The following is a 47121-nucleotide window of genomic DNA, read 5'->3' on the forward strand; positions in this document are numbered from 1 at the left end:
TTATAGCATCCAGATGATTCACACAGCATATCAGCAAACGCTTCGAATCCCCTTAAGCCGTGAAAGCTCTCCCGCATCGCGTGAGTGAACATGAAATGCAGGAGGCTCATCCCGCTGTTATTGGCAAACGCAGCATTATCCTGCGATCTTCCATGTGCTTCCAGGAACCATTCCCCGAAGAGAAACGCCGGTTTTCTGGTATGAATGAATCCAGCGAATGAGGTTAGCCAGCCTGGAGGAATATGTTTGGCTGCGTCAATTCGGACCCCGTCGACTCCTTGATCCAGCCAGTAAGCAATGCCTTCGCGTAAAAGCTCATCTGCCCGCGGATTCATCTGATCCAGTCCGGCAAGGTCATACAGGTTGCGGTACAGCGAATCCTCGGCATTCAGGAAAGAAGTGCCACCATTATGAAGGAACACACGCTCCATATCTCCCGAGTACGCAGCCACAAGTTCTCCAGCGCGGTACAATGCGCCATTCTCCATGTAAGCAGGCTGCAGTTCCAGTGCCGGGGATGTATGGTTGGGCGTAAAATCAATGATGACCTTCAGTCCATGCTCATGTGCAGTGTTCACCAGAGCTCTGAAGGTGTCCAGTGAACCAAAATACGGGTTGTGCCTGAGGAAATCTCTAGGCCAATAGCCATGATAGGAAGCCGTGCCTGCTTCATCATCCATGCATACATGAATGTTCTCTGCCGGCTGTGAGATCAGAATCGCAGAGATGCCCATTCCCGTGAGATATCCGTCCCCAATCCTGGCGATAATTCCTTCCCAATCGCCGCCAAGATATTTCCGCGGATTGCTTGAATCGGCACTGAATAGCTCAGCCGGTGGACGGTTGCCAGGATTGCCTTCGCAGAATCGGTCGGTGATAATCTGATAGATGCATTCGCCCGGATTCAGCATAATTTACATCCCTGAACCGGCCGAGACGGCATTCGCTGCTTCGAGCATGAGGTTCATAGTTTCTTCCGCCTGTTCGATAAAAAGTACATGAGTTTGGAATTTCCGTTCTAGTTCAAGCTTGCGGGCGGTTCGTTGTTCCTGGGGATAAATCTCATATTGCCCGTAAGAGGTCTCCATCTTATCTGGAAGCAGTAGGGCAAGTGGCCGCCTGGAGTAGATTCTTAGTATTTCAATCGAATCGTGAATATCCTCGTCGTCATCATAACCGGCAATCAGTAGTACAAACTCCGGGTCAAAGGTCCGTAGCATCGCGTATCTCAGAGAGTTGAATGCAATATTCATAGTAGGAAGGATGGAGCTTTGCCCCGCCATGATGATCCACTCGCTCCCACTGCGCTGAGCCTGATGAATAACGGAATCTATATAATACGGATACTGCTGAAGCGGACGATGTGCCAGAAATTTGAAGATATCCCCTTCTGGCTGCCGGAAGAGGAAGCCGGTGGGTTCCGTGATGAAGGCTGTCGCCGGAATGCCCCACGCCCGAAATTTCCGATAGAGATTCATTTGCACGGTAAACTTGCCGATGCATCCCCGGGTGGCAAAAATCCCAACCCTCTTAATCGTTCGGGGACGGGAGAACATCAACGCCTCCTTCTCGAACTGTTCCAGATAGCGCTCGATATCCGTTTCGGACGTAGGGTAACGCTCGTCCATCTCTTGAATAAGATGCTCCCGTGGACTGTGAATCACGTCGATCTTTATTTGCTGCTCCGCCATCCAGTTCAGCGTATCCCGGTCATAGATTTCATGCACACTAACCACCTTTAAGCCCCGGTCTGAAGCGTACATGACCAATTCGCGCCATAACCCGGCCAGATCATGCTCGGCGAATACCCCCTTATTCCCGCCAAAGGTAGTACCCGGATCGTTCAAGATCAGAGTGTCCGCACCATTCAGTCCTTCTTCCATAGATCTATGAATGAGAATCCCCGCACGTTTCCCGTCTACCTGCTCTCCGGCATCTTGTCCGTCTTCCTGCACGAAGTCGATCACCGATACAATCTCCACGTCCAGCAGGTCACGAAAGCGAATCAGACCCTGCGTTATTTTATTGAATGGATACAGCACGACTCTCTTCATATTCGCTGCCTCCGCCCGGTTCATAATCTGACAGTCTTCTTATACTGGGACAGCTTGGCGGCTAGTCTGCCAATGTCCAGCACGGATTCGACATGCTCGGCTTCAAAGCGGCTGCGGATCTCTGCCTTGCGTCGTTCGATTTCTTCAGGGGTCTTCCAGATGTATTCTCCAAAATCAACTTCGTATTTATCCGGGATCAGAATGGCGAAAGGTCGGCTGGCATTGCCGTATATGCGAAGAATATCGAGGCTGTCTCTGATCTGCTCATCATCATCATAACCTGCAATCAGGATCGTCAGATCCGGCCGGAAGGCCCGCAAATAAGAAACCTTGGTCGCTGCAATCACGAAGTTCTCATTCGGCAGCAGGGAACCTTGCCCGGACAAAAGTACATAATCACAGCCTTCACTCTCCGCCTCCCGGACAGCTGCATGAATGTAATACGGGTATTGATTCAGCGGCCTGCGGGCAATAAATTTCATAATATCCCCGCCCGGTTGGTTGAACAGTGAAGCTGTAGGCTCGGTTATAATCGCCTTGACCTTCTCACCTGCCTGTTTAAGTTCTCTGAATAATGACATTTGGGCAGTGAACTTTCCCAGGCAGCCTCTTGTTGCGAATATCCCTACCTTGCAAATATTGTGGTTATAAGCGGTTATCTGCGCGTCTACATCAAAATAAGATAGATAAGTGGCTACTTCATCACCAGGGGAAGGAAATACATATTCGGTTTGAAGCCGGCGCTCCAGACTTGCGGGGATTTGCGGCTCTACCTCAATGGTAATTCCATTCTTAAGTAGCCATTCCAGGGTGGGGCCGTCAATAATTTCATGCACACTGATGATCCGCAGCTTTCGCTCATGGGCACGGATAACCAACATTCTCCACAGCTGTGTGAGATTATGCTCGCCGTATACGCTTTCGTTATTGCCAAATGAAGTTCCCGGATCATTCAGAATCAAGGTATCAGCAGCCTCAAGCACCTCTTCGATGTTGTCCGTAATCGGAATACCCGCCGCTCTGCCTGCAACCAGCTCTGCCGCATCTTTACCCTTATGCAGGACAAAATCGACAACCGCCACTATCCGGAAATCCGTCAAATCCCTGAATCTGACCATCCCTTGCGTGATTTTATTAAAGGGATACAACACCACATTGTCCATGCATAACCGCCTCCTATGATAGAGAAAATGATAGACAACAATCGATAGACTTAACCGATTAAGCTGATACTACAATATTTTACATATTATATCAATACAAAGAAATAAAAGTATTTTCATGACATTCCATATCCGGAATTGACTCGTGACCCGCTCTAATGTTAATCTTTAGAAAATTGAATGATAGGAGATTTGATTGTTGAAAAAAACGACTATGAAGGACATCGCCATCAGGGCCAACGTATCCGTTGCAACCGTTAGCTATGTGCTGAATCGTGTGGATAATCAGACTATTCCTGAGAAAACACGGCGCCAGATTATGCAGCTGGCCGAAGAACTTCGCTATATTCCGAATCTGGCAGCCCGCTCACTTGCGAACCAAAAAACCGGACTGGTAGGCGTATTGGTCTACAAATCCGAGCAAATGCCTTATTGGAAGCTTCATGCCCAGTTCGCCTTTATTCATGCCTTGGAGCAACGGCTTACAGCAGCCGGCTATCATACGCTGCTCTACTCACTGGATGAAGCTAACCCTTCGCTGGACATTATTGTCGAGCGCAAGCTGGAAGCCGTGTTTCTCATTGATGTGCTGGACGCATCCTTCTACTCGATCTCCAGACACTTTGTCGAGGGTATTCCCCTGATTCTGATTGACAGCATGATTGAAGATAAGCTGTTCAAGCAGGTGGTGTTCAATTACCGCTCGGCGCTTGAAGAGGCCCTGCCGGAGGATCTGTCGCAGGTCTGTTTGATTATGGAGAGCTTCAACAACTCGCTGCTAACCCGTTATATCCGCAGCAATGTTCCTCTGGCTGACGACGCGGTCTTTGAGATCCGCGAACTACAGGATTTGAACTCAGCAATGGATCACCACCGCTTCAAGCAGGCAATCGTGATCAATGAATTCATTGGCAGCCACGTCGAGAAGACAGGCGGCTTCGAGCACTTGACTGTAATCTGTACCTGTAATTCTCCGCAAATGCTGGGTGAAAGTGTGGAGAAGCTTCTCTTCCACGGGGATAAGGCAGAAGTCGCATTTGAACTCATGCTTAAGCTTTTGCACGATTCCGACTACTCTGAGCAAGACAATAACTGCTATTTTATCGACTAATTTTTTTTAAGGATTAACTTAAACGCTTAAGTTAAAAGGGGAGAATACCATGTCCGATCCGGTTTTGGCTAGACAGGCGGTTACGGCTGCACCCACTTACCCGGGACTTTGGGCCAACAAAAAATTCCTACTGCTGCTCTGTTCCTTTTCCATTTCTCTGTTTGGCAATACCTTTCACAGCATTGCTCTAAGTCTTTGGGTGCTCCAGACCACCGGCAGCGCCAAATTAATGGCTGTACTGACGATCATTAACCTATTGCTGAGCTCACTGCTCGGGTCTATTGGAGGAACGTTCGCAGATCGGACCAACCGTAGAAGGATTATGCTGATTACAGATCTGATCAGTTGCATGCTGGTAATCGTGCTTGCCTTGGTCATCTCCGTCCCTTCCTCTTCCTTCATTATTGTGGCTGTGCTTACAGCGCTGACCACCGTGTCGGCCCTGTTCCAGTCACCTGCCTACCAATCTTCCATTATCACCGTTGTTGGCAAAGAGCATGTCCAGCAAGCGGTTGGAATGCTTAATCTGTCGGAGAACATTTGCCGGACGGTAGGCTTTTCGGCAGGAGGAATCTTTGTCGCAACCTTTGGTGCGTCAGATGCCATTTTATTCGATGGATTCACATTTCTCGTCTCCTTCCTGCTCGTTCTTGCTGTCCGTTCCCTGCCGATGCCGACTCGCGTCAATCATGAGCCCCAAGAGAAGAAGAAATTTATTCAGGATCTTGGAGATGGGATGCGGTATATCTGGAAGTTTCCTTTTGCCAAGGCAGTCATCATCATGCTTCCGACGCTCACGCTATTCTTCATGCCTTCGCTGATGCTGACCCAGGTCATGGCCGTCAACGTATGGAAGTCCAGCCCGTTCCAGTTCGGACTCATGGAAGCCTGTATTCCGCTCGGTTATATGATTGGCTCAGGCCTGATTATGATACTCGGTTCCCGAATCAAACGGCGGGGTTTATTGATTATGATCAGTCTCCTCTGTCTAGGCCCAATGTACATCCTGTTATCTTTCATCCCTTCTGCAGCTATAGCTATTCCTGTCATTCTGTTGATTGGATTCATATTCTCGTTCTGCACACTGCTAATCAATACCGTTCTCCGGCTGGAAATTTCGGAAGAGCTTCAGGGCAGAGTCTTCGGCGTACTGGGGTCCGTTATGAGTGTAGCTCCGTCGATCGGTCTGACCATTGTCTCCTACCTCTCGGATCATTTCACTCCCGGTCCAGTCATGGGTTCCATTGGATTGCTGCTGCTCCTGTTCGCCTTATATGCTTCTACTAAGCTCAAGGTCATCCGGAGTTATAGATAAGGTGATATTGCGCCGATAGGTAGGTGTTCTTTTTTCGTCTTGCCGCTCGCGCCGATTCGACCAGCGCACCTCGCAGTTTTTTTGTTCCCTTTTCGCGTCTTCGCTGATCGTTTTTCCCTGCGCTCTCATCATGACCTGGAGTCATTCCTGCCCATGAGCATAAGTGCCCAGACGTTGGGGAGCATATCATTTTGAGACAGCGCCTTTTTTATCTCTGCTTGACGAATCCAACTACCATAAGGTAATATTCCCCATATACAATAAACAACGCAGAAAAAGGGTAAGTAGACATTTCCCCAGTGGACTTGCAGAGAGCCGGTGGTTGCTGTGAACCGGTGTCCAGGATATGATCGAATGGCCTTTGGAGTTGCTTTTCCGAACCATCCTTAGAGGGTGCAGTAGGGAAATGCCGGGAATCCCGCCGTTATCAGGGGAACGGTCTCGGGATGAGGGTTACAGCATCTCCGCACCGTATTGCGAAGACTGAAAGGTCTGCACCTTTAGTGCGGCTGAGCAGTCAATTAAGGTGGTACAACGACAACTTCGTCCTTATCGGACGGGGTTATTTTGTTTTTTAAGGGGGTGATGGCCATGGAGGATGGCTGGTGGTGGCGGCTCACAATTCAATTTCACAAGCTTCACAAATATGTATACAACCATTTTAGGAGGATGTTCACTGATGACAGAACGTGTATTGACTGGAGACCGGGTGACCGGAAAGCTCCACCTTGGCCATTATGCCGGCAGTCTGCAGAACCGGGTGCACTTACAGGATCAGTATGAATCATTGGTATTTCTGGCCGATGTACAGGCGCTGACCACCCATTTCGAACGGCAGGAACAGATTCGCACCAACATCCGTGAGATGACCCTGGACTATTTATCCGTAGGGATTGATCCTGAAAAGTCTACGATTTTCATTCAATCCATGATTCCCGAGATTGCTGAGCTCACCGTATACTTCTCGATGTTCGTATCCGTTAATACACTGCGCCACAATCCAACCATTAAGGCTGAATCCCAAGGACGTGGACTAGACGAGCTGTATTACGGATTTCTGGGGTACCCGGTTAGTCAGGCTGCTGATATTGCCATTTGCAAAGCAACGATTATTCCTGTTGGTGACGATCAGCTTCCGCATCTGGAGCTGGCCCGCAAGATTGTGCGACGATTCAACGAGTTGTATCAGCCAATACTTGTAGAACCTCAGGCGATGATCAGCAATACACCGAGACTTGTGGGTACAGACGGAAATGCTAAGATGAGTAAAAGTCTGGGCAATGCCATCGAACTTGATTCTTCTGCGGAGGATATCGCCTACAGAATAAAAAGAGCGGTCACAGACCCTGCCCGCGTGCATAAAAATGATCCCGGGCACCCGGAAATTTGCCCCATTTATGCTTATCATAGGGCTTTTGGGCCGGATCAGCTTACGGAAATACGCGAAGGCTGTGAACGTGGAACCATGGGATGCACGGCTTGCAAAGAACGCATCACATTGACATTGGAGAAGTTGATTGCACCCATGCGGGAGCGCCGGGCCTTTTACGCCTCACGGCCACACCTCGTGGATGATATTCTAATGACCGGAACGAAGTACACCCGGGGGATCGCCAGTGCGACGATGAAGGAAGTCCGTGAAGCGATGAGCCTTGATCATTTCAGCCTCTCCGCCATGGAAAGAGGGATGCTCTAATGCTGACTTTGCCGGAGCTGATTACCCATGAGACTCCTATCCTTAGAACCCAGAATGCGGAGCAATACTTCGATCTCGCAAAAGCGGCACCTACTCTTATCGTTCGGCTGAATCGTATCCTTGCATTCATTGATTGAGAAGCAGTCCCCTTCTTCAATCAGAAAGATGATTGATGGTATGAAACATATAAATCCATATATTTAAAATAAGCGGCCAGTGATTACTTGGTATCCTGTTTGGAATACCCGTATCACTGACCGCTTTTTCAACTGAATTGCTACTGTTCAATAAAGCTTACATATAAATGTCCACTACCGTGCCTTCTGAACTGCGCAGCCGGTCCAAATCAGCCCGCTTGATCCGCAGTCCGCCTAAGCGGTATGGATTCGCCAGCCGTTCAGCCGGAACGTCCTGTCCATTTACCTTAACATAAGTCAGTTCACCTTGTGAGCAATGGTAGACAAACGTGGCTGGTTTGCCGCCGTAGTCGAAGTCCAAACGGGTACCATCCAATTCATCCGGCAATACAGGATCAATGATCAGATCGCCGCCATCTTCGCGGATGCCCAGTACGTTCGAGATCAGCTGATTCATGTAGATCCCAGGACCGCTGGAGTAGATTCTCCATCCGCCTTTGACTGGAACCGAACCGTCACGCAGCTCTGCAAAACGCTCCTGCGCTTCATACCGGTTGGAGAATTTTCCGTCCGAGCTGCTGAAATAGGAGTTGCTCTGACGCAGTTCCGCATTTGGCACCGCATCGCGGATGCCAATCGGGTTAATGACGGCCAATCCTTTCCATACCTGATCCCGTTTGCCGATCTTCGCCATCGCCTCAACAAAACGGATATGCGCATGCACATACTGCAGACCAATCTCGCGGCCGAAATTCGCCGCTTGCTCCGCCCGTTTGAAATGCAGACTGACACCACCCGCATATTGAGCCGGATGATTCATGAGACGCACGCCGTCAGGACACAAGAATTGCTCCTGAATCAGCTTGTAATGCTCCTCCATCTGCTCCGGAGTCAGCAGCTCACCAATCATGCTTCTGGTCATCGGCAGCAGCCGGTACTGGATACCGGTCTCCTTGTCTTCGGGATGCAGCAGCAGCTTGGCATGGGCAGGATCTTCGAAGTAAAGGAAGCCCGGGATCACATCAGTTCCCAGCATATAGCGGTTGAAGTCACCTTTGATTCCTGCCGCCAGTTCCTTCAGCTCCCCGGACCATGCACGATCGGCTTCCTCCAATACGCCCGACAGTCCAAGAACCGTCTGATACGTTAATGCCACTGTCCAGCTGCTGACCATGTATTGCTTCAGCTGAGCATTGGCCGGCTGCAAGGTGTCATCCCAATCCCCGTCACCATAGGAGGAGAGGAACGTATCATGCAGGAAGTTCGTTTTGATATAATTCAGTTCCTTGACCGCATGTTCCCGCAGGGAAGCCGTTCCTTCTGTAAAGTCAAAATGGTGTCTGCGGGTGTACGGAAGCTGCACATCCAGAACTTCGTAATCCCGGGTCGCCCGCAGATAATCGCCAAGCACCTTCAGCGGCCAGACAATAATATCCCCGTGGCTCTCCTCCTGCTGAATATGCGTATACTTATCGAACATGAACCATTGCGGCCAGCTGCCGTCATCCTCATACTGATGGGCGAACACGGTAAGCAGGATTTCTCGAACCTGTTCATACTTATGGGTAGCCAGGAAATATTCTACCGGACCTTGACAGACATCGCGGGTTCCCCATGCAGCGCCGCCATATTGTTCCAGACCGTGAGGTACGGAATAATGAACCAGCATGTTATGGGTATACCACCAGGCCAGTGCATTTACCCTGAACAACTCACCTTCGTTACCCCCCTTCTCTGTCAGCTTGAACCCATTCATGACTCCTGACAAAAACTCGCGGTACCGGTCAACCTCGGCCTTAACCGAAGTGGAGCTAAGTGGACGCGCCTTGCCATCCAGCAGTCCCTGTAGAGTTAAGGTCCATTCAGCACTCTCTTGCAGCTCCATCACCACAAGGGATGCACTGCCTTGAACCCGGCCTTCTACCAGGAAGGACTCATCGCCCAACTCGTAAGCCGCACCGTCCAGATGCATCCGGTAGGCCAGTTCAGGGTACACCTTCGCGCTTGTACCTGACTTCGCAGCCCGGAAGGTCAGCGTTCCATCTGCCGCATCCTGAGACATTTCATAGGGAACCTCATATTCAGCCACATTCATGGTAATCTGGTTCGTGATCAGGAAACGGTAAGCGATACCGCCAGCAGAACGGACATGCAGTCTAACCTCCGGTTCATCCATAGTGGTGTAATTAGTAATCACCAGGGTATCCGTGGCCGTTTTATAATACCAGCGTACATAGTTAAAACCGATTTCGAACAGCGAAGGCATCGTTAGCAGATGATATTGACCTTCGGAAAAGACATAAATACGTTGCCCCGAGGTCTTGTAGACGTTTAATGCGCTGCGGGGATTGGACATCATTTTATTAAAATTGGTATTGCCGACGACCACCTGGGAATTGAAAATACCATACATATAGGAGGTTGTAGTCATTACCTCAGGATTCAGCCGGGCATTATCACCGCTCATTAGGATCTGTCCATGCGGACGCTCGACAAGCAGCTCCTTATCCTTGAGCACCACATGCTCGTAGCCGTCAGTAAAGAAAGCCAGCAGTTTGCCATCCTCACGTTCCTCCTGGAACTTATGAGGGAACAGCTTATCGAGCTCGCCCCCTGTCAAAGGAAGTGTCTGCAATGGTTCACCGATCTGAGGTTTAACCGATACCTGGTTCAGCCACTCCCCATTTGCAGCGACGCTTCCCAAAGACTGTATTTGCTGCCAGGCCTCTTGGACTGCCTCTTCATACTCAAGCTCCGTAATTGCAGCCGGATGATCTTCCCGGAACAGTCCATAGAACGTAAACCTCGCTTCCCCATCCATCTGAACTTTTGCGGATTGCAGCGCCGTGTAGGCAAATTCATACTGATAAATCTCATTGGCAAGCTTGTCCTGGGACAATGCCTCCGGCTGATTGGTTTCCTTGTAGGATAAGCCGAAGAATTGAAAGCCGTCGGTCGAATATCCCGTAGCACCTTCAAGCAAACCCTGCTGAAGATAAGGGAACTTTCCGTCCTGTGGCTGGTTCTGGCGGGAGCATACAACATACCCGTTCTCTTTGCTTTCAAATACGGCATGATCGATGTATTGGGACAGATAAGCCTCATTGCTTGTAACAGCTCCAGGAGACGCAATACCCACATCCTGAGTATAGATCACGTCCAGAAGAACGCCGCTGCCTTCAATGGAGACATCCCAGAACCAGACACCCAGATCTGTCATGGAAAAGACTACCTGATAACGTATAGCATCTTCTACTCCTGGTCCGGCCTGCTCTGCTGGAATATCGCCTTGCCATATCAAGCGGTCGCCGTCCTTGCGGAAACGGCTGGCTGATTTCACGCCAAGCAGCGGAAATGCCTGAATTCCGTTCGAAGTATGAAGCCTTGCATATAGATTGCCCAGTGCACCGTCGACACTGCTCGACAGGAGCTGATTAATCATCATTTTGCCGCCTAGAGCCTGGTAAAGATCACCACTCTCCAGAAATGTAAAGGCTAAATTACCCTTTTGTAGCGATTGCCTGGTACTAGATTCAATTGTCATTTCATTTCACTTCCTTATCTGATTAGGTATGAGGGCGCTAATGATATACATATTATACCAATCGAAACATTGCGGATTGAGTGTCACGACTGCTGGCGCCGACATATACAGTGAATCGGCCGGGATCACTCGTATAGGACAAATCACTGTGGTGATAGCAAAGCTGGGATTCCTCGATGTGGAAAACAACCTCTCTGCTCTCTCCCGGAGACAGCTGCACCTGTCTGAAATCCTTAAGCTCTTTAACCGGACGCACAGTCTCACCGGACATATCACGGATGTAGAGCTGAACGGTCTCCGTACCGGCTTGGCTGCCGGTATTCGTGACGGTCACCTTGGCTTCCAGTGGACGGGTTGCTGTCATGGTATCCGAGGACAGGGAGAAATCCGCGTAGGCAAAAGTTGTATAACTTAGTCCAAAACCGAACGGCAGCAGCGGTTCATTAGGAATATCAATATATTGAGAAATATAACGGTTGTCTGTTTCTTCCTCCGGTTTCGGCCGGCCGGTACTATAAGCATTGTAGTATACAGGAATTTGTCCAACAGAATAAGGGAAGGACATAGACAATCTTCCGGAAGGGTTCACTTTGCCGTACAGAATATCCGCCAGCGCCGCCCCGCCTTCACTGCCCGGGAACCAGGCTTCCAGCACCGCATCTGCCACATCAAAGATTCCGTGCAGATCAAGCGGACGCCCGTTGAAAAGAACAACAGCCAGCGGTTTCCCAAGCTTCTTCATCTCGCGGACCAGCTCAAGCTGAGCTTCCGGAAGCCGGATATCACTGCGGCTGCCCCCCTCTCCGCTCATGTCCGAGGCTTCGCCAAGAGCCAGTACAATAACCTCGGCTGCCGACGCAGCATCCAGCGCTTTAGCAAGATCAGACTCTGAGAGAGTATCGATACCGCATCCCTTCGCAATTACCACATTGCCGGGATCACCGCTTACCTTCTGCATGGACTCACCAAGCTTCACCGCAGTTTCCTTGGACCCCGTCCAAGACCACCAGCCAAGAATATCACCGCTGTCAGCGAACGGACCAATCAAGGCAACCCGCTGGTCAGCCTGAAGCGGCAGAACATTTTCATTCTTGAGCAATACACTCGACTTCTCCGCCAGTCTCTGGGAGACCTGACGGTGCTCCTGACTGAACACAATTTGCTGTTCCAGCTCAGGGTCAGCTCCGCGCATAGGGTTCTCGAACAAGCCCAGCTTCTCCTTCAGCTTCAGAATCCGCAGTACGGCTTCGTCAATCATTGCTTCGTCGACAAGCCCTTCAGCCACAAGCTCCGGTAAATGATTCACATAACTTGTAGTCATCATATCAATATCGACACCGCTGTGAATCGCCTTGAAAGCAGCTTCTTTGTCATCTTCCGCTGCACCATGGGCAATAACTTCCTTAATCGCCGCCCAATCGGAGATCACAACCCCGTCGAATCCCCATTCGTCACGCAGCAGACCGCGCATTAATCTCTGGTTAGCTGTTGCCGGAATGCCATTTACGATATTAAAAGAAGTCATAACCATCTCAGCGCCTGCGTCGATGGCCGCTTTGTAGGCCGGCAGATAATATTCACGCAGCTGACGCTCCGAGAGATCCACAGTGTTATAATCACGGCCGCCTTCGGCCAGTCCGTATGCTGCAAAGTGCTTCACACATGCCGCTACACGGGACTTGTCGTCCTTAAGATTGTCTCCTTGGAAACCTTGGACAAACGCCTTCCCAAACTCAGCATTCAGATAGGTATCTTCCCCGGTAGATTCCATCACACGGCCCCAGCGGGCGTCACGAACCAAATCGACCATCGGGGCAAACGTCACATGCAGACCGGATACGGCTGCCTCACGTGCAGCAATCTCAGCACTTTGTTCAGCAAGCTTAAGATCCCAGGAACAGCCGATCGCCAGCGGAATGGGGAATATCGTTTTGAAGCCATGGACAATATCCGCCATGAACAGCAGTGGAATACCCAGTCTGTTGCCGGCCAGGTGCTCCTTCTGGACAGCAATCATTTTCTCCGCACCAGCAATACCAAGTACAGAACCGGCAGCCCGTTTGGTGTTGGAATCAATTCCGAGCTCTTCCATAGGGCCGGTAATCTCTGAATCATCACCGGGTTCATCATAAAAAGGAGCTGCCAGCTGAAGCAGTTGGGCTATCTTCTCTTCAAGGGTCATATGTTGCACATATTTGTTATACAGATGTTCAGTCATAGCTGCTTACCCCCCAATGAAACGAAACGTTTCTTTTGTTCTATACCTTTTATAATATGGCTTTATAATGATTAAATCACTGTAATTTCATAAACGTTTCACTTTATTTCGATATACTACCGCTATCATTCCCCAGGGCGGTTAGCTCCGGGGTTTGACCGATTTACGTTCTATAAGCTCAATCTTGAGCTTATAGAAATCATTGACGGTGTCACCGTTCAGCATCTGGAATAGCAGATGTCCCGCCAGTGATCCGGATTCGTACATGGGCTGCCGGATCGTGGTCATCGGGGGCTGAATGTACTCGGCCAGTTGGATATCATCAAAGCCGATCACTGAAATATCATCAGGAACCTTGATACCGCCTTCTTCCAGAGCCTTCATTCCTCCTACAGCCATTTCATCGTTCGCATAAAAGACAGCGGTAGGCAGTTCTCCTTGCATCAGCATCATTTTGGTCGACTTATATCCGCCTTCACGGATGAATCCCCCGTTTAGCTTCCATTTGGCTTTTTCCTCCAAACCCGCTTCCCGCATGGCCCGCTGAAACCCTTGGTAGCGCAGCGCATTGTCATAGGAATTAGCCGGACCGCTGATGTATGCAATATGCTCATGGCCTTTATCGATCAAATAACGGGTAGCACTGTAGCCTCCCTGCTCTCCATCAACCACAACGTTAATGAGGCCACTACCGGTAATCAGCCGGTCCATAACAATGATGGGAAACCTATCGCTTCCGGCAGCCTGCAAAATTTCATCGGTAATGTTGTGTGCCAGCACAATGGCTCCATCCACTCTTTTTTCCAAAAGAAATCTTACTGCCGTGGAATCCTTCCCGCCCATTGAACTGCATGCGATTAGATCATAGGAATTGGACAAGGCCACATCCTGAATGCTCCGGATCAGCTCCGAATAATAGGGACCGGACAAATCCGTCAAGATTAGAGCAATAGTATTCGTGCGGCTTCTTTTCAAATCCATGGCAAAGCCATTTTTCTGATAATTCAGCTGTCTGGCGGCTTCAAGCACCTTTTCCCTGGTTTTGGCGCTCACCTTGCTGTCGCCGCTCATGGCATAGGATGCTGTTGATAAGGCCACCCCTGCCAGCTTTGCCACATCTTTGATTGTTGCCATGTTTGTTCAATCCTTCCCGAGACATGCAATATGCTTCTCTATATTATTTTATGCCGGAGATGGTATATCCTTCTATGATATGCTTCTGGAAGAAGATAAATATAATGATGATTGGCACAACCATGAAGGCAGCCCCTGCCATTTGCAGTCCGAACTCAGTACCATATTGTCCTTTTAGCAGTGATAAACCTACCGATAAGGTGTACAGTCTCTCGTCATTGGCAATAATGAGCGGCCAGAGGAAGCTGTTCCAAGCCCCAATAAAAGTCAGAATACCTTGTACCGCAAAAACCGGCTTGACGATCGGAACCATCAGTTGGAAAAAGATCCGCAGTTCCCCGGCCCCGTCCAGTCTTGCTGCCTCTAGCAAATCCATTGGAATCGTCGTCATGAACTGGCGGAACAGGAAGATCGCAAAAGCGCCGACCAAACCAGGCAACACAATACCCGCCATCGTATTCACCAAATGCATCTGGTTAATAATCAGATAGGTTGGAATCATCGTCACCTGTGAGGGGATCATCATCGTTGCCAAAATAATATAGAAAAACTTGTTTTTACCTGGAAAATCAAATTTAGCAAAAGCATAACCGGCCATCGCGTTTAGAAACAGTCCCACAAAAGAGCACAGCACGATGATCAGTGTATTTTTCAAATAAATTAAAAAGTCCATCTTCACGAACAAATCCCGGTAGTTGGAGAACGTCGGGTGGTTCGGAATGAGTGTTGGCGGAATCACAGTAAATTCATTCTCAGGTTTAAAGGAAGAGCCGATCATCCAGATGAACGGCACCATCATCAGCAGTCCTCCGATAATGAGCAGTGCGATCATCAAGCCTTTTTCCATATGTTTCATTTTCAATGCCATGAAAGTATCCTCCTCTTTAAGCTGCAGCGCAGAAGCTGAAACTTAATATTCCACTTCTTTCTTTTTGACCGCGAATTGAATGAGCGTCACCACAATGATAATGATAAACAGCACAAACGAGCCAGCAGCCGCATAGCCAAACTTACTGAGCTGGAAACCGTTGTTGTAAATGAAGAGTGCCATCGACATCGTTGCATTGAGCGGTCCGCCCTTGGTCATAACCAGCGGTTCTTCGAAGAATTGAATCCAGCCAATCAAGGTCGTAATGGTCACAAAGAAAGTAGCGAATCCCAGCAGAGGAACTGTAATGAAGCGCAGCTTCTTCCAGCCTGTTGCTCCGTCAATTTCAGCCGCTTCGTAATAGGAACGGGGAATACCCTGCAGGGCCGCCAGGAAAATAATCATATTAAGCCCGATGGATTTCCAGAACGCCAACAAGATCAGGGACAGTTTCGCAAGAGTCGGGTCCTGAAGCCATTCCTGTGCCGGAAGGCCGAAGATAGACAGAATGTAGTTGAACAGACCATAACTGCCGTTGTACAGATATCCCCAAACCACTGCCACCGCTACAATGTTGGTAATGGACGGCATGTAATAGATGACACGGAAGCTTTTGAACAGCCAGCTTGTTCCGTAATTAAGCAGCAGGGCCACTCCCATGGATGCGAGCACTACAAGCGGTACACCGATAACTACATAGATCAGTGTGTTATACATCGATTTCAGGAAGATCGGGTCTTTAAAAATATTAATGTAATTGTCGAAACCCGCACTGCTGATATTCGAATAATCTGCAAGTCCAACCAAATCCATATTGGTAAAGCTGATGACCAGCGCAATAATAATCGGAATTATGGAAAATAAGGTCAGCAGGATTACGGCAGGCGCGATAAACATATAAGGGTATTTATTTTTATTCCATTGCTTCACAAATGAACTCACAATTGCTCACATCCCTTCGCTTTCTTGCACTTTCTTCCTAATTAAGAACGAACGTACATACTGCCGGGACCTCTTATCGGGAGATACCGGCAGTATGTCTGGCAAGTATGATACTTACTTACTTGTTGCCGAGAAGTTCATTTGCCTTGGCGTTCAACTTGTCGAGTTCAGTTTGCGTATCTGCACCGCCCACCGTAATCTGTTCGAACGAAGCCATAGCCGCTTTTGCAATCTCTTCATATTCAGTAACCATTGGAGCAGGACGGCTGTTCTCAAGCTGTTTGCCGAAGGCTTGGATCATCGGGTCCTTCAGCGCATCATTCTTCCAGGCAGACTTAAGAGCAGGCAATGAATTCGAAGTTTCAAAGAATTTCAGCTGTGCTTCCTGTTCAGCCATAAATGCAATGAACTTCGCGGCTTCATCCGGATTTTTGCTGTAGTTGAAAATAGATAGGTCTGCACCACCAATGGAGGAGGTATTGGTTTTCTTCGCAGGCAGTGTTGTAACAGCCCATTTGCCGTCAATCTCCGGCGCTTTTTCCTTAACGGTCTTAATCATCCACGGACCGCTGATGAACATCCCCATAGTGCCATCTTTGAATGCAGCTACCGTATCCAGATCTGTACCCTTAGGGGACAAACCTTCATCATAGAAGCTCTTTAGAAAATTAATGGTTTCCACATAAGGAGGTTGGTTGAACTGTGGCTTACGGTTGCTGTCAATCAGCTCGCTTCCGTTCTGCCAGGCGAAGATTGCAGTATAGATTGAATCCTTTGCCTCGATAGGCAACGCATAATGTCCGGCTCCGCCTTTGGCTACCAGCTTCTTGCTCGCATCCTTCAGTTCATCCCAAGTCTTAGGACCTTCCGGATAGCCTACGTCACCTAGCAGATCTGTACGGTAGAACATGGCGCGTGTTTCAACATAGAAAGGAATCGCTACTGTCTTGTCTTCATATTTCGTCGTTTGAACAGCACCGTCGAAAAAGTTTTCCGCTTTCATGCTTGGGTATTTTTCGATATAAGGTGCCATATCCTTCAGCGCACCGGCAGCTGCAAATTCAGGAATCCAGGTTGTACCCATTTGGACTACGTCCGGACCGTTTTTGGAAGCTACGGCTGTCAGTAATTTGTCATGTGCATTATCCCAAGGAATCGCTTGAACTTCTACTTTAATACCGGGATTTTTTTCTTCATACATCTTGGCAATCGGTTCTACGGTATCTGCAGTACCCATGAACCACACCTTTAATGTTTTGCTGTCACCGGATGCTGAATTATTGGAATTCCCACAACCTGCAGCAACCAAAGAGAAACTCATCAATACTGCTGTAGCTACTAAACCTGTCTTTTTCTTCATTTCTTTCACCCCTATTTTAGTGTTAGCCAAACTTAAAAAACTATGAATAAAGCCCATACATCGAAACGTTTCGATTTTTTTCGAAAAAAATTTCGAGTTTTTCTGTGAAACATAGTACGAATTTCAGACCTCATAGTCCATATTTACCCATTTTTTGAGATCAAAAACTACTTTTTCTACATTTTTCCTCGAAAAGGAGATCTTCCCCTCAGCATGTTGCCCGTTTATCGATTGCGTGATTCGAATCGTTTCGATAGCCCTATTATATGACTTGCTGTTAGCGATTTCAAGTAGGCTATCCAAAAATATTTCGAATAAGAATAGACCAAACATTATTTATACTAGAATTCTCTATTGTGCAGCATTTTCTGCATCGGTAAAGTGGACGGTAGAGATCACTGGATAACTATAGAAAGCGGGGATAATATGAAAATAGAAACCACCCTTGCCACAGGGAAAGAAGCCTATATCATCAAAAATTTATATCCGCTCTACCTGCATGACTTGTCCGGACATTATGGGCTTTCGGATGGGCCCGTTCTTAATGAACATGGTATTTTCGAGGATACCCCCGGGATTCGAACATTGGCTGAACAATATGATGTGCAGAATATATGGTGGGAAAAGCCGGGGTGCCTGCACCCCTTTCTAATCCGGGCAGACGGCCAGCCTGCAGGCTTTGCTCTTGTAGCGACTCCACCCCATTGTGCTGCGGGAGTGGACTATTTTATGAATGACTTTTTTGTACTGCAGCCTTACAGAGGGCAGGGATATGCACAGCAGGCTGCAGTCCAGGTCTTCGAACGCTTCCATGGCGTATGGGAGCTGTTCACGAATCCGGCGGAAAAAAATATCACCGGGCAGAAATTCTGGCGAAAGACGGTGTCGGGTTATACAGGCGGAAACTATGAGGAACATGCCGGAGCAACCTTCGATGGCCACAAGCTGGTATTCAGATTTAAGAATAAGAATCCACTTCAAAGTTAGTTTTCGGCAAAAGGGGGTTCTCCAGCATCCGTATCATAGATGTTGGGAGAACCCCTGAACAAAGGCCACCGTCGCCGCTTATCCGCGGGTCAGTCCTGCGCTTAATCCTTTATGAGGACTTCAAGATTAATTTCCTTTAGCCTGTTTGCTGACCGATCTTTGATCTTCAATTCCAGCGACCCGGGATCATCCAGCCAGTTGCTTGCAAACGCATATGCATATCCATCTTCCGTACCCCCGCCTGAAACCAGGCTGAGCCGGATAGACTTTCCCTGAACCTTCGATATTATTTCCTGAAAGAAGGCAGCTTTGAAAATATCGCTCCTGGTTTCCCTGTCATTCTCCTCCGGCTTCTTCTTCAGTGCAATGCTTGCCTGAATTAGAAAAAGCTGCAAAGCCCACCCCCAGGTGAGTTCGCAGCTTCTGTAACGGATATAAAAGTTAGTGATATAATTCCCTGTGTTTTATAGTACCCAGTTTCCTTTGCGGAAGACGGGTTCAATGGTTCCATCGGCCAATTCGCCGTCGATATCAAGCTCTGCGGAGCCGACCATGAAGTCAACATGCGTCAAGCTGACATTGGCTCCCCGTTCCAGCAGTTCTTCGCTGCTCAGTGAGGTTCCACCTTCGATATTTACCGGATACGCGCTGCCGAGTGCAAAGTGGCAGGAAGCATTCTCGTCGATTCCGGTGTTGTAGAATACTCGATCCAGACGTGAAATAGGAGAATCATGCGGCACCAGCGCCACTTCTCCCAGATAAGAAGCTCCTTCATCCGTTTCTAACAAAGAGGTCAGATGCTCCCGTCCGGATTCTGCATCATAAGCCGTTACTTTTCCGTCTGTAAAGGTAATCTTAATCCCATCTACAAGCCGTCCGTTCAAATTCAGCGGGAGTGTGCTGCTTACTGTCCCGTTGACTCCCTTACGGTGCGGCATAGTATATACTTCTTCAGTCGGCATATTGGCTACAAAATAGACTCCGGCCGCATTTTCACCGCCACCGCCGCGCCAGAGATGTCCCTCAGGAAGCTCTACGTGCAGATCCGTTCCCGGAGCGCGGTAATGCAAGCTTTTGTAGCGTTTGGCATTCATCCGTTCCTGGGATTCCTTGAGATCGGTAATATGCCCGCGCCAGGCAGCTACCGGGTCCTCGCTGCCCACACGGTTCATCTGGAATACAGCCTCCCACATCGCTTCCACTCGCTGTTCTTCCGGCAAATCCGAGAACACCTTGTCCGCCCAAGCCTTCGTTGGCGCTTTGATCAGTGACCAGCTGATTCGGCTATTGCGGGTATAGTTCTGATATTTCTTGCGCGCTATGGCTGCGGCCTTTACTGCAGTGGATACTTTGGAGGAATCAATGCCGCGGAACAATTCCGGATCAGGCACCTTAATATGTAAAATAGCTCCGCCCTCTTCCGCAAATCCCTCCAGCATATCAGCATGCCACTGCGGATAATATCCAAAAGAATCCTCTGCGGCCTTCTCGTAGCGAATCCGAGTTACCTTTTCGTCATCCCAGTCGACAAGCACATATTTAGCTCCTGCTTCATACGCCTTGCCTACAATCAGGCGGGTGAGCTCTGCTGTTTCCAGCGGCGAATGAATCATCAGTACTTGTCCAGGCTGAATATTCACTCCGACCTTGACCACCAGGTCCGCATATTTCTCCAGCATCCGATCAAAATCCTTCATCGCTTCATTTCCTCCGTATCTTTAATTACTGTGCCTTATGCGAAACATCTCCGCTGCTTGTAGCAGCCGGAGGTTCGTATCCACTGTAATTTTACCGTAAAATACATGAGGTTGCGAGTCCAATCCGAATTCCATTTATGCACCCGTTCCGGTTAACCGCCCGATATGTTTAATAAAACTGAACCGCGCACCGCCAAGAGGGGAGGTGGAGTATACTAACTCTCCGTCTAAATTCGTGGCAATCTGTCGGCAAATCGCCAAACCGAGTCCGGTAACCCCGTTAGATCCGGTATAAAACCGCTGGAAAACAGCATCCCGCTCCATTTCACTTAATCCATTGCCGTCATCGTCAATATGTATGGCCCAGACAGCTCCGGGATATTCCGCATCGATTCGCACACAAATTTGGCTCGAAGTATGTCTTACAGCATTTTGCAGCAGATTCACCAGAACCTGGAACAGCTGCTCTCCAGCGACAACAACTTGAAGGCTCGCCCCTTCCACCTGGAGCTTAATTGCCCGTTCATTAGCTGCCGGCATGAGTAAGAGTGCCGCTTCTTCTGCCATTGTACGAAGATCAATTGCTGATGCAGGCCAATATTCATCGACCGCCTCCAACCTGGAAAGCTGAAGCAGCTTGTCCACCATATCCATCAACCGCACAGACTGCGTTAAAATGACTTCAAGTCCCGTCTCTTGTGTAACCACCTGATCTTGGATGGCAAACACAAAACCGTGTATCGACATCAACGGTGTTCTGAGCTCGTGGGAAACGTTCTGCAGGAACTCAACCTGATTGCGCTGATGCTGTTGTATGCGGTCAGACATCGACTGAAAAGTAGTAATCAATTCGCCGATTTCTGTGGTATCTCCCACCGGAAAGGCTTCATCCTGCGAACGGTAAGGCTCATAGCGGCCTACTGCTTCCTTCAGCTGATTCAATGGACGCACTACCCTCGAAACGGTCAATAGGCCTATGACCAGGATCATTAAGAGACTGAATCCAATCGCCAGAAGTGTTGTCCGCATCAAGGAACCGTAGAGCGCTCTAAGTGAGGAGAGTGGAGCATAGATGAAGATAGAATAAGGCCGGCCGGCCAAACGTTCTTTGGTGAAGAGAATCTTTCTGCCGTGCAATACCGCTATACCCTTCCGCCCGGAAAGTGCATAATTCAGGGTGTTTCCTACTTCCCTGTCGTCGTTAGCATCGATGATTTTATTATTTGGATCGAGAATAAGATAGTCCGCATCCAGCATCAGACCCTTTACTACATATTTGAATTCCGTGTTGTTTAGTCCGGAGATATCGCCATTACGCAATATTTTCTCCGCTTTTTCTGCCTGCCCATGCAGCTGAGCCTTGACCTGATTCACCAGAATATCATCAATCAGACTGACGAACAGAGCTACCGTAATTCCAACCGTAACCACAAGCGCCAAAAAAAAGGACAACAGCATCTTGCCTCTAATAGTATGCATCTATATTTTGTTCACGGTCGCTTTGTAGCCGAAGCCCCAGACCGTATTAATCAGTAGTGAAGAACCGTGCTCAGTAAGCTTTTTACGGATTCTTTTGACAAGATCATCCACAACCCGGACATCTCCGAAGAAATCATAATTCCATACATGCTGGATCAGTTGTTCCCGGTCAAACGGACGCTCTAAATGCGATGCCAGAAAAAGAAGCAATTCAAATTCACGCGAGGTCAGGCTTATTTCCGTGTTATTCACAGAGACCCTGCGAAAATCAGCATAGATCTCCAGATTTCCGGCATGGCATATATTCTCCATTTTGGATGCAGCCGCAGGGTCAACAGACGAACCATTCCCTAATTTATACAGACGCAGCATTGCCTTAACCCTGCCTACCAGTTCACGAGGATTGAACGGCTTGCTTAAAAAATCGCTACAGCCCAGCTCCAGCCCGTATATACGGTCACTTTCTTCCCCCCGTGCAGAAATCATAATAATTGGAATCTCGGTAAACGAACGTATTTCAGTTAGTAGAGAAAGTCCGTCAATTCCCGGCATCATGATATCCAGGATCAGACATTCAGGTTCATCCAAGCGCACATATTCCACCAGATTAGCCCCGCTGGCAAATGAAGTCACCTCATAGGCTTCCTTCCGCAAATACTCAGAGAGCAGTTGTAAGATGAAAAGGTCATCGTCTACCACTACTATTTTGCTCACCGTAAAGTCACTCTGCCTTTCTATATCAGCCTTTTATATATACAGCGTAACACAATAGATAAAAGACGGGAAACCTGTGTATGGCCCCGTCTTGGTTGAAGATAGAATATGAAGCTGACTTACAAGATCAGAAGGATGTATTAGATTCCTTATTTCTTAGTTGTTTTTGCCGGTGCCTTTACCGCGGTTTTTGCCGGTGCTTTTACTGTTGATGTTTTTGCTACTGTAGTTTTGGCCGGTGCTTTTACTGTTGATGTCTTTGCTACTGTAGTTTTGGCTGGTGCTTTTACTGTTGATGTCTTTGCCACTGTAGTTTTGGCTGGTGCTTTTACTGTTGATGCTTTTTTCACTGCAGTTTTAGCTGATACTTTTTTAGTGGATGCTTTTTTCACTGCAGTTTTAGCTGATACTTTTTTAGTTGATGTTTTTTTCACTGCAGTTTTTGCTGATGCTTTTTTAGTGGATGCTTTTTTCACTGTAGTTTTTGCTGGTGCTTTTACTGTTGTTGATTTTGTTGTCGATTTTGTTGCTGCTACTGCCTTTGCTGGTGTTGCAGCGGTTTTAGGCAGTGCAACGTGTTTTACAGCAGGTGTAGCTACTTTTGCGGTTGTAACTGTTTTGACAATCGGTGCTGATGCCTTTGTCGTAACTGCTGCCTTGACAGGTGCTGCTGCCGCAAATGCACTTGTCGAGCCTCCTACCACGCTAATCACTGCCAGTAATGCAATTGCTTTTCTTGTCCATTTGTTATTCATCTTGAACCACCTCTTCCTTTGAAGTGACTTTAGAATAACAATTGGATACGGGAATTCTGTGAGATAAATATGAAAAAAGTATATGATTGTCCACTACTCAGCTGTGATCCGCCCTATTTCTTATCCACCTGCAACAGTGTAACTGTCTTAACCGCATAAGTGTGGGTGATCTTGTCTTCTCCGATGATATTCAGCTTGACCAGACTGGCGATTTTTGCCGGATCTGCTTTGGAGAGCAGCCTCCACACCTCAGGATCGGATAACGTCTGATACAGCTTGTCGTCATCGTATTCCTTACGGTTCTGCGTGACCAGCTTCACTCTGTAACCCCCGATTTCACTATCCGCAACCCCCTGTTCTGCACAAAATGCCAAGATGTCCTGCCGAAGCTCACCCAGCTCCTTCTCCAGCTCTTTCTGTTTAGCCTTCAGTTTGTAATATTGCTGCACCTTCTTCTCCATATTGCTTCACGCTCCTCTCCTGACATATCTATGCCGGATGGGCAAAATAAATAAGTGTCACTCCGAATTGCAGTGATACCTGCAGGCAGCAGCGTCTAACGTATAGAGGTGTTCTCAGAATTTTTACTATCCTATTTACGGCAGGTGGCTCATGTTTCAATCCTATCTATCTCCAATCTCTTATGCGTTCATGTCTTTTCCTGTGGCAGCGCTACTGTTCACACTCCCCTTCCTCGTGGTTCAATACAGGCGATACGGCTATATCAACAAGATTAGGGCACTCGTCCTTTATTTGTTGCTGCTCTATTTGCTGAACGCATTCTATCTGATTATGCTCCCGATGCCGTCGTCCAGGCATAATGCTATGCCTACGGGAAATATGATTCAGCATATACCGCTTCAGTTCATCCAGGATATTGTCCGCAATTCCAACGTAAGCGCAGATGAACCTTTATCTTACCTCCGGATCCTCCGGCAACCGGATTTCCTTCAGGCCGTATTCAATGTATTTCTGACGGTACCGTTTGGTATGTTCCTGGGTTATTATTTCCGCACACGCTGGGTCGTCTGCATTCTGCTCTCCTTTACGCTTTCACTGCTTTTTGAGATCACTCAGATCACGGGAATTTACGGTTTTTTTGATCATCCATACCGGATCTTCGATGTCGACGACCTGCTTACCAATACACTGGGTGGAATCACCGGATACCGGATTGCGCTCTGGATATCCGCTCTGCTGCCACGAATCGAACAGCTGGACACCCGGGTAGATTTATCCGCCAAAAGAGTCACTTATACCCGCAGAGGCATCGCTGCGGGGTTAGACGCGCCTATCTGGATCATGCTGTTCCTGCTGCTCCATTCCTTCCAGGCCCCAGGCGCTTACTGGATCACGACAGGGGTTTATTTTGTAGTGCTTCCTTTCTGTACCGGCGGGCGGACCTTTGGCAAATGGGTTGTCCGCATCCGCATAAGCAGCGAAGACGGACACAACCGGTTATGGGGATTGATCCTAAGATATCTGCTCCTATACGGAATTATAATTGGGGTGAATGTCTATCTGCTTACTCCCTCCTGGCTCTCCGGTGTATCCGGTCCATGGATGGGAATCATGTATGGTGGAGTAATGATCATGAATTTCATATTCTTTATTCATCTTGTAATCCGTATATTCAAGCGAAACCCGGTGCTGGTATATGAACAACTGAGCCGGACCTGCAACAGGATCACCTGGCCTGATCAGCAGCACGCCGATACCGGGAAGACTTGTGAGATTACATAATATGAACAGGTAGGAGTCCCATGCAGGACTCCTTTTTCCTTGTCCAGGATTAGTATAATATAGTAGGTATAGCTCTTATCCACGTCTATCAAGGGAGATATGATTGTTCTCACTCAGTAAAAGCTTCACCTCGACAGCAATTGGCCTGGCGGTGGCAGAGGGGTTATTGTCACTAGAGGATAAGATGGTGGCTTTCTTCCCTGATGATGCCCCAGCAGACATTAGCCCCAATCTGGCGCAGATGAACATCAGCCACCTGCTGATGATGGGCACCGGCCATACAGAGGATACCATGCCACCAATGATGAGCAGCGAAGACAGCAACTGGGTCCGAGCTTTCCTGAAGCTTCCGGTTGATAAGACACCCGGCGCCCATTTCCTCTACAACACCGGCGCTTCGTATATGCTGTCTGCCATTTTGCAAAAAGTAAGCGGTCTCACCTTACTGGAATACCTGGAACCCCGCTTGTTTGTACCGCTGGGCATACAACATCCAACCTGGGGCTCCCCGGGGGATCAATCTAGGTGGATTTGGGTTAAGCATCACTACCGAGGATATTGCAGCATTTGGACAACTGTATTTACAACCAGGAGTGTGGAATAACCGTCAACTGCTGACCCCGGAATGGATTTCCGCCGCAACCTCCAAGCAAATCAGCAATGATGATGGTAGTCCGGGAGCAGCCTCCAGCGACTGGTCGCAGGGTTATGGCTATCAGTTCTGGCAATGCCAGCATGGCGGATTTCGTGGAGACGGCGCTTTCGGCCAACTCTGCATTGTGATGCCTGAGCAGGATGCTGTGGTTGCCATAACAAGCGGAAGCAGTGATATACAGCGTATTATGAACGGGGTATGGGAGCATCTGCTGCCTGCCATGAGAACAGAATCATCCGTTGCCCCAAACGGTTCTGCTGCGAATGCGGAGCTTGCTCTGCTTCTTGACCGTTTAAGCTTTCAGCCCGAGCGGCAGAAGGAAGCTTCAGTCCTTGAGGCGTTCTTGAACGGCAAAGTATTCAGAATGGATGATAATCCGCAGCAACTGGAAGCCGTTTCGGTTTCTTTTAACACTACAGAGGCGTTATTAATGTTGCAGGGTATGTACGGTAAACAGATTATCAAGCTTGGGCGAGGCAAATGGGTAGAAAGCTTCGCGCAAATCTTGGACTCTACCAAAAACCTGATTTCTTCCAGCTTCACCTGAACTGCGGAGGGCAAGCTTAAGATGACACTGCTGTTTGTAGAAACTCCTTTCTTTCTTACTATGGAAGTGTCGGTTAAGGATACTTCCATGGTACTTCATCAACAATTTAATCTTTCCATGTCCCCTGAGGATCGTGAAGCAGAATTCGTTGGCTATCTGGCATAGGACATCATTAACTACAGAATTGCAAAGGGCCGGACATCCTGATTGGGGATGTACGGCCCTTATTATTATCCATTTAAAGTTAGGATTCCTGTATACCCTCAAGCTGCAAAAACACTGGACAATGATCGCTACCCATTACACTGCACTCCATCCCCGCCAGCTCCAGCTGCGGTGCAAGACGTGAAGACGCCAAAAAGTAATCAATGCGCCAGCCTACATTCCGTTCTCTGATCTTCGGCATATAAGACCACCAGGTGTAGGCCCCTTCCTGATCGGGATGAAGGTGTCTGAATGTATCAATAAAACCCGAATCCAAGAGTACCGTCATCTTCCCCCGCTCTTCATCGGTAAAGCCTGAATTTCCGCGGTTGGCTTTGGCATTCTTCAAATCGATGTCCTGATGGGCAACATTCAGGTCTCCGCACACCAGCACTGGCTTACGGTTGTCCAGCTCCTGAAGATAACTGCGGAAGCGATCCTCCCATTCCATCCGGTAATCCAGTCTCGTCAAATCCCGTTTTGCATTCGGAGTATAGACATTCACCAAGTAAAAGTCAGCGAATTCCAGTGTAATCAACCGGCCCTCGGGCTCTGAATCTTCTTCCATGCCGTATCTTATAGAGAGCGGCTTGATTTTCGTGAATACCGCCGTTCCCGAATACCCCTTCTTCACTGCGTAATTCCAGTACTGTTCATACTCTTCTCCCAGTTCCAGAAGAATTTGTCCGGCTTGAAGCTTGGTCTCCTGTACACAAAAGATATCTGCAGCCGTTTCTTTGAAGTATTCCATGAAGCCTTTGCTAACGCAGGCTCTTAACCCATTCACATTCCAGGATACCAGCTTGATCATCTTAATTCTCCTTACTATTAACAGAATTACTCCCAGTGTAACATATTACAACCTGCTGAATCTCTAACGTTAGTTAGCCGCAAACTTCAATACCAGTGCAAGGGCAGCCATGTTCCATCCTGGATGGAATATTAATCCAACTATAGGCTTGCTATTAATTTGTGCTAACCTCCCATGTCATTCGTCAAAACAATAATAGAGTAACAGAATAGAATATTCTATCAAATGAAAAGGAGGTCGTTACCATGGCTATCTTGTTACCCATTCAATTCTTCAACCTGGCACCCTCTGTAGGTAAATCCTATTACGAGAATCTGGCAGGTGGCATTGATGCAGCTGTAACGGTAAACAACGGTTCTGCATTCCCTGTGGATCTTGTCATTTACCGGGTCAATGCGCCAGTTGTCACTTATACCATCCCTGCACTGAACAGCCTTACCCTTTCTGTCAAAGCACTTCTGGTTGCCGCACTTCTCAGCACGGCTGCCGGCGCTGTCTTTGGCACCATTGAAATTGCAACATCCGATTTCTAGAGCACCGCCAGAGTATCCCCCTCATACTCTCACTCATGATCATCCCTCTACTCAAAACATCCCCGGCCGCTTATCGGACGGGGATGTTTTTGCATACTTACTAGCTATGTTCTAAGAGATTAACCTCAGGAATGATTCTGCAGCTTTTTTTAGAATTCGTTCTGGGGCATAGGGCCGGTATAGACGGATTGCGGACGGAAAATCCGGTTGTTGGCAGCCTGCTCCATAATATGGGCGGTCCAGCCGATAATTCTTCCTGCTGTAAAGGTTGGTGTAAAAATGTCCGGTGAAAGCTCCAGCGCCTTAAGAATTGCAGCAGCATAAAACTCCACGTTGGTGAACAGTCTGCGGCCCGGCTTGTATTCTTGAAGTAAATGTATAGCTGTTGCTTCTACATGAAGTGCCAAGTCAAAAGAAGGATCTTTGCCGATCATTTCTTGTGTCGCGATCTGAAGGGCTTCAGCACGCGGATCTTTGGTTTTATAGATCCGGTGTCCGAAACCCATGATCTTGGTTCCGCTCTCCAGAGCCTTCCGCAGCCACGGTTCCGCCCGTTCCTGGGTGCCAATATCCTCGAGCATGGCTATTACTTCATACGGGGCACCGCCATGCAGCGGCCCTTTCATAGCCCCGATTGCACCAGCGACTGCAGCATTCATATCCGACTCGGTAGACAGTACCACGCGGGCAGCGAAGGTTGAAGCGTTCATGCCGTGCTCCATACATAGAATCAGGTAAGCACTGAGCGCCTGCACATGCGCCTCGGTCGGCTTTTCACCAGTCAGCATGTATAAGTAATTGGCCGCATGCCCAAGCTCTGATAACGGTTCCAGTGGTGTTAATCCGTTCAGCGTACGGTATCTATAAGCAATAATGGTCGGGAGGATGGATGCCAGCCTTACCGCCTGCGCTAGTACCGGGGGCCAAGAGGTATTCTCCTGCTCTCCAAGTGCAGCAATGGTACTCTGCAGCACCAGCATCATTGGAACGGAAGCAGGCATCAGTTCAATGATCTGCCGGATATACCCTGGCAACTGACGGGATGCAGCCATTTCGTTCTTAAGCCGTACCAGCTCTTCCGCAGATGGCAGGTGTCCGTTCCACAGCAAATAGGCTACCTCTTCATAAGTGCGTGTCACTGCAAGTTCTTTCGCCCAATATCCCCGGTATACTAAGTACCCCTTTTCACCGTCCACCAGACCAATGTCAGTTTCCCCTGCCACTACGCCTTCCAATCCGGTCACTTTTGCCATTATACTTTGCTCCTTTTCCGATTCCATAAGTTAAACATCATATTAGGAGTATAAACGTCAAACCTTACATTGCATATTTATAGTTTTTTATGAATCCATAAAGATTTTTTATCATCATTCCTGGGCGTGCTGTTCCATCAGCTGCTTGAGCTTTGCTTCTGTATTGGAGTCCCCTGCCGGTGTATAGATACTGCACCGTAAATCGGTGCTGCCGTGTACTTGGAGCGAGGTCAGGTGAAACAGCATTTTGCCAGCTTTTGCATGGCGGAATTCAAGCACAACATCGGGAGCTGAGCTGACACGGCTCTCTTCCCACAGCGTGTTGAACTCCGGATGCTGCTGCTTCATCTCCGCAATGAAATCATCATACCAGCGGTCCTCCACATATTGGCCGTAATAGGCCCGGAATATGGATAAATACCCGCTGACGAACTGCTGCCAGTTCACGGCGAGGCGCTTGAATTCCTTCCGGACAAATAGAAGAGAGATCATATTCCGCTCCTTCGGCGGGAGCTTGGCAAAGTCGAGAAACACATGCGCAGCCGCTTCATTCCAACCCACAATCCCGCAGCGCCGGTCGGAAATAATAGTCGGACAGGTGGTCAACTCCTGTAGAATTTTCTGCAATGAAGGATTGATCTCGGAGATGTTCTCCTGCGGATAAAGGGCAGCTCCAGGCCCGTTCTCCAGTGCCAGGGCAAATAAATAGCTGCGCTCATCTTTGGTCAGTTGCAAAGCGGCCGCAATACAGTCCAATACAGAAGGCGAGACTTTGATATCCCGGCCTTGCTCCAACCAGGTGTACCAGGTGTTACTGACTCCGGCTAACTGCGCAACCTCTTCCCTCCGCAGGCCCGGGGTCCTTCTGCGCGTGCCTTGAGGCAGCCCTGCGGAGGCAGGCGATATCGCCGCCCGCCTTGCTTTTAAGAAGTCGGATAAAGCCTGTAGCCTGGTCTGAGTAGACATAATCTATGCGCCTCTTCCTGAACAATGTATAGAATAGTATTAATTATACTATGATAAACGACAAATTGTAATAGGATAAATAAAGTGGAAAAATAAACGTATAACAAAAAAAGTTACATGCTTCGGCTGCGAGTATAACACAGTTTCTTTATGGAAGCTTATGCTGTCAAAACATTGTGGATGCTTCCGTTGTGAGTTTTGCGGAGTAGATTCATGGGAGCTTATGCTATCAAAACTTTTAGGGGGATAATTATGGAGCGCGTAGTGATTACCGGCATGGGATTGGTCTCGCCGCTAGGAAATACAGTAGAGAAGTTCTGGAGACGCTTGTCGGCAGGTGAGTCGGGGATCTCTCCGATCACCACATTTGATACTTCACATTTCAAAACAAAGATTGCCGGTGCTGTGCACGATTTCGATCCTGAGGGCCGGTTTGGCCGTAAGGAGGCGCGGAGGATGGACCGGTTCAGCCAGTTCGCTCTGGCTGCTGCCGAAGACGCCTGGGCTGATTCCGGGCTTCAGCTGGACAAGATAGACCGCGAACGATTTGGGGTTTATGTAGGCTCAGGTGTCGGGGGGATTCAGACCTTAATGGAGCAAGCCGATGTGCTGCGTTCTCGCGGACCGGAAAGAGTCAGTCCGACGCTGATCCCGATGCTGATCTCGAATATGGCTGCAGCCTTGATCAGTATTAAGCTGGGGGCACTTGGACCTGCTCTGTCGCCTGTAACGGCCTGTTCCATCGGGAATACAGCCATAGGTGAAGCCTTCCGGCTGATCCGGTACGGCGGTGCCGATGTTGTCATTGCAGGAGGTGCTGAAGCCGCCATTAACGAAATATCACTAGCCAGTTTCGGAAATGCGACTGCGTTGTCCACACATAATGTTGAACCGCTCAAAGCGAGCCGTCCATTTGACGCGAACCGTGACGGGTTTGTCATCGGGGAGGGGAGCGGGATTGTCATCCTGGAGTCCTTATCTCATGCTCTGCAGAGAAATGCCGTCATTTACGGCGAAGTGACCGGCTATGGTGCCAGTTCGGATGCCTATCACATGGTGGCCACCCATCCGGAAGGCATAGGCGCCTATCAGGCCATGAAACTGGCGCTCCAAGAGGCGGATATAGAGCCAGGTGAGGTGGATGTTATCAGCGCCCATGCCACCAGCACTCTGGTGGGAGACCGTTCAGAAACGATGGCGATCAAAAAGCTGTTCGGCGATCAGGCCTACCGCATTCCGGTGACGGCAAATAAATCAATGACAGGGCATGCCCTGGGCGGCGCCGGAGGCCTTGAGGCCATTGCATTAGTTAAGAGTATACAGGAAGGCCTTATTCCACCCACCATCAATCTGGAGGAGCCCGATGAAGTCTGTGACTTGGATTATGTGCCGAACACCGCCCGCCAAGCGGACCTGCACATCGGAATCTCCAATTCCTTTGGCTTCGGAGGTCATAATGCTGTGATTGTACTGCGGAAATATACGGAGTGATCCGATAGCCAGACACTAAAATCCATAAAAACCTTCAGCTCCCCTGCACGCAGGAGGGGCTGAAGGTTTACCGCTGGTGCCTTTTTGTCGTGCTGCACCTGGAGCTTGTTAACTCTAGCTATATCGATCGCAACGGGCTAAATTGCCGGTTAGTTCTCCTCTGTTTCCGGTAAATCGTGGCTTCCCCAGAGCGAGATGCCTGCAGACGATACCACAGAAAACGTCATTACACTTTTACCGGCCGCTTCATCCCACTCCTTGAGGAAAACTCCGCTGTAGGCCACACCGTCAATAATCAGCTCAGCATTATGTTCTCCCGTCAGCTTCCAGGTCCCTTCAACCGCCCCGGTAATTTTTCCGTCAGCGGTTAATTCAATCGGTTTCGAGCCGGCAACTTTCGCCGAGATTTCTTTGCCGTGGTTAATATATCCATAACCGCCGCTGATCTCCACGGCAGTGTACTTACCAATCTTCTCTCCGCTATATCGGTGCGGCGCTACCACTGGCCATCCATCGGTATTCATAAACATCTGGTGTACACGAACCTCATGCTCCTCACCCCTCCCAGGAAAGCGGGTATGAAAAATAAGAAAATATTGTCCACTCTTGGCATCATAATATGCGGAATTGTGGCCAGGAGAGATATAACCCTCCCGGTTTGCCTCCGGATCCAGCCCTGCATTCGTGAATTCGAAATTCCCCATCAGCTTCACTCCATATGGAGAGTAAGCCGGATCATCGAACAATACACCTGCTGTACCTTTCGCATCCAGCATAGCCTTGCCTTCCGAGTCTTCAAATGGACCATCCGGGTTCTTGGAGCGGGCAACACGGATATTATATCCGCCCTTCGCATCCAGTCCGCCATAAGAAAGGAATAGATAATAATAATCGGTTTCAGGACTGTACAGCATGTAAGGCCCTTCAATCCGGGCGTGGTTGCCTCCGAGCAGTTTTTTGCCATAACCCTGATCAGGCAGCGGCATACCTGTCTTGGCATCCAGCTCCAAGATAAAGATCCCGCCGGAATAGGAACCATATACCATCCAAAGCTTACCGTTCTCGTCAAAAAACACGTCAGGGTCAACTACGTTAGGCTTCTTCGTTGCATCATAAATTTCACCGTCATCGCCTGTGCCAGTCATACCGGATTTGAGAATGATCCCCTTATTTTTATAGGGTCCTTCAATCTTGCTGGATACAGCTATTCCCATTGCCGACAGCGGAGAATCCCCTTTGCAAGCGTTATAGTACATATAGAATTTCCCGTCAGACAGCTGAATGACATCAGGTGCCCATAGCGTATCCGTCTGTGCCCAGCTGAGCGTTTCACTTAATTCTTCAGTAACATTGGGAATAAGCACATTGCCGTCGGCAACGCCAGAAGACACCTGCGTCCAGTCCATCAAATCTTTGGATTTGGCCGAAGCCAGATGGGAGCCAAAGACATAATACATATCATCTACTTTGATTACAGAGGGATCATGTACAGAAACATTATTAAATTCAGGGTTGCTGTTGCTGCATGCCGTCAAAATAGACAATGATAATAAAGTGGTAAACGTTCTTTTTTTCATCCTTCAACCTCCTATGTATACCCTTACATTTTGCTGTCCGGAGATGAAATAGTCAATACTTTTATTTAAATATATTAGTTTTGTTTCACACTTATCTAAACATTAATCCGTTATTTCACGCAAAAAAGCGCCAAGTCCATAAAGGAGCTTGACGCTTACAACTAATATATTAATAATCTCCGGCGTTCTCTACCAGGATCGGCTGCGGATAAGCGTTGCTAAGAACACGCCGTCTTTTCTTCACCACTTCAGGCGGCTCTACCGCTGGCGCCATCGGATGCATCAGCCAGGATTTTACCAGATGGGAGTCGGACACCTTGTACATTGGAGGTTCTTTCTCCATATCGATCTGCATCGCATAAGTGCTGCGGAGTGCAAAAGCATCGCCCTTCGGCGGCTTGATCAGATCCGGAGGCGTTCCGGGAATCGCAGTAAGCAAAGAACCCTTACTTTCCAGACTTGGCATGGAAGCCAGCAGACCCCAGGTATACGGATGTCTTGGGTCATAGAAGATTTCTTCCGCTGTGCCCATTTCAACAATCTGACCGGCATACATTACCGCAACGCGGTCAGCCATTCTGGCTACAACCCCGAGATCATGGGTAATGAAGATAATTGCGGTATCAATTTTCTTCTGGAGATCCTTCATCAAATCCAGGATTTGTGCCTGAATCGTTACATCGAGCGCGGTGGTCGGCTCATCGGCAATCAGAAGCTTAGGGTTGGCTGCAAGTGCCATGGCAATCACCACACGCTGGCGCATCCCGCCGCTGAACTCATGTGGATACTGCTGAAAACGGCGTTCCGGTGAAGGTATCCCTACCAGGTTCAGCAGTTCGATCCCGCGTTTGTACGCAGCATCCTTGGAGATTTTCTCATGCTTGAACAGCACTTCGGTAATTTGCTTGCCGACCTTCATCATCGGATTCAACGAGGTCATCGGGTCCTGAAAAATCATTCCGATTTCTTTCCCGCGGATCTTCTGCATTTGCTTTTCATTTTTACCAATCAGGTCCTGCCCGTCGAACAAAATCTGTCCGCGCTTGTATTCACCCATCGGCTGGGGAACCAGCTTCATGACAGCCTGCGAAGTTACGCTCTTACCGGAACCGGATTCGCCCACGATCGCCAGTGTTTCCCCTTTATTCACATGAAAGCTTACACCACGGATCGCTTGTACTTCGCCTCCGCGTGTTCTGAATGATATAGCCAGGTCTTTTACCTCTAAAAGGCGCTCCATCCTGTCACCCTCTCGTTTCTTTTCAAATTACGATAATGATTCTCAATACGTAAAAAACACACAATAAGTATTATTTTATCTATTTACATGTGCTTACGTCAAGAATTTTCTGAAAACCGGCGATGCCGAAGCAAACGCGTTCATCCCTAACAAAATATACACGAACCGCAATAGTATAGCAAAATTACACACGGCCCCGTTCAAGTCCGCTGTGCCGTTCACAGGCAAGAAGACCGGTGTCTCCTGTGAGAACCGGCCTTCCGCTTTTTCACATTTATACTTCCACTGTGTTCACAAAGTCTTTCAAGGTTTCACGCAAATTATCAAACGCCCAGCCAATATGATTCTCATCCTTATATTGCCTGGAGTAATACTCGATGACCAGAATCAGATCAAGATACAGGTCGTACAGCCTGATGCGGAGCTGCTCGCCCGGACTGTTAAACACTGCACCATAGCCCTCCAAGAATGCCGGAGAATTCTCAAAGTGCCGGAAGTAATATTCGAGCAGGACATCCCCCCACAGCGCGCGTTCCCAGTCAATAATCGAGACAATCGCACCGTCTTGGACAAAGATATTGCCATTCCACAGATCCCAGTGAATCAGGCGCGGTTCGGTTACCTCATCAAGTGCAGGCAGATACCTCTCCAGCCCCTGCCTGATTTCGTCATACGAAGACGGGAGCGCAGCCCCCAGTCTTTGACCATCGTCCAGCACATTATGAATCATCTTTGTGAAGGTCTCACGCCATGTTCTTCCTGTTCCATCAGGAGACTCCCCAAAAAGCCCAAAGTGCCCGCCCTTTATCTCATTAATTTGCCTTTGATAGCGGCCCAGCTCCAGTTCAATGGAGGCTTTCACTTCATCCGTGAGGCTCTCTTTGACCTCATTGTAGGGCATCCCTTCAACCTTTTCCATGAAAAAATAAGGACTTCTAATCCGTTCGCGGCTCTCATCGAATCCATAGACGGCTGGAACCGGAACGCTGCCTGCTGCCAGAACCAGACGAAGTGCCTCCACTTCTGCGCGCATGATGTCTTTTTCGTAGCTCAGCGTTGCTGTCTCATCAGAGGGTGCGACCTTCAGAATCACGGATCGTCCGTCCGATAATTCCAGATCGTAGGCAGTATTAAAAAAACCTCCGGTCAACTCCTTGCTGCTGATGATCGATGTATCCTTTCCAAACGTACCCGTTACTAAAGTTCTCAGCTGCTGATCATCCAATTTGACTTTAGTAAAACTCTCCATTTGTTTAGACCCACCACATATCGGCAAGAGGTTCCTCAATTAGTACCTGGCGGAGATTGTCTACCGCTTTGGAGAATCCTTCTTCAATAGACATCAGTCCATCCTCGTGCTCAATACTGACCACATAATCATAACCAACCAAGCGGAGTGCGCTGATGATATCCGCCCAGACCTTCACATCATGGCCATAGCCCACCGAACGGAACTGCCACGCCCGGTCCAGCATATTCGTGTAGGATTGCATATCAGTCAAACCGTACATATTCACATTTACTGGATCAATCACGGTATCTTTGGCATGGAAATGATGGATTGCACCTTGACGTCCCAGGATATGAATGGCCTGCACCGGATCAATGCCCTGCCACCACATATGGCTCGGATCAAGGTTCGCGCCGATCACTTCACCTGCTGCCTCTCTGAGACGCAGAAGAGTAGCGGGCGTATGAACAGAGAAGCCCCCATGCAGCTCAAGACCAATCTTCACATCGTGCTGCGAGGCAAACGCACCCCATTCTGTCCAATAAGGGATCACTTTGTTCTCCCACTGCCAGGTCAGAATCTCCTGGTAGTCATTCGGCCATGGAGCTACCGGCCAGTTCGGGTATTTCGCATCTTCATGATCGCCTGGGCAACCTGAAAAGGTGTTCACAACAGAAACACCAAGCTTCTGCGCCAGTTTGACCGAATTGACGAAATCCTCGTGATCCTTACGGGCCAGTTCTTTCTGCGGATGCAGCGGATTACCGTGGCAGCTCAGTGCACTAATCATCAGACCGCGTGACTCTACCGCATGCTTGAATTCTTTGAGTGCAGTCTCATTCTCCAGCAGGAGCTTGGGATCACAGTGGCTGTTGCCCGGATTGCCTCCAGTGCCGATCTCTACAGCCTTAAGTCCTTTGGAAGCTACATAATCCAGCGCGTCCTCCAGCTTGCGACCGCCGAAAAGCACCATAAATACTCCAAGTTTCATTGTTCTGCCGCCTCTCGTTCAGGATAAACATTCATTTCAATACTCGTCAAAATCCTTAATGGTCTGATTGGTTTCAGCCGCCGCAAATATCGCCTCGATCAGCTTCAGCACACGCATGACCTCGGCATTTTTGACAATCGGCTCTGCCGTTCCCTCAATGACATCGGCAAAATTGGTATAGAAGCTGGAGGACAGCTTCACTGCTGTCGGCAGCACATCTGTAATCGTCGCCCCTTCTGATGGAGGAGCCATGGTCTTCGTAAGGCCTACACCGGCGCGGATTGGGGTAGGCTCCCGTCTTTCGCTCTCCTGATTGCGGGTAACGATCCGTCCCGTCAATGACCAATCTTCAATAATTCCGGTGCCTTCAGTACCTTTTACATACCATCTTGGCAGTGTAATAAAGTTAGTAGTTCCAACTTCCACGACGGCTTTGACGCCATTCTCGAATTGCAGCAGCGCCTCGAAGCCGTCATCCACTTCATTGCCCAGAATGAAGCTTAAGCTGCTGCTCACGCTGGTCACTTTACTGTCAATCATGAACAACAACTGATCCAGCAGATGAACACCCCAATCCAGCAGCATGCCGCCGCCCTGTGCCTTCACATGCCGCCAGTCACCGGGGATGCCATTGGCTCCGTGCACACGCGATTCAAGCTGGAACAGAGGGCCGATTGTGTTATGCTCATACATTTCCTTGATGATCCTGAAGTCTTCGTCCCACCGGCGGTTCTGATGCACCATCATGATACGTCCGGCGGCTTCAGCCGCCTCAAGCATTTCATTGAATTCATCCGAGGATAATGCCACGGGCTTCTCGCAGATTACATGTTTACCGGCTCTAAAAGCTGCGATGGCGATTTCTTTGTGCACATCATTAGGTGTAGCAATCAGTATGGTTCCAACCTTCGGATCAGCCAGAACCTCCTCATAGCTGGCATAAGCCGTAAATCCCGCTTTTACCGAAGCACTGCGGCGTTCCTCTAGCAGATCGAACGTTCCGGCCACCTCCAGGCGGCCGTTCTCCTCAATCAATTGTGTGTGATAGCTTCCCATTCCGCCATAGCCAACGATGACGATTGTATGCTTCTGTGAACTCATGGTCTCCACTCCTGTTTCGATAGACGTTAACTTTGCCAGTTATTTGTCTGAGCTTCCGTCAAAATACACCGCACGGCCAGTCCGTGCCGATTCATAGATTGCTTCAAGAATTTGTGTAACTACAAAAGCTTGCTCCGGTTTTACAACGGGTTCTTTGTCTTCAATTACTGCTTCCAGCCACAAGCGGGCTTCACGGTCTGCTTCACTCTCCGCTTCTCCGCTGTAGAAGGCTACACCGCCGGAGGAGAGATCCACTTTGGTCTCGTACAGACGTCCTGCACGTTCTCCGTTCAAACGTAGACCGTCCTTCATATCCGCCCCGCCTTCTGTGCCTGCAAGTAAAGTTTGGGCTTCACGGAACTCGGACACATTCAGTGCCCAGCTGGATTCCAGAGAGATCGTCGCTCCATTTTCCATAGTGATAAATCCAAAGGCGGAATCTTCTACCTTGAATTGTTCAGGATCCCAAGGACCGAAGGCATTTGCCGCATTTTTCTTCTGTCCCAGCTTGTGGAATGTCGAACCGACTACCATCCGGGGTTTATAATTATCCATCAGCCACAGGGTCAGATCCAGGGCATGCGTCCCGATATCGATCAGCGGGCCTCCTCCCTGCTTCTCTTCATCCAGAAATACTCCCCACGTCGGAACCGCACGGCGGCGCAGCGCAATTGCCTTGCCATAATAAATCTCACCCAGTTCTCCACTTTCACAGAGGCCCTTCAGATATTCACTGTCCGAACGGAAGCGGTTTTGGTATGCGATGGAGAGCTTTTTGCCGGTACGGCGTGCTGCGTCCAGCATTTCCTGAGCCTGGGCTGTTGTCTTAGCCATCGGCTTTTCACACATCACGTGTTTGCCGGCTTCAAGCGCTGCTACGGAGATCACGGAATGACTGTCATTAGGTGTACATACATGAACGATATCAAATCCGCCTTTTGCCAAAAGCTCCCGGAAATCAGTGTAGACAGCTGCATCCTCAGTCCCATAAGTTTTCGCCGCTTCCTGTGCACGTTCCTCTACGATGTCACAAAAAGCCATCATTTCGGCATTTTTTTGACGGGACAGACTTGGCATATGTTTGCCGTTTGCGATACCACCGCAACCGATAATAGCAATTTTGAGTTTGTTAGACATGAACTTTTCCTCCTTGATTGGCATATGTTCTAACCCATTTCAGGCTGTCCGCTACACTTTCAAGCGGTGATCTGCTGCAATAATCCTGCTCTACTACGGCCCATTCCGCACCCGCTGCATCAGCAGCCTCCAGAATCGCAGCCAGATTTACTTCCCCTTCGCCCAATACAACCGTCTCCGCCGATCCGTCTTCACGCTTTTTCATATCCTTCAGATGGATAATCGGCAGGCGTCCGGCGTATTTGTTGATATATTCTACCGGATCATATCCACCATAATATACCCAGCAAGTATCCATCTCCACTTTCAGCACTTCGGCAGGCACTTCCTCGAAGATACCGTCAAAAGCGGTCCGTCCGCCGAATTGCTCCGTGAATTCGAAATCATGATTATGATAAGAAAGAACGGCGCCGCGAGCGCTGCACTTCTCTCCAATAGTCCGCAAATTCGCTGCAACCTCTTCCCAATTGCGCTGCTCTTCAGTCAGATAAGGCACAATCAGATTGCGGTTGCCGATAGCCAGATTGAAGCTGATTTCCTGCTCCGTGTCATTCAGCATAGCATCATATGGACGATGTGCGCCGAGCGCGGTAAGACCCGTTTCCTGAAGCAGTGCAACTACTTCTTCTGCCGTCCGTCCAAAGAAATGATAAAATTCTACCCCGGCATATCCAAGCTCCGCTACCTTGCGGAGGGTTCCTTCAAAATCCTGTTCCAGTTCTTCTCTCAGCGTATACAACTGTAAGCCGATCTTCAGCATGTTTGCCTCACTCCTAATGGTTTGGATTGTACTTCCATATCTATCCTGCTTCTTATCGTCCCTGTGGTGCCACATCATATGACTCACCTGAACAAAAGGGCTGCAAGCAACTGAATGCCCAATATCTGTCTCCCTTATCCTTCATGTTCCATATGTGTACCTATGTAGCTTTCAGAGCCGCTATAAAGCCCCCTCCACATCATTTATATGTTTTTTGCTCAGGTCCATAGTAATATGAAAGCGTATATAATAAAATGAAGAATATGATTAAAACATGAACAATCTGCTTATCATTTCAATATCCTATTCCATCAACAGGAGGACCTATGACACAAACAGCACCATGCCACATCCTGTCAGCCGGATTCTCAGTTCACCGCAAGCCCTTCCATATGTCGGGTGGCGACAGCGTTCAGTATTATCTCCTGCGTCTGCAGACTGAAGGACGCAGCCGGACCATGGTTGATGGTGTTCTCACCACCGTAGAGAGCGGCGATCTAATGTTGTTCGCACCAAGCGATCCCTATTATCTGAGTATCGACAAAGAGAGCTATCCCGTGGGGAAGCCCCGTATTGAAAGTGGTGACTATCATATTTTCTGCGGAGGGCCCTGGATTGAAGAATGGTGGACCCGCAAGCAGCGCCCGCTGGTTCTCCACATGCCGCTCAGCGACTATTTCCTGGGCCTATTCCGCCAAATCGTGCTGGAGCAGCGCCGTTTGTCCAATCCTTCACCAGAGATCTCTGCTTGTTATCTGCAGATTTTGTGCCTGGAAATCGACCGCCTAATGTCTGAACAGCCAGCGGTTTCACCCAAGGGCTATCTGGCGTACCGCATGAAGCAATATGTCGAGGAACATGCTGCTTATCCGTTCCGTCTTGAGGATGTGGCCGGACATGTGGATATATCGGTCTCCCGCGCGGTTCATCTGTTCAAGGAGGCTTTTGGCACCACCATTGTCAAGTATGTAAACGACGTCAGACTGGATATGGCACGGGAGAGGATCACCTTCAGCCCTATGCCGCTGGAGCATGTCTCTGAGACATGCGGCTTTGCCAATTATACCTATTTCCACCGTTTGTTCCGGGGACGTTTCGGGATGTCACCCAAGCAATACCGTGCGTATAGCCGGCAGACCGAAATGACCTCACTGCCGTAATCCAATCCCGCTGAGCCTGGACTGGCGAATCAAGGTTTACACCCCAATGATGGTGAATTTAGCTTTATTCTCCAGACATGCAAAAGGAGCGCCATCCTGAAAGATCCGCTCCTTGTGTTTGACCTTATTCAGTTTCTGCTGCTTGCTTGGGGTGACCCGGACATGCTGGGATATCACGCCGTACTGATCATTTTGCCTGCGGTTTCGTTCCGCGCACCAGGTGCCGGAGCGTTCTGCCCTCAGCAGAGCTTTTTGTGTTTTTGTGCGTGCCATATGCGCTTGCACTCCTTTTTTAGTCTGAATGTTCAGTAGATTGGTGTCTAGACCTGTTGATATTTTAATTTTAACATATTCGTTTGTAGATTTCCCGGTAAAGTTGATTATAATCATTACGCCTGCCGGCGTCCGCTTGCACAAGCAGCTTCGGGTACAGTATTCTTGATGGTACAAGCCTATCCCTAAAAAGGAAGATTCCATGAAGAATTGCGACCGTCCAAGGATCATTACCCTATGCGGATCGACCAAGTTCAAACCACAGTTCGAGGCCGCAAATGCCGCTTTAACCCGCCAAGGCGTAATCGTGCTGAGTCTGGGATTCTTTGAACAGAGCGAGGGCATTCATATTTCAGCGGATCAAGCGCATCTGTTCGAACAGCTCCATTACAGCAAAATCAAAATGTCAGACGGAATTATGGTCATTCATGTGAATGGGTATATCGGTGAAAGTACACGCAAAGAGATTGAGTACGCCCGGAGAATGGGCAAAACCGTGGAGTACTGGGAAAGCCAGTAACCACAGATGCGGAGGGAATTCATGAAATACGATGTATTGTACGAAGGTGCTTTTGCTATGCTTAAGGTATATTTGAATCCTGGTGAAAGTGTCAAAGCAGAGATGGGTGCGATGGTCGCCATGTCCCCCAATGTGGAAATTAGAGGTACTGTGGACGGCGGCATAATGAGGGGACTCGGAAGAATGCTGAGCGGGGAGAAATTTTTCTTCCAGGAACTGACGGCGACAAGAGGGCAAAGTGAAGTCCTGCTCTCTCCGGGATCCATTGGTGACATTCAGGCCATAGAGCTGGACGGATCGTACAAGCTATTTGTACAAAAGGACGGATTTCTCGCCGGGACCCATGGTATTCAGGTCAATACAAAAATGCAGAATCTGACGCGCGGGCTGTTTTCCGGGGAAGGATTCTTCATCATTGAGATCAGCGGCAGCGGTACGGTGTTCCTCTCATCGTTCGGAGCGATACATGCCATCAACCTGGAACCGGGCGAGGAAATGATCATTGATAACGGACATCTGGTGGCCTGGCCGGATTATATGGATTACAAGGTGGAAAAAGCAGCCTCCGGCTGGTTGAACAGCTTAACGAGCGGGGAAGCCCTGGTCTGCCGGTTCCGCGGCGAAGGTGTTGTGCTGGTGCAGTCCCGCAATCCGGGAAGCTTCGGAACATGGATCAAATCTTTTGTACCCTCCAGGCCCTAAAAAATCAAAACGGCATTTCAGAGCGCAATGTGCAGGCTCTTGAAATGCCGTTTCTACTTGTGGGCAGAAATTCCACCCATGCTAATTCATTCATCTGCCGGATGACTCATACCAGCACCAACCTCATGAGACCGCCTGGCAATCCTTTTCTCCTTTGCAGCCGTTCCGTTTGCATGTATTGTAGGTTCCTTTGAAATCGAGCCGGTGGTCCGTAACATTGAATCCATATTCTTGTTCCAGCCGGAGCTCCAGGTCATGAAGCCAATCTTCCTTGATTTCCTCCAGCCTGCCGCATACATTGCAAATCAGGTGATGGTGCATATGGGCATGATCGTCACCGCGCAAATCATATCGTGCTACCCCATCGCCAAAATTCATCTTTTCCACAATATGAAGTTCACATAGCAGTTCCAGAGTCCGGTACACCGTCGCAAGACCAAGATGCGGATAGCTGGTCTTAACCAGCATATATACTTCTTCCACACTTAAATGGTCCTTCTCATTATCCAGCAGGACTTTGACAATGGCTTCTCGCTGAGGAGTCAATTTATAGTTTTGTGCAGCAAATTGCTGACTGATATTAACAATCGGGTTCACCTTAGGTCTCCCACCTTTCCGGAAGCGAGGATTGCGATTATAATTAGTAATCGTTACGAATTAAGCATAACAAAAATACCCACCAAAGAAAAGGGCCTGACATGATTATACCATTACGTTTACAAATTTCGCACAAACCATCAAAAAAAAATATTAAGAATATTCCATAATAGACTTTGTACTCCACTTGTAAAGGGATGAAACAGATGAGTTATTATCACAGAATTCAGCTGTCGCTGGACTACATTGAAGATCATTTGCAGGACGAACTGCGGATTGCTGAGATTGCCGGCAAAGCCTGCTTTTCCCCCTTCCATTTCCAGCGTATGTTCCTGGCGGTTTCCGGCTTTACCGTACACGAATACATTCGCAAGCGGCGACTCACCGAAGCGGCAAAGCTGCTGCGTCACACCAGCGAAAGTGTGCTGCAAATTTCCCTGGCCTGCCAATATCAGTCCCAGGAAGCCTTCACTAGAGCTTTTCAAAGCTACGCAGGTATGACTCCTGGCAAGTACCGGAAATCTCTGGATCTGACCACCGAATCCCAGCACAAGATCAACTTTCTGGAGCTGCAAAAAAATACCGAAGGAGATGTAGAACGAATGGACAAACCAACCATGATTCAGCTAGATGACACCCCTATTATCGGCTATAGATACAAAACCAGCCTGAACGGAGACGGCCACTATGAAGATATTCCCGGATTCTACGATGATTTTGGACGAAACGGACGGTTTATGCCTATACCGGATAAGGTTTCTCCGGGAATGTCCTACGGCATTTCTTGTGATTATCAGGACAACGGCGACTTCTCCTTCATCGTAGGTGAGGCAGTAACGGAAAGTGCAGAATTGCCGGACGGGAATTACACCCATTTGGTTCTCCCTGCAGGAAAGTATGTGATGTTCAAAGCTTATGGACCCGCCTCACTCACTGCAACGACCCGCAACTATATTTATGGAACCTGGCTGCCGAATTCCGGCTATGAACGTCGGGATGGCCCCGACTTTGAAATCACGGATGTGGTGAACTCAACTTTTCCAGATCACATGCGCATCACGATTTATATTCCCGTTGACTAAATTTAGGGGTCTGCAACCTTTCCATAAACTGTCGCGTCTAAGGAGTTGTATAAGGCCAAGCGGCCTGAATCCTATAGACAAAGGTGGACAACAATATGAACTTCAAAAAGAGCGCTTTTGCAGCGATCACCAGTGTATCGCTTCTTACTTTCTCACTCGCCGGTCCCATCTTTGCCGCTGACAGCAGCTTCAAGGATATTGACAGCGTTACCGGCAAAGACAAAATCATTTCCCTTAAGGATCAAGGCCTGATCAAGGGCATCTCTGACACCCAGTTCCTTCCAGGCGCCAAGGTAACCACCGCTCAGGGCATACAGTTCATCTCAGGCGGCCTTCAGCTAAGCCTTGCAGCTATCGACTTCAACAAGGCGCCGCTCGCCAGCAGCACGTTCACCAAGGTTAAAGACAACGCCTGGTACGCGGAAGCTTTTATCAACGCCCACTACAACGGGATTGAAATTCCTGCAGATATCGACCCTGCAAAGCCAATGACCAAAGAATTATTCACAAATCTGCTGATTCAGGGTATAGAAAAAGTGGGCAATCTGCCTATGATCAACATTGTCCCTGCCGACATTTCAGATGCGGATGCCTTGAACCCGTCTTTCCAGGGCAGCATTCAGCGCTCGCTGAAATACAAGATCAACACTCTGGATGCCAACGGCAAGTTCCATCCGAAAAGTGAAATTACACGTGCTGAAGCAGCTGTTATGCTCTATAATGCTCTGGACTACCTGAAATCCAAAACGGATATCGTTCCACAAAGCTAAATACAAAGTAGACCCTTTTGCTCGTTCTGTCCTGCTAATGGCATCCCCATTGGCGCACCAAGTGGAAACGGCTTCGCCGTCCTTTTAAAAACATATGCTTCCGAAGCGGGGGTGTCCCATAAGTAGAATTTTCTACGAATGGGACCGTTCTTTTGTTTTAAAAACCGTAAAACGATAGCAAGGCAGCGATTCTCCCGTTATTGGAGGATCGCTGCTTTGCGTTTTTGGTCATTGGCTGCTTGCTTTAGCAGATTATGGGCAAGGGAAAGCCAACCGACTTCGAGGGTCACTTTCTCCATCCCTCGAAGCAGGAAGCGCCGGAATCCCCGGTTATTCTTCAGTTGTTCAAACACACTTTCCGGTTCCGTCATCCTCCGCACAGCCAAGGCGTAACCGTCTTCACTCCGTAAAATTTCCCGAGCCTGTTTCTGGTATCGCAGTCGTTCCAAACTGACGACGACTTCCCGATTTCCTGTCGACCTTGTACAACGTTCCTTCAGTAGGCAACCGTCACAACTTTCGCTACGATAATGACGTTTTCGAATTTCATATCCACTCTCTAACGTTTCCTTGCTTTCTTTGCGGAAATGCAGCATTTGTCCGGCTGGGCACTTCCATGTATCCTCGGCTTCATCGTACGTCCAGTTCTCAATCTTTCCAATATTCTCTTTCCACGCTTTGCTCTTTTCTTTGTGGTAGCTACCGTATTTGACCACGGCCTTCACGTGTTCGTTTTCCAAATACGCATAGTTCTCTTCACTACCGTAGCCTGCATCCGCAATCACCGTCTGCGGAAGTTTCCCCAAGATCCGCCTTGCTTTTTCCATATGCGGCCATAAACAACGGGTATCGGTAGGTCTTGGATGTAGACTGTATGTTAATATAAACTGGTATTCGGTTCCGATCTGTACATTGTAACCCGGTTTGAGCTGACCGTTTCGTATGTGATCTTCCTTCATCCGCATAAAGGTTGCATCCGGGTCTGTCTTGCTGAAGCTGTTCCGGTCACCGAGCAGTACTTGATACTGTTCGTACTTTAACAGCCTGGGCATCAAATCCTTGCGAAGCTTCTGAACGGCTTTTTTCAGTGGTTTGTCCTTGGGCTTCTCCAGCAGTTGCGACTCTAGCGCCTGGGTCATTTGTTCGAGTTTCTCCCTGCCGATCTCGGCGGACTCGCCAAGTTCGCTCAGGTCCTGGCCACGGTGTTCCTGTTCTTCTTGTTTCTCTACGGCCTCAATATCGACAAACAATGCATGTACCTTTGCTTGCAGCTTGGCCTTATGTTTACTAACAGCTTTACCCCATACGAAGGTGTAGCGATTGGCGTTCGCCTCGATTTTGGTTCCATCCACAAAATAATGCTCCAGGGAGATGTATTTCTCGTCCGCCAGAAACTGAAGCACGGCGGTAAATACGGTTTCAAGGACGTCCTTCATCCGCTGAGAACGAAAGCGGTTAAGCGTGCGGAAATCCGGGCGTTGCCGTCCCGCCAGCCACATAAAGGGAATGTTTTCCCGGACCGCTTTGGCGATTTGCCGGGAGGAATAAATGCGCTGGGTGTAGGCGTAGATGATGACTTTGGTGAGCATTTTGGGGTGGTATTTGTCGCGGCCGCCGCCAGGGTAGGCAGCGTCAAAGATGGCGTCGTCTATGTTAAAAGAAAATAAAGTGTTAGACTGTATTTGTTGATTTGACACGGTTTCTGAGTTTGATAATCGTTAACTTTTAATAAATAAGTATTGGACTGACTCATTAAAAGTAGCAGCGGCAGAACAAGACTTGATAAATAAGTCTTAGACTGCCGCTATTGTTATTAAACTAATGTTTCCCGTTAGTTGAACGGCTTTTGGGTACTCTGAACCACTCGCTCTCTTTAGCTCTCTAATAAAACTTTGCTGTTTATTTACTAAAAGTGGTCTGTCATTTGTCTAACATTTTTGAAAAGTACTTAGGAGCCTCCTTAAAACCTTGTCTCTCATAAAATTTATGAGCATCTATTCTTCTGGAATGACAATGAACTTGGATACTGTCACATCCCCTTTTTCTGGAAGAGGCAGAGGCAAATTCCTCTAATTCCTTTCCAATTCCTTTACTTCTAATAGAAGAGTCCACAACAAAATAACTAATTGATGCGATATCTCCTTTCATACCCAATTGTGGGATATAATGCAGGGAAATACAGGCAGTAACCCTTCCTTCAGCTTCATAAACCATCAATTCTTCATTGGGGTCAGCAAGAAGCCTTTCCATGTTCTCTTTAATAAAAAATTCGGTGTCCGGGTAGCCTAATTGCATCAATAATTTGGATATATCTTTTCTATCCTCCAATTTCGCAACTCTAATCATAGATTTCATCTCCATTCATTTCTCACTTTATAAGGTGTCGCTCGACATAAATCTCTATCGGTAACCCATTCATCGTAATCATAGTATTATATTAGCGAAATTACTAGAACCACGGTGTGGCTATTTCATTGCAGGTGTGGTTTATTGTTAATAGACTATAACTCAATAAAATGTCAGCTATATAGATTGAACTAATGATTTTTATGTTTTAGGATTGCCGTGACTCCAGAGAATATTTGGACTTCCGGCCGCTGTTG

At 48.5% G+C, this 47121-nt stretch carries 44 protein-coding genes and 1 pseudogene (1 of these 45 cut by a window edge); 15 read left to right on the forward strand and 30 right to left on the reverse strand.

The features are described from left to right. The 3 genes in view from A3842_RS07265 to A3842_RS07275 are tightly spaced (at most 20 nt apart) and all read right to left on the reverse strand, a layout consistent with a single transcriptional unit that may run on beyond the window. Positions 1–911, reverse strand: the 5' portion of a protein-coding gene (locus A3842_RS07265; protein ID WP_074100912.1) for an alpha-amylase family glycosyl hydrolase. The gene continues 1102 nt to the left of window position 1, outside the view; 911 of the gene's 2013 nt are visible here — the first part of the coding sequence; the start codon lies at positions 909–911; its stop codon lies beyond the left edge, outside the window. A gap of 3 nt (positions 912–914) precedes the next feature. Continuing rightward, on the reverse strand, positions 915–2054 hold the full coding sequence (locus A3842_RS07270) for a DUF1611 domain-containing protein (protein ID WP_074100946.1): 1140 nt from the start codon (positions 2052–2054) through the stop codon (positions 915–917). 20 nt (positions 2055–2074) lie between these two features. After that, on the reverse strand, positions 2075–3217 hold the full coding sequence (locus A3842_RS07275) for a DUF1611 domain-containing protein (protein ID WP_074100913.1): 1143 nt from the start codon (positions 3215–3217) through the stop codon (positions 2075–2077). 199 nt (positions 3218–3416) lie between these two features. Between A3842_RS07275 and A3842_RS07280 the strand changes: the two genes are divergently transcribed. Then, positions 3417–4328 carry a LacI family DNA-binding transcriptional regulator gene (locus tag A3842_RS07280; protein WP_074100914.1) on the forward strand — a complete coding sequence of 304 codons (912 nt, stop codon included), beginning with the start codon at positions 3417–3419 and terminating at the stop codon, positions 4326–4328. Positions 4329–4377: 49 nt separating this feature from the next. After that, positions 4378–5643, forward strand: a complete 1266-nt coding sequence (locus A3842_RS07285; protein WP_074100915.1) for an MFS transporter — start codon at positions 4378–4380, stop codon at positions 5641–5643. Here the strand turns inward: A3842_RS07285 and A3842_RS07290 are convergent. Then, complete coding sequence (locus A3842_RS07290; protein WP_371915988.1) at positions 5624–5833, reverse strand: transposase; 210 nt, start codon at positions 5831–5833, stop codon at positions 5624–5626. The genes A3842_RS07285 and A3842_RS07290 overlap by 20 nt on opposite strands. 489 nt (positions 5834–6322) lie before the next feature. Here A3842_RS07290 and trpS point away from each other — a divergent pair, with 489 nt between their 5' ends. Further along, complete coding sequence (gene trpS, locus A3842_RS07295) at positions 6323–7339, forward strand: tryptophan--tRNA ligase (protein ID WP_074100916.1); 1017 nt, start codon at positions 6323–6325, stop codon at positions 7337–7339. After that, entirely contained in the window at positions 7339–7476 is a 138-nt protein-coding gene (locus A3842_RS32415; protein WP_178382308.1) for a hypothetical protein, read from the forward strand. Before trpS ends, A3842_RS32415 begins: the two co-directional genes overlap by 1 nt. 157 nt (positions 7477–7633) lie before the next feature. Here A3842_RS32415 and A3842_RS07300 read toward each other — a convergent pair whose 3' ends face one another. From A3842_RS07300 to A3842_RS07325, 6 genes are all read right to left on the reverse strand, one after another. Beyond that, positions 7634–11020, reverse strand: coding sequence for a GH36-type glycosyl hydrolase domain-containing protein (locus A3842_RS07300; RefSeq protein ID WP_074100917.1), 3387 nt, complete (start codon positions 11018–11020; stop codon positions 7634–7636). A 52-nt stretch (positions 11021–11072) separates the two neighbouring features. Then, positions 11073–13238 (reverse strand): glycoside hydrolase family 3 N-terminal domain-containing protein, encoded by a 2166-nt coding sequence (locus A3842_RS07305; protein WP_074100918.1) that lies wholly within the window; start codon positions 13236–13238, stop codon positions 11073–11075. A gap of 141 nt (positions 13239–13379) precedes the next feature. Then, the gene (locus A3842_RS07310) at positions 13380–14372 is read right to left on the reverse strand and encodes a LacI family DNA-binding transcriptional regulator (RefSeq protein ID WP_074100919.1); all 993 of its coding nucleotides are present in this window, start codon (positions 14370–14372) and stop codon (positions 13380–13382) included. A 43-nt stretch (positions 14373–14415) separates the two neighbouring features. Further along, a complete protein-coding gene (locus A3842_RS07315; RefSeq protein ID WP_074083620.1) occupies positions 14416–15240 on the reverse strand; it encodes a carbohydrate ABC transporter permease in 825 nt (274 codons plus the stop codon). Between the two features lie 42 nt (positions 15241–15282). Next, positions 15283–16137, reverse strand: coding sequence for a carbohydrate ABC transporter permease (locus A3842_RS07320; protein WP_178381902.1), 855 nt, complete (start codon positions 16135–16137; stop codon positions 15283–15285). A 163-nt stretch (positions 16138–16300) separates the two neighbouring features. Beyond that, positions 16301–17542: a sugar ABC transporter substrate-binding protein gene (locus A3842_RS07325; protein WP_074083621.1), complete on the reverse strand. Its 1242-nt coding sequence runs from the start codon at positions 17540–17542 to the stop codon at positions 16301–16303. Positions 17543–17968: 426 nt separating this feature from the next. Here A3842_RS07325 and A3842_RS07335 point away from each other — a divergent pair, with 426 nt between their 5' ends. Then, positions 17969–18529 carry a GNAT family N-acetyltransferase gene (locus A3842_RS07335; RefSeq protein WP_074100921.1) on the forward strand — a complete coding sequence of 187 codons (561 nt, stop codon included), beginning with the start codon at positions 17969–17971 and terminating at the stop codon, positions 18527–18529. Between the two features lie 101 nt (positions 18530–18630). Here the strand turns inward: A3842_RS07335 and A3842_RS07340 are convergent, their stop codons facing one another. From A3842_RS07340 to A3842_RS07365, 6 genes are all read right to left on the reverse strand, one after another. Then, positions 18631–18924, reverse strand: a complete 294-nt coding sequence (locus A3842_RS07340) for a hypothetical protein (protein ID WP_074100922.1) — start codon at positions 18922–18924, stop codon at positions 18631–18633. Positions 18925–18993: 69 nt separating this feature from the next. Beyond that, positions 18994–20226, reverse strand: a complete 1233-nt coding sequence (locus A3842_RS07345) for an aminopeptidase (RefSeq protein WP_074100923.1) — start codon at positions 20224–20226, stop codon at positions 18994–18996. Positions 20227–20361: 135 nt separating this feature from the next. Then, positions 20362–21705 carry a sensor histidine kinase gene (locus A3842_RS07350; protein WP_074083627.1) on the reverse strand — a complete coding sequence of 448 codons (1344 nt, stop codon included), beginning with the start codon at positions 21703–21705 and terminating at the stop codon, positions 20362–20364. Further along, on the reverse strand, positions 21706–22419 hold the full coding sequence (locus A3842_RS07355; protein WP_074083628.1) for a response regulator transcription factor: 714 nt from the start codon (positions 22417–22419) through the stop codon (positions 21706–21708). A gap of 149 nt (positions 22420–22568) precedes the next feature. Further along, entirely contained in the window at positions 22569–23174 is a 606-nt protein-coding gene (locus A3842_RS07360) for a hypothetical protein (protein WP_074100924.1), read from the reverse strand. Positions 23175–23287: 113 nt separating this feature from the next. Then, positions 23288–23635, reverse strand: a complete 348-nt coding sequence (locus A3842_RS07365) for a hypothetical protein (protein ID WP_074083630.1) — start codon at positions 23633–23635, stop codon at positions 23288–23290. A gap of 151 nt (positions 23636–23786) precedes the next feature. Between A3842_RS07365 and A3842_RS07370 the strand changes: the two genes are divergently transcribed. The 3 genes and pseudogenes from A3842_RS07370 (at position 23787) to A3842_RS32420 (ending at position 26284) form a co-directional block, all read left to right on the forward strand. After that, on the forward strand, positions 23787–24917 hold the full coding sequence (locus A3842_RS07370) for a VanZ family protein (protein WP_074100925.1): 1131 nt from the start codon (positions 23787–23789) through the stop codon (positions 24915–24917). A 151-nt stretch (positions 24918–25068) separates the two neighbouring features. Continuing rightward, positions 25069–26119, forward strand: a pseudogene (locus A3842_RS33235) (serine hydrolase domain-containing protein). Positions 26120–26140: 21 nt separating this feature from the next. Beyond that, positions 26141–26284 carry a hypothetical protein gene (locus A3842_RS32420; RefSeq protein WP_178382309.1) on the forward strand — a complete coding sequence of 48 codons (144 nt, stop codon included), beginning with the start codon at positions 26141–26143 and terminating at the stop codon, positions 26282–26284. Between the two features lie 79 nt (positions 26285–26363). On the opposite strand, the gene A3842_RS07385 is transcribed toward A3842_RS32420, so the two are convergent. Next, a complete protein-coding gene (locus tag A3842_RS07385) occupies positions 26364–27131 on the reverse strand; it encodes an exodeoxyribonuclease III (protein ID WP_074100947.1) in 768 nt (255 codons plus the stop codon). 248 nt (positions 27132–27379) lie between these two features. Between A3842_RS07385 and A3842_RS07390 the strand changes: the two genes are divergently transcribed. Continuing rightward, positions 27380–27667 (forward strand): hypothetical protein, encoded by a 288-nt coding sequence (locus A3842_RS07390; protein ID WP_074100928.1) that lies wholly within the window; start codon positions 27380–27382, stop codon positions 27665–27667. Between the two features lie 149 nt (positions 27668–27816). On the opposite strand, the gene A3842_RS07395 is transcribed toward A3842_RS07390, so the two are convergent. Both A3842_RS07395 and A3842_RS07400 read right to left on the reverse strand, forming a co-directional pair. Beyond that, entirely contained in the window at positions 27817–28920 is a 1104-nt protein-coding gene (locus A3842_RS07395; protein ID WP_074100929.1) for a citrate synthase/methylcitrate synthase, read from the reverse strand. 114 nt (positions 28921–29034) lie between these two features. Then, positions 29035–29886: a helix-turn-helix transcriptional regulator gene (locus tag A3842_RS07400; protein WP_074100930.1), complete on the reverse strand. Its 852-nt coding sequence runs from the start codon at positions 29884–29886 to the stop codon at positions 29035–29037. A gap of 252 nt (positions 29887–30138) precedes the next feature. On the opposite strand from A3842_RS07400, the gene fabF reads away from it, so the two are divergent. Further along, complete coding sequence (fabF, locus tag A3842_RS07405) at positions 30139–31377, forward strand: beta-ketoacyl-ACP synthase II (protein ID WP_074100931.1); 1239 nt, start codon at positions 30139–30141, stop codon at positions 31375–31377. Between the two features lie 149 nt (positions 31378–31526). Here fabF and abnB read toward each other — a convergent pair whose 3' ends face one another. The 7 genes from abnB to A3842_RS07440 form a co-directional block, all read right to left on the reverse strand. After that, a complete protein-coding gene (gene abnB / locus A3842_RS07410; protein WP_074100932.1) occupies positions 31527–32954 on the reverse strand; it encodes an arabinan endo-1,5-alpha-L-arabinosidase AbnB in 1428 nt (475 codons plus the stop codon). A gap of 169 nt (positions 32955–33123) precedes the next feature. Continuing rightward, positions 33124–34194, reverse strand: a complete 1071-nt coding sequence (locus A3842_RS07415) for an ABC transporter ATP-binding protein (RefSeq protein ID WP_074083638.1) — start codon at positions 34192–34194, stop codon at positions 33124–33126. A gap of 274 nt (positions 34195–34468) precedes the next feature. Next, positions 34469–35443 (reverse strand): phosphotransferase family protein, encoded by a 975-nt coding sequence (locus A3842_RS07420; RefSeq protein WP_074100933.1) that lies wholly within the window; start codon positions 35441–35443, stop codon positions 34469–34471. 4 nt (positions 35444–35447) lie between these two features. Further along, entirely contained in the window at positions 35448–36416 is a 969-nt protein-coding gene (locus A3842_RS07425) for a sugar phosphate isomerase/epimerase family protein (RefSeq protein ID WP_074083640.1), read from the reverse strand. 36 nt (positions 36417–36452) lie between these two features. Next, the gene (locus tag A3842_RS07430; protein WP_074100934.1) at positions 36453–37517 is read right to left on the reverse strand and encodes a Gfo/Idh/MocA family protein; all 1065 of its coding nucleotides are present in this window, start codon (positions 37515–37517) and stop codon (positions 36453–36455) included. Positions 37518–37556: 39 nt separating this feature from the next. Continuing rightward, a complete protein-coding gene (locus A3842_RS07435; RefSeq protein WP_074100935.1) occupies positions 37557–38654 on the reverse strand; it encodes a Gfo/Idh/MocA family protein in 1098 nt (365 codons plus the stop codon). Further along, positions 38647–39414, reverse strand: a complete 768-nt coding sequence (locus A3842_RS07440) for a sugar phosphate isomerase/epimerase family protein (protein WP_074100936.1) — start codon at positions 39412–39414, stop codon at positions 38647–38649. The genes A3842_RS07435 and A3842_RS07440 overlap by 8 nt, the downstream gene beginning before the upstream one ends. 326 nt (positions 39415–39740) lie before the next feature. On the opposite strand from A3842_RS07440, the gene A3842_RS07445 reads away from it, so the two are divergent. After that, the gene (locus A3842_RS07445) at positions 39741–40574 is read left to right on the forward strand and encodes an AraC family transcriptional regulator (RefSeq protein ID WP_074083644.1); all 834 of its coding nucleotides are present in this window, start codon (positions 39741–39743) and stop codon (positions 40572–40574) included. A gap of 36 nt (positions 40575–40610) precedes the next feature. Here the strand turns inward: A3842_RS07445 and A3842_RS07450 are convergent, their stop codons facing one another. Beyond that, positions 40611–40847, reverse strand: coding sequence for a hypothetical protein (locus A3842_RS07450; RefSeq protein ID WP_074100937.1), 237 nt, complete (start codon positions 40845–40847; stop codon positions 40611–40613). A 202-nt stretch (positions 40848–41049) separates the two neighbouring features. On the opposite strand from A3842_RS07450, the gene A3842_RS07455 reads away from it, so the two are divergent. Together A3842_RS07455 and A3842_RS07460 are read left to right on the forward strand one after the other, a co-directional pair. Further along, positions 41050–41367 carry a hypothetical protein gene (locus A3842_RS07455; RefSeq protein ID WP_074083645.1) on the forward strand — a complete coding sequence of 106 codons (318 nt, stop codon included), beginning with the start codon at positions 41050–41052 and terminating at the stop codon, positions 41365–41367. A gap of 21 nt (positions 41368–41388) precedes the next feature. Beyond that, complete coding sequence (locus A3842_RS07460; protein WP_074100938.1) at positions 41389–42069, forward strand: TIGR00266 family protein; 681 nt, start codon at positions 41389–41391, stop codon at positions 42067–42069. A gap of 123 nt (positions 42070–42192) precedes the next feature. On the opposite strand, the gene A3842_RS07465 is transcribed toward A3842_RS07460, so the two are convergent. Next, a complete protein-coding gene (locus A3842_RS07465) occupies positions 42193–42666 on the reverse strand; it encodes a Fur family transcriptional regulator (RefSeq protein ID WP_074083647.1) in 474 nt (157 codons plus the stop codon). A 206-nt stretch (positions 42667–42872) separates the two neighbouring features. On the opposite strand from A3842_RS07465, the gene A3842_RS07470 reads away from it, so the two are divergent. Both A3842_RS07470 and A3842_RS07475 read left to right on the forward strand, forming a co-directional pair. Further along, positions 42873–43748 carry an AraC family transcriptional regulator gene (locus A3842_RS07470; protein ID WP_074100939.1) on the forward strand — a complete coding sequence of 292 codons (876 nt, stop codon included), beginning with the start codon at positions 42873–42875 and terminating at the stop codon, positions 43746–43748. A 95-nt stretch (positions 43749–43843) separates the two neighbouring features. After that, on the forward strand, positions 43844–44518 hold the full coding sequence (locus A3842_RS07475) for an S-layer homology domain-containing protein (RefSeq protein WP_074100940.1): 675 nt from the start codon (positions 43844–43846) through the stop codon (positions 44516–44518). Between the two features lie 197 nt (positions 44519–44715). Here the strand turns inward: A3842_RS07475 and A3842_RS07480 are convergent, their stop codons facing one another. Both A3842_RS07480 and A3842_RS07485 read right to left on the reverse strand, forming a co-directional pair. After that, positions 44716–46215 carry an IS1182 family transposase gene (locus A3842_RS07480; protein WP_074100941.1) on the reverse strand — a complete coding sequence of 500 codons (1500 nt, stop codon included), beginning with the start codon at positions 46213–46215 and terminating at the stop codon, positions 44716–44718. 223 nt (positions 46216–46438) lie between these two features. Further along, the gene (locus tag A3842_RS07485; RefSeq protein WP_074088681.1) at positions 46439–46864 is read right to left on the reverse strand and encodes a GNAT family N-acetyltransferase; all 426 of its coding nucleotides are present in this window, start codon (positions 46862–46864) and stop codon (positions 46439–46441) included. Positions 46865–47121: the final 257 nt, after the last annotated feature.

Source organism: Paenibacillus sp. P3E (assembly GCF_001909045.1).
In the GTDB taxonomy this organism is placed as follows: Bacteria; Bacillota; Bacilli; order Paenibacillales; family Paenibacillaceae; genus Paenibacillus_AQ; species Paenibacillus_AQ helianthi.

Bases quoted from the DNA above. Each gene is read 5' to 3' on its own strand.
- A3842_RS07270 (WP_074100946.1), bottom strand. From the start codon at position 2,054: ATGAAGAGAGTCGTGCTGTATCCATTCAATAAAATAACGCAGGGTCTG.
- A3842_RS07275 (WP_074100913.1), bottom strand. From the start codon at position 3,217: ATGGACAATGTGGTGTTGTATCCCTTTAATAAAATCACGCAAGGGATG.
- A3842_RS07285 (WP_074100915.1), top strand. From the start codon at position 4,378: ATGTCCGATCCGGTTTTGGCTAGACAGGCGGTTACGGCTGCACCCACT.
- A3842_RS07290 (WP_371915988.1), bottom strand. From the start codon at position 5,833: ATGATATGCTCCCCAACGTCTGGGCACTTATGCTCATGGGCAGGAATG.
- trpS (WP_074100916.1), top strand. From the start codon at position 6,323: ATGACAGAACGTGTATTGACTGGAGACCGGGTGACCGGAAAGCTCCAC.
- A3842_RS32415 (WP_178382308.1), top strand. From the start codon at position 7,339: ATGCTGACTTTGCCGGAGCTGATTACCCATGAGACTCCTATCCTTAGA.
- A3842_RS07300 (WP_074100917.1), bottom strand. From the start codon at position 11,020: ATGACAATTGAATCTAGTACCAGGCAATCGCTACAAAAGGGTAATTTA.
- A3842_RS07305 (WP_074100918.1), bottom strand. From the start codon at position 13,238: ATGACTGAACATCTGTATAACAAATATGTGCAACATATGACCCTTGAA.
- A3842_RS07310 (WP_074100919.1), bottom strand. From the start codon at position 14,372: ATGGCAACAATCAAAGATGTGGCAAAGCTGGCAGGGGTGGCCTTATCA.
- A3842_RS07315 (WP_074083620.1), bottom strand. From the start codon at position 15,240: ATGGCATTGAAAATGAAACATATGGAAAAAGGCTTGATGATCGCACTG.
- A3842_RS07320 (WP_178381902.1), bottom strand. From the start codon at position 16,137: ATGTTTATCGCGCCTGCCGTAATCCTGCTGACCTTATTTTCCATAATT.
- A3842_RS07325 (WP_074083621.1), bottom strand. From the start codon at position 17,542: ATGAAGAAAAAGACAGGTTTAGTAGCTACAGCAGTATTGATGAGTTTC.
- A3842_RS07335 (WP_074100921.1), top strand. From the start codon at position 17,969: ATGAAAATAGAAACCACCCTTGCCACAGGGAAAGAAGCCTATATCATC.
- A3842_RS07345 (WP_074100923.1), bottom strand. From the start codon at position 20,226: ATGAAGGATTTTGATCGGATGCTGGAGAAATATGCGGACCTGGTGGTC.
- A3842_RS07350 (WP_074083627.1), bottom strand. From the start codon at position 21,705: ATGCATACTATTAGAGGCAAGATGCTGTTGTCCTTTTTTTTGGCGCTT.
- A3842_RS07360 (WP_074100924.1), bottom strand. From the start codon at position 23,174: ATGAATAACAAATGGACAAGAAAAGCAATTGCATTACTGGCAGTGATT.
- A3842_RS07365 (WP_074083630.1), bottom strand. From the start codon at position 23,635: ATGGAGAAGAAGGTGCAGCAATATTACAAACTGAAGGCTAAACAGAAA.
- A3842_RS07370 (WP_074100925.1), top strand. From the start codon at position 23,787: ATGTTTCAATCCTATCTATCTCCAATCTCTTATGCGTTCATGTCTTTT.
- A3842_RS32420 (WP_178382309.1), top strand. From the start codon at position 26,141: ATGACACTGCTGTTTGTAGAAACTCCTTTCTTTCTTACTATGGAAGTG.
- A3842_RS07390 (WP_074100928.1), top strand. From the start codon at position 27,380: ATGGCTATCTTGTTACCCATTCAATTCTTCAACCTGGCACCCTCTGTA.
- A3842_RS07395 (WP_074100929.1), bottom strand. From the start codon at position 28,920: ATGGCAAAAGTGACCGGATTGGAAGGCGTAGTGGCAGGGGAAACTGAC.
- A3842_RS07400 (WP_074100930.1), bottom strand. From the start codon at position 29,886: ATGTCTACTCAGACCAGGCTACAGGCTTTATCCGACTTCTTAAAAGCA.
- fabF (WP_074100931.1), top strand. From the start codon at position 30,139: ATGGAGCGCGTAGTGATTACCGGCATGGGATTGGTCTCGCCGCTAGGA.
- abnB (WP_074100932.1), bottom strand. From the start codon at position 32,954: ATGAAAAAAAGAACGTTTACCACTTTATTATCATTGTCTATTTTGACG.
- A3842_RS07415 (WP_074083638.1), bottom strand. From the start codon at position 34,194: ATGGAGCGCCTTTTAGAGGTAAAAGACCTGGCTATATCATTCAGAACA.
- A3842_RS07420 (WP_074100933.1), bottom strand. From the start codon at position 35,443: ATGGAGAGTTTTACTAAAGTCAAATTGGATGATCAGCAGCTGAGAACT.
- A3842_RS07425 (WP_074083640.1), bottom strand. From the start codon at position 36,416: ATGAAACTTGGAGTATTTATGGTGCTTTTCGGCGGTCGCAAGCTGGAG.
- A3842_RS07430 (WP_074100934.1), bottom strand. From the start codon at position 37,517: ATGAGTTCACAGAAGCATACAATCGTCATCGTTGGCTATGGCGGAATG.
- A3842_RS07435 (WP_074100935.1), bottom strand. From the start codon at position 38,654: ATGTCTAACAAACTCAAAATTGCTATTATCGGTTGCGGTGGTATCGCA.
- A3842_RS07440 (WP_074100936.1), bottom strand. From the start codon at position 39,414: ATGCTGAAGATCGGCTTACAGTTGTATACGCTGAGAGAAGAACTGGAA.
- A3842_RS07445 (WP_074083644.1), top strand. From the start codon at position 39,741: ATGACACAAACAGCACCATGCCACATCCTGTCAGCCGGATTCTCAGTT.
- A3842_RS07450 (WP_074100937.1), bottom strand. From the start codon at position 40,847: ATGGCACGCACAAAAACACAAAAAGCTCTGCTGAGGGCAGAACGCTCC.
- A3842_RS07455 (WP_074083645.1), top strand. From the start codon at position 41,050: ATGAAGAATTGCGACCGTCCAAGGATCATTACCCTATGCGGATCGACC.
- A3842_RS07460 (WP_074100938.1), top strand. From the start codon at position 41,389: ATGAAATACGATGTATTGTACGAAGGTGCTTTTGCTATGCTTAAGGTA.
- A3842_RS07470 (WP_074100939.1), top strand. From the start codon at position 42,873: ATGAGTTATTATCACAGAATTCAGCTGTCGCTGGACTACATTGAAGAT.
- A3842_RS07475 (WP_074100940.1), top strand. From the start codon at position 43,844: ATGAACTTCAAAAAGAGCGCTTTTGCAGCGATCACCAGTGTATCGCTT.
- A3842_RS07485 (WP_074088681.1), bottom strand. From the start codon at position 46,864: ATGATTAGAGTTGCGAAATTGGAGGATAGAAAAGATATATCCAAATTA.